This window comes from Bacillus sp. FSL M7-0558, from assembly GCF_038003245.1.
Taxonomy (GTDB): Bacteria; Bacillota; Bacilli; order Bacillales; family Bacillaceae; genus Bacillus; species Bacillus pumilus.
In genome coordinates this window covers 1,903,161-1,960,831 of the sequence record NZ_JBBOOU010000001.1, presented here as the reverse complement: position 1 = coordinate 1,960,831, position 57,671 = coordinate 1,903,161, and the positions used below count along the sequence as shown (strand labels likewise).

Annotated in this window: 48 protein-coding genes and 1 other RNA gene (1 of these 49 only partly in view); 33 read left to right on the top strand and 16 right to left on the bottom strand. The window is 42.0% G+C overall.

Annotation, left to right across the window (positions count from 1 at the left end; all coding sequences use genetic code 11):
• The first annotated feature begins 213 nt into the window (after nt 1–213).
• Nucleotides 214–3,048, top strand: a complete 2,835-nt coding sequence (gene sucA, locus MHB79_RS09630) for a 2-oxoglutarate dehydrogenase E1 component (protein ID WP_003215743.1) — start codon at nt 214–216, stop codon at nt 3,046–3,048.
• Nucleotides 3,049–3,062: 14 nt separating this feature from the next.
• Nucleotides 3,063–4,319, top strand: coding sequence for a 2-oxoglutarate dehydrogenase complex dihydrolipoyllysine-residue succinyltransferase (gene odhB / locus MHB79_RS09625; RefSeq protein WP_003215695.1), 1,257 nt, complete (start codon nt 3,063–3,065; stop codon nt 4,317–4,319).
• 35 nt (nt 4,320–4,354) lie between these two features.
• On the opposite strand, the gene MHB79_RS09620 is transcribed toward odhB, so the two are convergent.
• From MHB79_RS09620 to MHB79_RS09605, 4 genes are all read right to left on the bottom strand, one after another.
• Nucleotides 4,355–5,305 carry a bile acid:sodium symporter family protein gene (locus tag MHB79_RS09620; protein WP_106028805.1) on the bottom strand — a complete coding sequence of 317 codons (951 nt, stop codon included), beginning with the start codon at nt 5,303–5,305 and terminating at the stop codon, nt 4,355–4,357.
• A gap of 146 nt (nt 5,306–5,451) precedes the next feature.
• Complete coding sequence (locus MHB79_RS09615; RefSeq protein WP_251190415.1) at nt 5,452–6,273, bottom strand: superoxide dismutase; 822 nt, start codon at nt 6,271–6,273, stop codon at nt 5,452–5,454.
• Complete coding sequence (locus MHB79_RS09610; protein ID WP_340989635.1) at nt 6,266–8,140, bottom strand: terpene cyclase/mutase family protein; 1,875 nt, start codon at nt 8,138–8,140, stop codon at nt 6,266–6,268. The genes MHB79_RS09615 and MHB79_RS09610 overlap by 8 nt, the downstream gene beginning before the upstream one ends.
• 102 nt (nt 8,141–8,242) lie before the next feature.
• Nucleotides 8,243–9,727 (bottom strand): aldehyde dehydrogenase family protein, encoded by a 1,485-nt coding sequence (locus MHB79_RS09605; protein WP_003215950.1) that lies wholly within the window; start codon nt 9,725–9,727, stop codon nt 8,243–8,245.
• A 213-nt stretch (nt 9,728–9,940) separates the two neighbouring features.
• Between MHB79_RS09605 and MHB79_RS09600 the strand changes: the two genes are divergently transcribed.
• From MHB79_RS09600 to MHB79_RS09565, 8 genes are all read left to right on the top strand, one after another.
• The gene (locus tag MHB79_RS09600; protein ID WP_137055095.1) at nt 9,941–10,153 is read left to right on the top strand and encodes a DUF6501 family protein; all 213 of its coding nucleotides are present in this window, start codon (nt 9,941–9,943) and stop codon (nt 10,151–10,153) included.
• A 49-nt stretch (nt 10,154–10,202) separates the two neighbouring features.
• Nucleotides 10,203–10,340 (top strand): DUF4025 domain-containing protein, encoded by a 138-nt coding sequence (locus MHB79_RS09595; RefSeq protein ID WP_223250615.1) that lies wholly within the window; start codon nt 10,203–10,205, stop codon nt 10,338–10,340.
• 441 nt (nt 10,341–10,781) lie between these two features.
• Nucleotides 10,782–11,120, top strand: a complete 339-nt coding sequence (locus MHB79_RS09590) for a PH domain-containing protein (protein ID WP_003215537.1) — start codon at nt 10,782–10,784, stop codon at nt 11,118–11,120.
• Between the two features lie 177 nt (nt 11,121–11,297).
• Nucleotides 11,298–11,945: an SDR family oxidoreductase gene (locus tag MHB79_RS09585; RefSeq protein WP_340989634.1), complete on the top strand. Its 648-nt coding sequence runs from the start codon at nt 11,298–11,300 to the stop codon at nt 11,943–11,945.
• Between the two features lie 91 nt (nt 11,946–12,036).
• Nucleotides 12,037–12,537: a TraR/DksA family transcriptional regulator gene (locus MHB79_RS09580; RefSeq protein WP_003215876.1), complete on the top strand. Its 501-nt coding sequence runs from the start codon at nt 12,037–12,039 to the stop codon at nt 12,535–12,537.
• A gap of 132 nt (nt 12,538–12,669) precedes the next feature.
• Nucleotides 12,670–12,855, top strand: a non-coding RNA gene (gene ssrS, locus MHB79_RS09575) — 6S RNA.
• 133 nt (nt 12,856–12,988) lie between these two features.
• Nucleotides 12,989–14,770, top strand: coding sequence for a DNA helicase RecQ (recQ, locus tag MHB79_RS09570; RefSeq protein WP_340989632.1), 1,782 nt, complete (start codon nt 12,989–12,991; stop codon nt 14,768–14,770).
• A 256-nt stretch (nt 14,771–15,026) separates the two neighbouring features.
• Entirely contained in the window at nt 15,027–15,818 is a 792-nt protein-coding gene (locus tag MHB79_RS09565) for a LysM peptidoglycan-binding and 3D domain-containing protein (RefSeq protein ID WP_003216022.1), read from the top strand.
• Between the two features lie 152 nt (nt 15,819–15,970).
• Here the strand turns inward: MHB79_RS09565 and MHB79_RS09560 are convergent, their stop codons facing one another.
• Nucleotides 15,971–16,483, bottom strand: coding sequence for a hypothetical protein (locus MHB79_RS09560; protein WP_050782689.1), 513 nt, complete (start codon nt 16,481–16,483; stop codon nt 15,971–15,973).
• Between the two features lie 198 nt (nt 16,484–16,681).
• Between MHB79_RS09560 and MHB79_RS09555 the strand changes: the two genes are divergently transcribed.
• The 4 genes from MHB79_RS09555 to prpB all read left to right on the top strand — a co-directional run bounded on the left by MHB79_RS09555 (nt 16,682) and on the right by prpB (nt 20,903).
• Nucleotides 16,682–17,221, top strand: coding sequence for a DUF420 domain-containing protein (locus MHB79_RS09555; RefSeq protein WP_003215636.1), 540 nt, complete (start codon nt 16,682–16,684; stop codon nt 17,219–17,221).
• A gap of 168 nt (nt 17,222–17,389) precedes the next feature.
• On the top strand, nt 17,390–18,532 hold the full coding sequence (gene mmgD / locus MHB79_RS09550; protein ID WP_050943929.1) for a citrate synthase: 1,143 nt from the start codon (nt 17,390–17,392) through the stop codon (nt 18,530–18,532).
• Between the two features lie 2 nt (nt 18,533–18,534).
• A complete protein-coding gene (locus MHB79_RS09545; protein WP_050943930.1) occupies nt 18,535–19,971 on the top strand; it encodes a bifunctional 2-methylcitrate dehydratase/aconitate hydratase in 1,437 nt (478 codons plus the stop codon).
• A 14-nt stretch (nt 19,972–19,985) separates the two neighbouring features.
• Entirely contained in the window at nt 19,986–20,903 is a 918-nt protein-coding gene (gene prpB / locus MHB79_RS09540; protein ID WP_340989630.1) for a methylisocitrate lyase, read from the top strand.
• A gap of 34 nt (nt 20,904–20,937) precedes the next feature.
• Here the strand turns inward: prpB and MHB79_RS09535 are convergent, their stop codons facing one another.
• Entirely contained in the window at nt 20,938–21,600 is a 663-nt protein-coding gene (locus tag MHB79_RS09535) for a lysozyme family protein (protein ID WP_003215897.1), read from the bottom strand.
• A gap of 97 nt (nt 21,601–21,697) precedes the next feature.
• Nucleotides 21,698–23,023, bottom strand: a complete 1,326-nt coding sequence (locus MHB79_RS09530; protein WP_050943932.1) for an APC family permease — start codon at nt 23,021–23,023, stop codon at nt 21,698–21,700.
• Nucleotides 23,024–23,209: 186 nt separating this feature from the next.
• Here MHB79_RS09530 and czrA point away from each other — a divergent pair, with 186 nt between their 5' ends.
• Nucleotides 23,210–23,539 carry a Zn(II)-responsive metalloregulatory transcriptional repressor CzrA gene (czrA, locus tag MHB79_RS09525; RefSeq protein ID WP_007500691.1) on the top strand — a complete coding sequence of 110 codons (330 nt, stop codon included), beginning with the start codon at nt 23,210–23,212 and terminating at the stop codon, nt 23,537–23,539.
• 34 nt (nt 23,540–23,573) lie between these two features.
• Here czrA and MHB79_RS09520 read toward each other — a convergent pair whose 3' ends face one another.
• Complete coding sequence (locus MHB79_RS09520) at nt 23,574–24,098, bottom strand: mother cell-specific membrane sporulation protein (protein ID WP_340989628.1); 525 nt, start codon at nt 24,096–24,098, stop codon at nt 23,574–23,576.
• Between the two features lie 118 nt (nt 24,099–24,216).
• On the opposite strand from MHB79_RS09520, the gene MHB79_RS09515 reads away from it, so the two are divergent.
• The 7 genes from MHB79_RS09515 to MHB79_RS09485 all read left to right on the top strand — a co-directional run bounded on the left by MHB79_RS09515 (nt 24,217) and on the right by MHB79_RS09485 (nt 30,232).
• Complete coding sequence (locus tag MHB79_RS09515) at nt 24,217–25,149, top strand: helix-turn-helix transcriptional regulator (protein ID WP_309217856.1); 933 nt, start codon at nt 24,217–24,219, stop codon at nt 25,147–25,149.
• A gap of 54 nt (nt 25,150–25,203) precedes the next feature.
• On the top strand, nt 25,204–25,677 hold the full coding sequence (locus MHB79_RS09510) for a GyrI-like domain-containing protein (protein ID WP_106032551.1): 474 nt from the start codon (nt 25,204–25,206) through the stop codon (nt 25,675–25,677).
• 37 nt (nt 25,678–25,714) lie between these two features.
• On the top strand, nt 25,715–26,434 hold the full coding sequence (locus MHB79_RS09505) for an MBL fold metallo-hydrolase (protein ID WP_212046005.1): 720 nt from the start codon (nt 25,715–25,717) through the stop codon (nt 26,432–26,434).
• A 3-nt stretch (nt 26,435–26,437) separates the two neighbouring features.
• Nucleotides 26,438–27,010 carry a TetR/AcrR family transcriptional regulator gene (locus MHB79_RS09500; RefSeq protein ID WP_050943937.1) on the top strand — a complete coding sequence of 191 codons (573 nt, stop codon included), beginning with the start codon at nt 26,438–26,440 and terminating at the stop codon, nt 27,008–27,010.
• A 148-nt stretch (nt 27,011–27,158) separates the two neighbouring features.
• Nucleotides 27,159–28,040 carry a hypothetical protein gene (locus MHB79_RS09495; RefSeq protein ID WP_212046006.1) on the top strand — a complete coding sequence of 294 codons (882 nt, stop codon included), beginning with the start codon at nt 27,159–27,161 and terminating at the stop codon, nt 28,038–28,040.
• A complete protein-coding gene (locus MHB79_RS09490) occupies nt 28,003–28,608 on the top strand; it encodes a DUF4166 domain-containing protein (protein ID WP_251190421.1) in 606 nt (201 codons plus the stop codon). The genes MHB79_RS09495 and MHB79_RS09490 overlap by 38 nt, the downstream gene beginning before the upstream one ends.
• Nucleotides 28,601–30,232: a YndJ family protein gene (locus tag MHB79_RS09485; protein WP_340989625.1), complete on the top strand. Its 1,632-nt coding sequence runs from the start codon at nt 28,601–28,603 to the stop codon at nt 30,230–30,232. The genes MHB79_RS09490 and MHB79_RS09485 overlap by 8 nt, the downstream gene beginning before the upstream one ends.
• Here the strand turns inward: MHB79_RS09485 and MHB79_RS09480 are convergent.
• The gene (locus MHB79_RS09480; protein WP_340989623.1) at nt 30,222–30,701 is read right to left on the bottom strand and encodes a site-2 protease family protein; all 480 of its coding nucleotides are present in this window, start codon (nt 30,699–30,701) and stop codon (nt 30,222–30,224) included. The genes MHB79_RS09485 and MHB79_RS09480 overlap by 11 nt on opposite strands.
• A 231-nt stretch (nt 30,702–30,932) precedes the next feature.
• On the opposite strand from MHB79_RS09480, the gene csaA reads away from it, so the two are divergent.
• From csaA to MHB79_RS09465, 3 genes are all read left to right on the top strand, one after another.
• Nucleotides 30,933–31,265: a chaperone CsaA gene (gene csaA, locus MHB79_RS09475; protein WP_003215734.1), complete on the top strand. Its 333-nt coding sequence runs from the start codon at nt 30,933–30,935 to the stop codon at nt 31,263–31,265.
• Nucleotides 31,266–31,779: 514 nt separating this feature from the next.
• The gene (locus MHB79_RS09470; RefSeq protein ID WP_003215869.1) at nt 31,780–33,171 is read left to right on the top strand and encodes an MFS transporter; all 1,392 of its coding nucleotides are present in this window, start codon (nt 31,780–31,782) and stop codon (nt 33,169–33,171) included.
• Between the two features lie 23 nt (nt 33,172–33,194).
• Nucleotides 33,195–34,802: a glycoside hydrolase family 43 protein gene (locus MHB79_RS09465; protein ID WP_212046009.1), complete on the top strand. Its 1,608-nt coding sequence runs from the start codon at nt 33,195–33,197 to the stop codon at nt 34,800–34,802.
• 45 nt (nt 34,803–34,847) lie between these two features.
• On the opposite strand, the gene xylR is transcribed toward MHB79_RS09465, so the two are convergent.
• Nucleotides 34,848–36,008 (bottom strand): transcriptional repressor XylR, encoded by a 1,161-nt coding sequence (xylR, locus tag MHB79_RS09460; protein WP_050943942.1) that lies wholly within the window; start codon nt 36,006–36,008, stop codon nt 34,848–34,850.
• Between the two features lie 214 nt (nt 36,009–36,222).
• Here xylR and xylA point away from each other — a divergent pair, with 214 nt between their 5' ends.
• The 3 genes from xylA to MHB79_RS09445 all read left to right on the top strand — a co-directional run bounded on the left by xylA (nt 36,223) and on the right by MHB79_RS09445 (nt 39,868).
• Nucleotides 36,223–37,560 carry a xylose isomerase gene (gene xylA, locus MHB79_RS09455; protein ID WP_251190424.1) on the top strand — a complete coding sequence of 446 codons (1,338 nt, stop codon included), beginning with the start codon at nt 36,223–36,225 and terminating at the stop codon, nt 37,558–37,560.
• A gap of 35 nt (nt 37,561–37,595) precedes the next feature.
• Nucleotides 37,596–39,095: a xylulokinase gene (gene xylB, locus MHB79_RS09450; protein WP_340989620.1), complete on the top strand. Its 1,500-nt coding sequence runs from the start codon at nt 37,596–37,598 to the stop codon at nt 39,093–39,095.
• Nucleotides 39,096–39,184: 89 nt separating this feature from the next.
• On the top strand, nt 39,185–39,868 hold the full coding sequence (locus tag MHB79_RS09445) for a glycoside hydrolase family 11 protein (RefSeq protein ID WP_050943981.1): 684 nt from the start codon (nt 39,185–39,187) through the stop codon (nt 39,866–39,868).
• 51 nt (nt 39,869–39,919) lie between these two features.
• Here the strand turns inward: MHB79_RS09445 and MHB79_RS09440 are convergent, their stop codons facing one another.
• Together MHB79_RS09440 and MHB79_RS09435 are read right to left on the bottom strand one after the other, a co-directional pair.
• Nucleotides 39,920–41,956, bottom strand: a complete 2,037-nt coding sequence (locus MHB79_RS09440) for a molybdopterin oxidoreductase family protein (protein WP_340989618.1) — start codon at nt 41,954–41,956, stop codon at nt 39,920–39,922.
• Between the two features lie 130 nt (nt 41,957–42,086).
• The gene (locus MHB79_RS09435; protein ID WP_226805293.1) at nt 42,087–43,283 is read right to left on the bottom strand and encodes a cytochrome P450; all 1,197 of its coding nucleotides are present in this window, start codon (nt 43,281–43,283) and stop codon (nt 42,087–42,089) included.
• Nucleotides 43,284–43,754: 471 nt separating this feature from the next.
• On the opposite strand from MHB79_RS09435, the gene proC reads away from it, so the two are divergent.
• The 3 genes from proC to MHB79_RS09420 are packed head-to-tail and all read left to right on the top strand — an operon-like array spanning nt 43,755 to nt 46,988.
• Complete coding sequence (gene proC / locus MHB79_RS09430; RefSeq protein ID WP_229200375.1) at nt 43,755–44,552, top strand: pyrroline-5-carboxylate reductase; 798 nt, start codon at nt 43,755–43,757, stop codon at nt 44,550–44,552.
• A 30-nt stretch (nt 44,553–44,582) separates the two neighbouring features.
• Nucleotides 44,583–45,701, top strand: a complete 1,119-nt coding sequence (gene proB / locus MHB79_RS09425) for a glutamate 5-kinase (RefSeq protein WP_340989616.1) — start codon at nt 44,583–44,585, stop codon at nt 45,699–45,701.
• 18 nt (nt 45,702–45,719) lie between these two features.
• Nucleotides 45,720–46,988, top strand: coding sequence for a glutamate-5-semialdehyde dehydrogenase (locus tag MHB79_RS09420; protein ID WP_340989615.1), 1,269 nt, complete (start codon nt 45,720–45,722; stop codon nt 46,986–46,988).
• A 58-nt stretch (nt 46,989–47,046) separates the two neighbouring features.
• Here the strand turns inward: MHB79_RS09420 and MHB79_RS09415 are convergent, their stop codons facing one another.
• A complete protein-coding gene (locus tag MHB79_RS09415; RefSeq protein ID WP_340989613.1) occupies nt 47,047–47,616 on the bottom strand; it encodes a GNAT family N-acetyltransferase in 570 nt (189 codons plus the stop codon).
• Between the two features lie 86 nt (nt 47,617–47,702).
• On the opposite strand from MHB79_RS09415, the gene MHB79_RS09410 reads away from it, so the two are divergent.
• Nucleotides 47,703–48,524 carry a MerR family transcriptional regulator gene (locus MHB79_RS09410; RefSeq protein ID WP_340989611.1) on the top strand — a complete coding sequence of 274 codons (822 nt, stop codon included), beginning with the start codon at nt 47,703–47,705 and terminating at the stop codon, nt 48,522–48,524.
• A 46-nt stretch (nt 48,525–48,570) separates the two neighbouring features.
• Here the strand turns inward: MHB79_RS09410 and MHB79_RS09405 are convergent, their stop codons facing one another.
• The 3 genes from MHB79_RS09405 to MHB79_RS09395 all read right to left on the bottom strand — a co-directional run bounded on the left by MHB79_RS09405 (nt 48,571) and on the right by MHB79_RS09395 (nt 53,127).
• Nucleotides 48,571–50,400, bottom strand: coding sequence for an ABC transporter ATP-binding protein (locus MHB79_RS09405; RefSeq protein WP_340989609.1), 1,830 nt, complete (start codon nt 50,398–50,400; stop codon nt 48,571–48,573).
• Complete coding sequence (locus tag MHB79_RS09400; RefSeq protein WP_268493248.1) at nt 50,397–52,130, bottom strand: ABC transporter ATP-binding protein; 1,734 nt, start codon at nt 52,128–52,130, stop codon at nt 50,397–50,399. The genes MHB79_RS09405 and MHB79_RS09400 overlap by 4 nt, the downstream gene beginning before the upstream one ends.
• A 94-nt stretch (nt 52,131–52,224) precedes the next feature.
• Nucleotides 52,225–53,127, bottom strand: coding sequence for a LysR family transcriptional regulator (locus MHB79_RS09395; protein ID WP_050943953.1), 903 nt, complete (start codon nt 53,125–53,127; stop codon nt 52,225–52,227).
• A 153-nt stretch (nt 53,128–53,280) separates the two neighbouring features.
• On the opposite strand from MHB79_RS09395, the gene gltB reads away from it, so the two are divergent.
• Nucleotides 53,281–57,671, top strand: the 5' portion of a protein-coding gene (gene gltB / locus MHB79_RS09390; RefSeq protein WP_137055116.1) for a glutamate synthase large subunit. 181 nt of this gene lie beyond the right edge of the window; only the first 4,391 of its 4,572 coding nucleotides appear in the window; it begins with the start codon at nt 53,281–53,283; its stop codon lies off the right edge, out of view.

Genomic DNA, 57,671 nt, shown 5'->3' with positions numbered 1-57,671 from the left:
TTTCTTCAAAATATTTTTCGGAATGATTTAAATTTTTTGTTTTTCTGTGAATTTTTTATCTTTAATTGAACAAAGAATGTAGAAAGTAATCCGAAACAGTGGTAGAATATTATTGGAAGCGTTTTATTACATAAATTTGGTCATTGTGTTCTGGAAGTTATATCGAGATAGTGTTCAATCACTTGATGATCAAAGTTGGGGGTAGTGTTCAAAATGTTTCAAAATGATGTGAAACAACCGTTGAGTTGGGAAGAATTTCATGGTCCGAACCTCGGCTATGTGCTCGAGCTCTACGATCAGTATGTCCAGGATCCTACTAGTGTTGATGAAGATCTAAGAGGCATATTTGATGAACTTGGTGCACCACCGAGTGAAATGAAGGAGGAAATTGGGAAAAAAGAAAATAGCGTAGTTACTTCTGAACAAATCCAAAAGATAGCATCAGTCGTTAAACTGGCAGAAGACATCAGAACGTATGGCCATTTAAATGCTTCCGTCAATCCACTTCGCAAAGAAAAGGAATTACAAGAGCTGTTTCCTTTAAAGGAATACGGTTTAACAGAAGAAGACGTCAAGAATATTCCAATATCTATTATTAGTCCTGACGCACCAAAACACATTTCAAACGGCATAGAAGCCATTAACCATTTGAGAAATACGTATAAGCGTACCATTTCATTTGAGTTTGATCACGTACATGATTTCGAAGAACGGAACTGGCTCTCAAAATCAATCGAGTCTGGTGAACTATTTAAGAAAAAACCAGCCGATAAACTAGTTTCTGTATTCAAGAGATTAACAGAAGTTGAGCAGTTCGAACAGTTTCTTCATAAAACATTTGTTGGGCAAAAGCGCTTCTCAATAGAAGGATTAGACGCACTTGTCCCAGTACTTGATGAAATTATTTCAGAGTCTGTTACACAAGGGACTTCAAATATTAACATTGGAATGGCACACAGAGGCCGTTTAAATGTATTAGCACATGTGTTAGGAAAACCATATGAGATTATTTTCTCAGAATTCCAGCATGCGCCAAATAAAGAGCTTGTTCCATCAGAAGGCTCTATTGGTATCAGCTACGGGTGGACAGGTGATGTAAAGTACCATCTTGGAGCAGATCGTCAAATTAAAGACGAAGATACAAAGAGTGCGAGAGTCACGCTTGCTAATAACCCAAGTCACTTGGAATTCATTGATCCAATCATTGAAGGAAGCACACGTGCTGCTCAGGAATTACGTACTCAAAAGGGCTATCCAGTACAAGACGTTGAAAAGGCATTAGCCATCTTAATTCATGGTGATGCGGCATTTCCTGGGGAAGGAATTGTGGCAGAAACATTAAATTTAAGTCAACTTGTAGGCTATCAAGTGGGCGGAACAATCCATATCATTGCAAACAATATGATCGGATTTACGACGGAAAGCAATGAATCTCGTTCAACGAAATATGCAAGTGACCTTGCAAAAGGGTTTGAGATTCCAATTGTTCACGTCAATGCAGATGATCCAGAAGCATGTTTAGCGGCTGTTCAATTAGCTGTAGAATACCGCAAACGCTTTAAGAAGGATTTCTTAATTGACTTGATCGGTTACCGCAGATACGGTCATAACGAAATGGATGAGCCTTCTACGACTCAGCCGATGCTGTACGATGCAGTCAGAAAGCACAAAACGGTCAAGAATATCTTCGCAGATAAACTTGTCACAGAAGGTCTTCTAACGAAAGAGCAGCGTGAAGAAATCGAGCAGGCTGTAGCGACGAGAATAGAAGAGGCCTATCAAAAGGTGCCTTCAAAGAAAGAGCATACGATTCAAGAAATTGAACTGCCAGAACCAGTATCAAATGGCTTCCCAGCAGTGGATACATCCGTAGAGTTTGATGTATTACGAAAGCTGAATGAAGAATTGATCAGCTGGCCGGACGATTTCCAAGTATTTGGTAAGCTTAAACGGATCCTTGAAAAACGTGCAAAAGTGTTTACAGATGACCGTAAAGTAGAATGGTCACTTGGGGAAGCACTTGCATTTGCATCTATATTAAAAGACGGTACGCCAATTCGAATGACCGGACAGGATTCAGAGCGAGGTACTTTTGCTCAAAGAAACCTTGTTCTTCACGACAGTCAAACTGGAGATGAATTTATTGCTCTTCATGAGCTGAGTGATGCAAACGCATCATTTACTGTTCATAATAGTCCACTGTCAGAGGGCTCAGTCATCGGGTTTGAATATGGTTATAATGTCTATTCTCCTGAAACGTTAGTCATTTGGGAGGCTCAATTTGGAGACTTCGCAAATGCGGCTCAAGTGTATTTCGATCAATTTATTTCAGCTGGACGCGCAAAATGGGGACAAAAATCAGGTCTAGTGATGCTCTTGCCTCATGGATATGAAGGACAAGGTCCTGAGCATTCAAGTGGAAGAACAGAGCGATTCCTGCAATCAGCTGCTGAGAATAACTGGACAGTGGCGAACCTCACAAGTGCAGCGCAATACTTCCACATTCTTAGAAGACAGGCGAAAATGCTGCTTCGTGAAGAGATTCGTCCGCTTGTCATCATGACACCGAAGAGTCTGCTTCGTAACCCGAACACATTGTCTGAAGTCCAGGAATTAACGGATGGACAGTTCCAACCAGTTCTTGAACAACCAGGCCTTGTGCATGATCACGAAAAAGTATCGCGACTCGTGCTATCTAGCGGGAAGGTATCAATCGATATTAGTGATCGTTTTACTCAAATGGAAGAGCCGAAAGATTGGCTTCACATTGCGAGAGTCGAACAACTATATCCATTCCCAGCCAAAGATATTAAAGCGATTTTATCAAAACTAACAAACTTAGAAGAAATCGTATGGGCGCAAGAAGAGCCACAAAATATGGGGGCTTGGGGATACATTGAGCCATATTTACGTGAAATTGCGTCTGAAAAAGTAAAAGTACGTTACATCGGCCGAAGAAGACGTTCAAGTACGGCTGAGGGTGATCCAACTGTGCATAAAAAAGAACAAGAACGAATTGTATCTGATAGCTTGACTCGCAAAAACTAAGGGGGAAATGAAAAATGGCGGAAATTAAAGTACCTGAATTAGCGGAATCGATCTCGGAAGGAACGATAGCTCAATGGCTAAAGCAGCCGGGCGATTATGTGGAGCAGGGAGAATACCTTTTAGAACTTGAAACAGATAAAGTCAATGTCGAACTGACAGCAGAAGAATCTGGTGTACTGAAAGAAGTGCTGAAGGATTCTGGTGACACTGTACAAGTTGGAGAAGTCATCGGAACAATTGCAGCGGGTGAAGCTGGCGGAAGCGAGTCCGCAGCTCCAGCACCTGAGCAAGAGTCTGCACCAGCTTCGAAAGAAGAACCGGCAGCTGCTCAAAAAGAAGAAGCAGTGAAAGAAGAGCCGAAATCTGGTAATGGCAGAACCATCGCTTCTCCTGCAGCTAGAAAACTAGCGAGAGAGAAGGGACTAGACTTATCTGAAATTCCAACCGTAGATCCGCTGGGCAGGGTACGAAAGCAGGATGTCGCTTCTTATCAAAAAAATGAAGCACCTGCAAGTGCACCAAAAGCCGCGCCAAAAGCAAATGCTGCGGTGCAAAATGAACAACCAGGAAAGCCAATTGAACGTGAGAGAATGTCGCGCCGCAGACAAACGATTGCAAAACGTTTAGTTGAGGTTCAGCAAACGGCTGCAATGCTGACGACATTTAATGAAGTAGATATGACGGCTGTGATGGACTTAAGAAAACGCCGTAAAGATGCCTTCCTTGAACAAAATGATGTAAAGCTTGGCTTCATGTCTTTCTTCACAAAAGCAGTTGTAGCAGCACTGAAGAAATATCCGCTGCTTAACGCAGAAATTCAAGGTGATGAGCTCGTCTTGAAGAAATTTTATGACATCGGCATCGCTGTTGCTGCTAACGAAGGACTTGTCGTACCGGTTGTCCGTGATGCAGACAGATTGTCGTTTGCAGGGATTGAAAAGGAAATTGGTCATCTTGCGAAAAAAGCACGAGATAACAAATTGTCTCTAAATGAGCTGCAAGGTGGATCATTCACGATCACAAACGGCGGAACATTTGGTTCACTGCTTTCAACACCAATTTTAAACAGCCCTCAAGTTGGAATTTTAGGGATGCACAAAATTCAGCTTCGACCTGTGGCAATTGATGAAGAACGTTTTGAGAACCGTCCGATGATGTATTTAGCTCTTTCTTACGACCACCGGATTGTCGATGGTAAAGAAGCAGTTGGATTCCTTGTCACGATTAAAAACTTACTTGAAGATCCAGAGCAGCTCTTGCTTGAAGGATAATCTTCAATTTGAAAAGCTAGCACCCATTAAAGGTGCTAGCTTTTTTTCTTTTCATTTTCAGTATTTCCTCTCTTTGACCAATACGTCGCAAGCCAGGAACCAGATAAATTATGCCACACACTAAAAATGGCACTTGGTACGGCTGCAAGTGGCGAGAAGTGTGCTGTCGCTAGAGCTGCACCAAGTCCAGAGTTTTGCATGCCTACTTCAATCGAGATGGCTCTTCGAGAAGGGATATCCATTTTGCACCACTTTGCAATAAGGTAACCAAATAAAAGACCAAGTCCATTATGTAAGATCACAACAGCCAATATTAGCAGCCCAGATTGAAGAATCTGCTCTTTATTTGCACTGACAACCGCTGCAATGATCACTACAATTCCGGCGACAGATACAAGCGGCAATGCTTGAACCGCATAGGTCACTTGTTTTTTGAAAAACAATTTAACGATGACACCTAAGATAATTGGGATCAACACAACTTGTACAATTGACAAAAATAGCGCTTCTGGCGATACAGGTAACCATGATCTTGCAAAGAGTAAAATAAAGACAGGTGTTAAAAATGGAGCAAGAAGGGTCGATATGGTGGTGACGGCTACAGATAATGCCGTATTTCCTTTCGCCAAAAAGGTCATCACATTGGATGCTGTACCGCCTGGGCAGCAGCCCACAAGAATAACGCCTACTGCAATTTCAGAAGGAAGCTGTAATCCGTAAGCTAATAGAAAGGCGATAAGCGGCATGAGTGTGTACTGCGCCAGAACCCCAATCAGCACATAGAGAGGTTTTCGAAACAGCTCTTTAAAATCTTCAGCAGACAGGGTAAGCCCCATCCCAAACATAATAATACCGAGTAAAAAAGGAATATAAGGTCCAATCTTAGAAAATTCGGCAGGAAAGGCAAATCCAAGACACGCAAATAAAATGACCCAAATTGCAAAGGTTCTTCCTGCAAAGTGACTAATGGTTAATAAAATCTTCATTCATTGCTTCAGCTCTCTTTCTATACATATCTTTTCTATTTTAAATGAATTTTCTGAAAAAACAACCCATTCTTTTAGTGCTGATAATAATATTATGTAAACTATAAATACTCCATATAAGCAAATGCCTACATGGAGTAGCGTTTTTAAAAAGGGGTCCATTTCACTTGCTGAGCTTGCTTAAGGCGTGCTTCTGGCTCACGCCAGTCAACGACATTCCACCAGCGATCTACATATGTCGCTTTTTCATTCAGATATTGCAGATAGTAGGCGTGCTCCCATACGTCAAGAGCTAGAAGAGGGATCACATCCCATTGTGATAAAAATTGATGGCGTTCTGCTTGTAAAATCTCTAATCGCTGAGATCTTGGTGCCCATACGAGAATGGCCCATCCAACACCTTCAACTTGTTTGGCTGCAGCTGAAAATTGGGATTTGAATGCATCATAGCTTTCAAACGATTGTTCAATAAGACGAAGCATTTGACCAGTGGGCTTTCGTTTGCCTGAAGGACTCATAGAAAACCAAAAAATGCAATGTAAATAGTGTCCCGCACCATTGAAGGCTAGCTCCCGTTCCCAATGCTTGATCATTTTAAAATCATTGGTTCTTCTTGCTCTTTTTAAGGCAAGCTCAGCTTGGTTCAGACCATCAACATATGATTGATGATGCTTCTGGTGATGCAAATACATCACCTCTTTTGAAATAAACGGTTCTAGTGCATCATACCGGTAAGGGAGAGGGGGTAATTGATGGCCGCCAACTGCCACATCTCGCATTGCATCTTGTGGAATTATATCCTCTGCAATACTTTCAGCCAATTCGTACCACTCTTCTTCACTGGAATGTTCATCATTCATGATGAACGATAAATGTTCTGCTTTCTGACGGGTGTTGTCATCTTGAACTGCACCTTGAATGAAGCTAAGCCAATCTTTAAGCTGCATGCGATATTCTTCCTTATTCATTTTTACGCCTCATTTCTTCTAAAAATGTGGAACAAGCCATCATTGGAAAGACAAATGGATAGCTATGATAGGTGATGTAAAATTGCTTTGGAAGACCAATACCTACTGGATAGTGCAAGGCTTCACTCGAGTGCTGATGTTGAATCAAAAATGAGATGGCTTTTAAAATCACTTTGTCATCTGGCTGCACATATTGTAAAAGTGCCTCAGCAGCCCAAGCCGTTTGAACCACTGTCCCAAATGGAAGCGGGACATACCTTTTAACCTCTGCACTTTTACACGATTCTCCGAAGCTGCCATCTTCTAATTGAATTGTTTTTAAAAATCGACATGCTTTTTGAACAGCAGAATGCGATGAGGAGATGCCAGCAGCCTTTAGTCCTGTTAACGCAGCCCAAGTACCATAAATATAGCAAACGCCCCATCTGCCGAACCATGATCCGTTTTTCTCTTGATGATCAAGCAGCCATTTCACACAATGATCTTTTTGCCTTTGCATGAGTGGTGACATGCTATTCTCTTCAAGAGCAATAAGATGGAGCACACGACCTGTAATATCAGGCGTAGAAGGATCAATGGCCGCATCCTCAGCAGATTCGAGCGGGAGATGACGAAGCAAGAAGTGATTTTGATTTTTTTCAAAAGCTGAAAAGCCGCCATCCCGGTTTTGCATGGAAAGAAGCCAATCAAATCCTCGTTTCCACTGAACGGGAGCGTAAGTTTGAGGAATGGCTTTTAACACAATTTGCGTATCATCACAATCTGGGTTATTTGTGTTCAAATCTGAAAAACCAAAGCCTCCCGGAGCTGCATGCCGGTTATGGATCGCCCAATCTGCTTTCTTCATTTGCTGCCGGTTCAGTAAGTACGTAAAAGACTTTTTGATAGCTGGATCATTTTGTGTTCTGCCTGCTCGCTGAGAAGCATAACTGACAAGCGCTGTATCCCAAACAGTGGATGTAGAATTCTCAGCATATTTCCTGCCCCCACAGTCAGTGACTAGCTGTTTCATCCCTTTGACTGCTTTTAAAATGAGATGATGTCCCGGAGAGTATCCAAGACTCATGAGTGCATAGACCATAAAAATACTGGCACTTAAATAGCTATAAAGCGTGCCATCTTTTTCAAGGCGTTCAAACATATACCGCTTCGCTGCCTCATACCCGAAAAAGTCGAGCCGGCTGTCGAGTGCAGTATACGACCGCATGTATGCTAGAAAGTGGTGAGTGGAACGTTCTTCTCTTGCCATAAACCAGTCAAAAGGATTTTTAGACATGTTTGCATCGAGATGTGCTAAGCTTGGAAACTGTTCATGAGAGGCATATCGTTTGTTGAGTGCAATCATCATTGGGACAAAATGAATTCTTGCATATGCACTAAGATGATAGAAGTGAAGCGGGAAATATGTAGGGATGAGTAAAAATGAAAGTGGTGCATAGAAGTATGGCCAAGGGTGCATGCCATTGACAGCAAGCATCCACTTTGTCATAAAATGAACATTCTTCAAGCCGCCATTTGATCGAATAAAATGTGCTGCTTTTTCCATATGCGGCTCATCTTGTTGATACCTGCCTGACACGAGCATCCCGCAGTAGCCTTGCACAGTCGCGGTTACATGTCCCGCCTGATCATGATACAAAGAAAAAGAACCATCCTCATTTTGCTTTTCACGTATAGCTTCTGCCAATTGATGAACCAAAGCCTGATCCGAATCACCGACCGCCTTTAACAGCATAATCAAAAAAGCATTTGTCATCATTGGCCCTTCAAAGCAGAAGACAAAAGCGCCATCTTCTCGTTGTCTGCGCTGCATTTGCATGTGCAATTCATCAATATATTCGTTTACTTTTGTTTTAAAATCTTGCATATTCGGCCATGCTCCTTTCCTTTATTACTATATTCAGGAGCCTGCCTGTCACATGCAATCACAAAAAAGCCGATGACATGGTCACCGGCTTTATAGGCGTCATTAGTCTTGGAGATTAATCCACACACTTTTGACTTCTGTATAGTTGTTAAGGGCGTATGATCCCATTTCTCTGCCAAGACCTGATTGCTTGTATCCTCCAAACGGGGAGGCAGCATCAAAGACGTTATAGCAGTTGACCCAAATCGTGCCTGCTTCAAGACGTGCAGCAATGTCATGGGCATGCTTTAAGTTTTCTGTCCAAAGTCCTGCGGCTAAACCATAGTCAGACTGGTTGGCTCTTTCGACCACTTCATCAATGGAATCGTAAGGAATCGCAGATAGGACAGGTCCAAAGATTTCTTCTTTTGCGATGGTCATGTCATCTTCTACATCTTTAAAAACAGTAGGGGAGACAAAATAACCAGCCTCATAAGGGCAATCGCCACCGACAACGGCTGTTGCACCTTCTGATTTACCTTTTTCAATATAGCCTAACACGCGCTCGTGCTGTTCTTTACTTACGAGAGGTCCGATTTGCGTATCTTGATGAAGACCGGCTCCTTGTTTGAGGGATGTCGCATATTCAGCCATTTGATCGACAACCTCATCATATTGGCTCCGGTGAACAAAGACCCTAGAACCTGCACAGCATACCTGACCTTGGTTAAACATGACCCCATTTAAAGCACCTGGAATGGCTTTCTTTAAATCGGCATCTGGCAAAATAATATTTGGTGATTTTCCGCCAAGTTCTAATGTGACCCTCTTAATGGATTTGGCTGCTTTCTCCATGATGAGTTTCCCAACACTTGTTGACCCCGTGAAGGCAAGCTTATTCACATCAGGGTGATCGGTTAACGCATTCCCAGCTGTTTCACCGAATCCAGGAACGATGTTAATCACACCTTCTGGGAAGCCGGCTTTATCCACTAATTCAGCTAAATAAAGAGCAGAGAGTGGTGTTTGTTCTGCTGGTTTTAACACGATGGTGCAGCCAGTCGCAAGTGCAGCACCCATTTTCCACATGGCCATAAGCAGCGGGAAATTCCAAGGAATGATTTGTCCTACAACGCCAACAGGCTCATGACGGGTATAATTAAAATATCCTTGGCTGACAGGAATGGTTTGTCCGCTTATTTTGGTTGTCCAGCCCGCATAATAGCGCATATGCTCGATTGCGAGAGGGATATCTGCATTGGTTGTTTCATTAATTGGCTTTCCGTTATCTAAAGTTTCGAGCTGAGCGAGCTCTTCTTGGTTTTCTTCCATTAAATCGGCAAGCTTGAACATGAGCCGGGCGCGTTCGGCGGCAGACATGGAGCGCCAAGGACCATGAAAGGCTTTTTTGGCTGCTTTTACTGCCTCATCAATGTCTTTTGCACCTGCTTCATATACATCAATAAGGGTTTCACCTGTGGCTGGGTTAGGAGTTGAAAAGGTTTTGTTATCGTGACTTGTGACAAACTGACCATTAATGTAGAGTTTTTTCGTCCCTTGGAGAAAAGATTCGAGTTTTGAACTAATTTGAAGTGTTGTAGAGCTCATAAATAAACAAACCTCCTTAAAGATATGGATTGTTCTGCGAGTTCTAGGTGAAAAAGCGGACCTGAAGCAAATGATCTAGTATACGCACATGGATGTAAACGTATACATTCATCATATTACATGACATGTTTGAAAGCAATCCATAACACTCATTGCATTTCATGAAAAATTGGCTAAAATAAATGTATAGATGAAAAAAGGAGTTTTTAAATCATGATCCATCAAAACTGGCAAACGGCTCAAACGTTAAAACAAGTAAAATGTATACATACGAATGCGAAAAAATATATGGTCGACCGTGCACTAACGGCTGGAAGCACATATGAAGTGAAAAATGAAACAGAAGAATTCCTGTTTGTCGTTGATAATACAGGTAAAGTAGGTGGGTATTATAAAGAGTATTTCGAAGACTTTTCTGCTGAATGATTTTGATCATCATCACTCATACTAAGAAAAACAGTAAAGGGTGATGATGATGAAAAAGAAGCAAACAGATGAGCAGAATCAACAAAATGCTTGGCATGATAACGAAGATGCTGATATGGCAATTACGCTTGAGCAGATTTCCGATGTATATGCCGAGGGAACCATTGAAACACCAAAAGACGAATAGTCCAGATTGTTGACAGAGTGCTAAAATGATCTTTATTTTAGCACTTTGTCTTCTTTTTCAGTGTGACATGAAAACCTTTGCAGCCCTAGGAAGGACGAGTACCGGCGCGGAGCGAATTTGACATTCGTGATCACCGGACTGACAAAGAATGCGAGGGTTTGTCTACACGCTGACAGTGATTTGAAAAAATCACTGTTTTTTTATTGGTCACAATTCAACCATTTTTCTCAAAAAGAACTGAAACTTTTTTCCTGCTTTAACTGTCTAAATAAGTAGAGGAAAGAGCATCGAATCAAAAAGAAAAAGTTAAATGAAATTTAATCTATTCGTAATGGAATAACGATCATTTATAGCGTATTCTATAAGTGAGAACAAAACGTACCCACAGAGCGTGTGGCCGTTTTTTCATAAAGGAATTTGATGGAGGAAGAGGGGGTTTACGTGGGTATTTTTTCTGTCAGTAAACAAAATGATAAGAAATTCGAATCCTTACTAATTGAAGGGGAAAGAATTGAAGCTGTTTACAGACTGCGTCACGACCAAATTTGTTTCACCAATAAACGACTGATCTTTGGCGATAACCGCGTATTTTCTAAGAAGAAAGTTAGGGTCTCCTTGCCATATCGATCAATTGAAAGTTTTGCCATTCAAGAAGCTGGCGTGTTTGATCAGGACACAGGTATGCTGCTTGTCACAAGCTCAAAAGTATTTGAACTTGATTTTTCAAAAGAGACGGATTTGAGTGATGTTCAAGCCATTTTGACAAAACATATTTGCTGATCAACCTTGCGATTACATAGATCACATGCACTTTTCTCATTCTACGTATTTATTTTAATAGATCGCACATTGCCTGAGCCCTTCCATATATTTTCTTGGAAGGGCTTTTTTGTTTAGGTGTTTGAATGATAGCAAAAAAGGATAAAGATGAAACAGATACAGAAAGGGGAATGAACAATGAAAGTATTAGTTGCTGGAGCAAATGGACATACAGGTAGACTCGTCATTCGTTATTTAAAAGAAAAAGGACATGAGCCGCTTGCTCTCATTCGAGATGAAAAACAAGCGGATGCGCTAAAAGAACTTGGTGCAGCGCCTGTCATCGGTGATCTTGAAAAGGATGTGACAGATGCTGTGAAACAAGCAGATGCTGTCATCTTTACAGCTGGTTCAGGCTCGAAAACAGGTGCAGATAAGACCATTGCAGTGGATCAAGAAGGTGCAAAACGTCTTGTCGACACAGCGAAAAAAGAAAACATTCAGCATTTTGTGATGCTGAGTTCCTTTAATGCCGATGATCCAAACCAGGGAAAAGGGCAAGGAAGTATGGAAATTTATTATGAGGCGAAAAGAAAAGCAGATGAACATCTAAAACAGTCTGGACTTTCCTATACCATTGTCCGTCCAGGTGCCTTGCTGCATGAGGAAAAGACAGGAAAGATTGAAGCTGCGGAGCATATTTCAGATAATCAAAACATTGAGATTTCAAGAGAGGACGTAGCCACTGTACTAGTGGAAAGCTTAACAGAATCCAATGTGAAAAATAAATCCTTTGACTTAATTAAAGGGGATAAACCAGTAGAAGAAGCACTTCGCACCCTGTAAGAGAAGCAAGCTGCTGCCAATAAGGCGGCGGCTTTTTTGATGTTTTCATTTCGTTTGCAGCGGGAAGGGAATAAGAAAGGAGTGATTGACCGTGGGCTTAACGAAAGAACAAAAAGCTGATTTATACGAAAGATTGAATCAATTAAAGGAAGATGTAAAAGGGTCAAAAAAGAAAGAAGAATCTATGCTAAGTGAATCGAGCGAGATTTCAAATGGTGTTGGGAACCATATCGCTGATCATGGGAGCATCTATTTAGACCGCATGACCGAACAAACGCTGGACCAAGTTGATGGCCAGCTTGAAGCTGAAATTGATGCAGCCCTGAAACGAATGGAAGACGGAACATATGGGGTCTGTGAGAAAACAGGGAAAGACATTCCATATGAACGTTTAAAAGCAGTTCCCTATACACGTTATTCAATCGATGCGAAGAAAAATGAAGAAACCACTCAAGACCCAAACGAGTTTGACCGTAATTTCTCAGATCAAATGCGTGATTTAACAAATAGACAAACAATGGATCAGATGCATTCAGATACGTATGAACGATTAGAGGAAGAACAGGATGTTGACATAGACGAAGAAAAATAGGATAATAAATCGAAGTTACATTTTTTCAGAATAATTTTTTCTTATGTATGCAATGACAAATATCTTGTATACATGAGTATTTCATAGAAAAAAGATCTCTTGAAATTTAATAAACTTTCGTGTAATATAGTTTAAAGGCTGCGATGCGCGTAATGTTAATTAAGTTTTAACCTTTAAGCTGTAATAGGGAGTTTTATATTGAAGCCGGAATGTCATGCCTCCTTAGAGAGGAAGACAGGAACGTTTCTGCAAACACCCACTTTGAGGAGTGGTGGTTTAAAACTTTCTTACTTAGATTACGGCATCCGCAGCTTTTCCTAGGATGATTCAAGCCATTTTCCATTTCGGAAAATGGCTTTTTATTTTGTAAAAAGACGAAATTCGACTGATCGCCTGTAGAGGCAAGAATCTATGTTAAAATGGACAAAACAAATGACGGAGAGGGAATTGAATGTTAGAACAAGCAGAAGCACTCCTGAAACAATATTATGGCTTTGATGCCTTTAGAAAAGGACAGAAACAAGCCATTGAAGCGATTGTAAATAAACAAAAGGATACCGTCTGCATTATGCCGACAGGCGGAGGGAAGTCAGTTTGCTATCAGATCCCTGCGCTAATGATGGAAGGTACAACGATCGTAGTATCTCCGCTTATTTCTTTAATGAAGGATCAGGTTGATGCGTTAAATGAGATGGGCATACGTTCTTCCTTTTTAAACAGCACTCTGTCCGCAGCTGAAATGAATGAAAGGCTGAAAAAATGCGAAAATGGGGAATACGAACTGCTTTATATCACACCTGAACGCTTACAAAATGAACGTTTTTTTCAGCTGTTAGATCGGTTAACGATTCCTTTAATCGCGATTGATGAAGCGCACTGTATATCCGAGTGGGGACATGATTTTAGGCCAAGTTATCGCTTCATTCAAGAATGCTTGAACAAGCTGTCAAAAAGACCGGTGATTGTCGCATTAACAGCTACAGCGACGAAAAAGGTACACCAAGATATATGTGAACAGCTTGGCATAAACGGAGAAGAAACCGTCTTTACTGGGTTTGCTAGAGAAAATTTGTCCTTTCAAGTGATCAAAGGAGAAAACAGTGAACGTTTTATCACACAATATATGAAGAAAAACAGTCTTGAGTCTGGCATTATTTATACAGCCACTCGTAAAGAAGCGGATAATATTTATCATCGACTAAAAAAACAAAAGATCAAAGCTGGCGTTTATCATGGTGGATTGGATGATCATACGAGAGAAGAGCAGCAAAACCTCTTTTTAAATGATGATATCCAGGTGATGGTCGCCACATCAGCATTTGGCATGGGAATCAATAAGTCGAATGTCCGTTTTGTGATCCATCATCAAATTCCAAGGGATATTGAAAGCTACTATCAAGAAGCTGGGCGTGCCGGCAGAGATGGGCTTGAAAGTGAATGCATCTTACTGTTTTCACCTCAAGGTGTAAGAGTGCAGCGCTTTCTCATTGAACAGTCAATAGAAGATGAGACGCGCTACCAGCATGAGCTGCTTAAATTAAGGCAAATGGTGGATTACTGTCATACTGAGCAATGTCTGCAGCAATTTGTGATGGATTATTTTGATCAAACAGCTAGTTCGCCTTGTGGTAAATGCAGCAACTGCCTTGATGAAAGAGAGCGTGAAGAGGTCACAAGAGAAGCACAGATGGTGTTATCTTGTACAGTGAGAATGAATGAGCGCTTCGGTAAAATGATGATCGCCCAAGTATTGGCAGGCTCTAGAAACAAAAAAGTGCTAGAGCTAGGTTTCGATCGTCTCCCTACATATGCTTTAATGAAACAACATTCGGCTCAGCAAATCAGTGACTTCATTGAATTTTTAATTACAGAAGAGTATTTGCACATGTCTGAAGGAGCTTACCCAACACTGAAGGTGACCCATAGAGGGAAGAAAGTGTTAGTTGGACAAGAGGCTGTGTATAAAAAGCAGGCGATCAAAGCAGAAGCCATTCAAGAAAACGATGCATTATTTGAGCGATTGAGATCGCTAAGAATGAAGCTAGCTAGAGAGCAAGGTGTTCCGCCGTTTGTTGTCTTTTCTGATCAAACATTGAAGGAAATGTCAGCGGTAGAGCCTCAAACAGATGATGAATTACTCCAAATTAAGGGGATTGGCGCTCAAAAAAGAGAGAAATACGGAGATGTTTTTTTAGAAGAAATTCGTTTATTTATAGAAAAAGAGAAAAAATAAAGAGTTTGAAGAAGAAAAATAAATATTTTTCGCTGCACTTGGACACGTTTTCAGCAGGCCGTTTTTGATCCTTTTAAAACCTTGATATGGCGGGGAATCAAGCCGTTTTGTGGTCTGATTTACCAATGGAGAGAGATGTTTCATGTAAAGGAACTGTAATCTAAAACATATCGTTTTGTTATTGAATTGACATTTACATATGTTACGATAGCACTCGTTAGCCGCCATAAAAAGCTAACAAGGGAGGATTTACTTTATGAAGAAGACTATTATGTCCTTGGTTGCTGTTGCAGCAATCTCAACAACAGCATTTGGAGCGCAGCAAGCTTCTGCAAAGGAAATCACTGTACAGAAAGGTGATACACTTTGGGGAATCTCACAAAAAAATGATGTGTCTCTAAAGGACCTAAAGGGTTGGAACAATTTATCTACTGATATGATCTATGTAGGTGATAAATTGACAATCTCTTCAAAAGAGAAAACTCAGGAGCAGTATAAAGTCCAGAAGGGGGACAGCCTCTGGAAAATCGCTCAAAAATTCAATGTGTCAATTAGCGATATTAAGTCTTGGAATAACTTAAACTCAGATATAATTATGGTTGGTTCAACACTAAGTGTTGCTGGCCAAAGCTCGGCTCCGGTAAGCTCAGAACCTGTTCAAAAACAGGAACCTGTCCAAAAAGAGCAAACAACGAAAAAAGCTGCTCCTAAAAAGGAAACAGCTAAAGCAGAATCATCTTCTGCTAGTCAGAGTGTACAAAAAGAAATGACTGTTACAGCTACGGCTTATACAGCAAATGATGGTGGCATCTCAGGTATTACTGCAACAGGGGTAAACTTAAACAAAAACCCAAATGCAAAAGTCATTGCAGTAGATCCTAATGTCATTCCATTAGGAAGTAAGGTTTATGTTGAAGGCTACGGTGAAGCCATCGCAGCAGATACTGGCGGCGCAATTAAAGGTAACAAAATTGATGTACATGTACCAAGCAAATCCCAAGCGAAAAATTGGGGCGTAAAATCAGTCAAAGTAAAAGTACTTAACTAGTAAACAATTGTTTTTTGGAAGAAAGCATCAGGTGGCGGCCTGATGCTTTTATTGTACCCTTTTTTTGGTCAAAAATACACATATTTTTCAGAAAAATTTGCATTTTCGACAAAAAGCAGCGCATATCTTATGATACACGCTGGTTTTTGTCGTTAGCTGTCCACCCAATAAATTTCTCCGCTTTGTTCTTTCCAATTAATCTGGACATCAAATTGATGCTTTTCATAAAAATGAATTAAGCGATCTACGTGATCCCAGTCTCTTTTGACGAGGTCGCCAGTAATCACGGGTATGTTCTGCTCTCTTGCGATTTCTTTTAAATGCTTCATGCAGATGGAGCCGTATCCATTATCTGGCGGGCCTTTAATATCGGCAATATGAATCTTTCCTTCTTCAGGATATTCCGCAATTAAGGAAAAATCAGATTGTCCGCGAAAAGCTTTTTCACAATCACTGAGCATAATTTTACATGTATCTGCACTTTCAATGGCAGAGACGATCAGCCACTCATCTTCTTTCGCTTGATCGATGCCAATGATCTTTGCTTTTTTCGAAATATCTTTCATATTTTCTTGCATTCGATACATTTGGAACTGCAATTGCTGTAATTCTTGCTCTAACGTCTTCACATCGTTGGCTGTTTCCTGTAAGATTGACAAGTCCATTACTCCTTTCCTATCAGAAATGATCAAAATCACATAAATTCCAATTTTAAAGGAAGTGGATGGATCTTTCAAGCCGTTAGAACGCCTGCAACCTGCAAGTTTGTCTAAAATTCGACGAAGACAGCGAATTCATTGACTTTATAGAGAAATTTAAATAACATACTCTTAGTCGGAACTAATAAAGAGAGGTTTTCAAACATGAACGAACAGAATCAAAAACCGAAAAATTTTACTGGTATTGTGATCATTTTAACAATTGCCATCAACGGATTAATCGCTTTATTATTTTTAATGCCAAAATCAGATAAATTTAGCCATCTGGATATTACATTTTTGCCGTTACTTAATGCCGTGATGAACAGCTTTACGTTTATCTTTTTACTTTCAGCACTCATCATGATTAAACAAAAGAACATTAAAGCGCACAGACGATTTATCTTTGCTGCATTTTCAACGACACTTGTTTTTTTAATTTCGTATGTGACCTATCACTCAATGGCAGCTGATACCCATTTCGGAGGAGAAGGGATTATCCGTCCAATTTATTTCTTTATTTTAATCACACATATCGTCTTATCAGCAGTCATTGTACCGCTTGCCCTGATTACGCTGTTTAGAGGCGCACAGATGCAAGTCGAGCGTCACCGTAAAATTGCTCGCTGGACCATGCCGCTGTGGCTTTATGTCAGTCTCACTGGCGTCATTGTGTATATGATGATTTCTCCATACTACAGCTAACGTATGTCCAACTGGACATACGTTCTTTTATTTACAAGATGCAGTGCTTTGGATAAAATGGGAATTGGGTATCCGACTTGCACGGTATCTTCCCATCTATAGACTCACATCATTTCTGGCCGTTTGCTCGTTTGGAGAACAACAATTGAACGAAACGGGGGTTATATGATGACTGAACAACTGCAGTATAAACCGGGGCTTGAAGACATTGTGGCAAGCGAAACGTCTATCTCATACTTAGATGTGCAGCAAGAAGAGATTGTAATTCGCGGGTATGACCTCATCGAGTTGGCACAAAAAAAGACCTATTTAGAAACAGCCTATCTGCTTATTTATGGAAGATTACCAGATGCGATGGAATATCACCAGTTTCAGCAAGACATTTCCTCACAAACGAACTTACATCCAACCATTCAAACCATTTTAACAAAACTGCCAAAAACCACACATCCGATGGATGCCATGAGAACGTGCATATCTGCTCTTAGTGGGTACGATGATGCGTTACAAGATCGATCAGAAGCATGCCAGCAAAAGCGTGCTGTTCGATTACTCGGCCAGCTACCGGCCATTGTCGCTGGAAGCTATCATATTCTCACAAAAGACGCCGCTATTTCTCCAGATCAGACCAAATCCTACACTGAAACCTTTTTAACCATGCTAACCGGACGCACGCCAACCCAAGACGAAATCACCGCTTTTGACCAAACACTCACATTATATAGTGAACATGAGCTGCCTAATTCAACGTTTGCCGCTAGAGTCATCGCATCCACACATTCTGATATGTATGGTGCTTTTACTGGAGCAATTTCTTCATTAAAAGGTGACTTGCACGGAGGAGCGAATGAAGCTGTCATGCATATGCTTCTCGAAGGGAAAACAACGGAAGGCTTCCTTGCGCTGATTGAGCGAAAATTAGCAGCAAAGGAAAAAATGATGGGCTTTGGCCATAGGGTATACATGAGAAAAATGGACCCAAGAGCCGCTCTTTTAAAACGATCATTGAAAACGCTTACGGAATCAAAGGGAGATACAACGCTTTATGACATGTGTGTAGCAGGAGAGGCATACATGAAAGAGAAGAAAAACCTCTATCCGAACCTTGATTATTACGCCGCACCTATTTATTACGTGCTCGGGATTCCAATTTCACTTTATACACCGATTTTCTTTGCTGCAAGGGCAAGTGGATTAGCTGCTCATGTCATTGAACAGCATTTGCATAATCGCATTTTCAGACCGAGAGTCCGTTATTTAGGGCCAAGAGGATTAAAAGTTTCAGATGATGATGGAAAAATGGGGGAATGAACATGAATAAAACAGCAGTCGCCAATCAAACGGATCAGCTATTAGAAGAAATCGCAGCCTATGCAGTAGACGGGGAAATTACGAGTAAAGAAGCCATTGAAACGGCACGCTATGTGCTTATAGACACACTTGGCTGCGGAATGCTGGCGCTCAATTTTCCTGAATGTACGAAGCATCTTGGACCGATCGTCCCGGGAACCGTTGTACCTAATGGAGCAAGAGTTCCAGGTACTTCCTTTGTGCTAGATCCTGTTCAAGCGGCTTTTGATATAGGCTGTATGATTCGCTGGTTAGATTATAATGACACGTGGCTTGCAGAGGAGTGGGGACATCCGTCAGATAACTTAGGCGGGATATTAGCTGTGAGTGATTACATCAGCAGAACACGGCTTGCAAACGGGGAAGAGCCGCTTTCGATGAATGACGTACTACATGCGATTGTCAAAGCACATGAAATTCAAGGCGTACTGGCTTTAGAAAATTGTCTGAATCGCAATGGCTTGGATCATGTCCTATTTGTCAAAGTAGCAACAAGTGCTGTTGTATGTGCATTGCTTGGCGGAACAAAGGAAGACGTGCAGCATGTTTTATCGCAAGCGTTTGTTGATAATTCACCGCTTAGGACGTATCGCCACGCCCCAAACACAGGGTCGAGGAAATCATGGGCAGCTGGGGATGCAACAAGCCGCGGGGTGAGACTTGCAATGATGACACTCAAAGGGGAAATGGGCTATCAAACGCCGCTTAGTGCAGAGAAGTGGGGCTTTGAAGATGTTCTGATGAAAGGGAAATCTCTCACACTCGCTCAGCCGCTAGGATCATACGTCATCGAAAATGTGCTTTTCAAAATTGCTTATCCTGCTGAGTTCCATGCCCAAACGGCTGCAGAGGCTGCTATGATCCTGCATGACGCTGTAAAAGGTCGATTAGATGACATTGACCGAGTAGAGATTACAACACATGAATCAGCGATTCGGATTATCGATAAGAAGGGACCGCTGTATAATCCAGCAGACCGCGATCATTGCTTGCAATATATTACTGCGATTGGATTAATCTATGGTGAGCTCACAGCTGACCATTATGAAGAAGAAACGGCGCAAAATCCGGTCATTGATCGTCTCCGGGATCAAATGGTCGTCAAAGAAGATAAACAATATACAGCGGATTATTTAGATCCGAAAAAGAGATCCATTGCAAACAGTGTGCAGATCTTCTTTAAAGACGGGACGATGACAGACCGAATTGAAATTGAATATCCACTTGGTCATCGCAGAAGAAGGCAGGAAGGTATTCCTCTGCTTGAAAAGAAATGGCTTTATCATTTGAAGACGAGATTTCCACAAAAACAAGTGGACCAAATTGTGTCACTCTGTCAAAATCCAAATCAATTAAAAACAACAACCGTACCAGCATTTATGGACTTATTCGTCATATAAGGGAGGGAATTAGTGTGTGGATCGTGAATGATGAATCAAGTCAAGTAGATTTAGCCGCAGCCTTTCAAGAACAAATGCACAAATCAGCTTTATTTCAAATTCCAGGCGTTCACGATGGAATGTCTGCGCTTTATGCAAAAAAAATGGGCTTCCAAGGGCTCTATTTATCCGGAGCCGCCTTTTGTGCCAGCAAAGGATTGCCTGATCTCGGCATGATCCATTCAACGGAAATGGCTGAAAAAGCAAAGGAAATCATTCGAGCTTCTCAGCTGCCACTTTTGGTCGATATGGATACTGGCTATGGCGGTGTATTGAATGTTGCAAGGGCGGCAAAGGAAATGGTAGAAAGTAAGGTGGCAGCTGTTCAAATTGAAGATCAGCAAATGCCAAAAAAATGCGGACATTTAAACGGAAAATCGCTCGTTCCAGTAGAAGAGATGATCGCAAAAATCAAAGCCATCAAACAAGCGGCACCAACGCTTTTGGTGATTGCGAGAACCGATGCAAGGTCCGTAAATGGGATGGAGGATGTCATCCGCAGGGCCAATCTTTACGTAGAAGCAGGAGCTGACGCTATTTTTCCTGAGGCACTCATCACAGCAGAGGACTTCACGCATGCGTCAAACAATATTAAAGGACCGCTCCTTGCAAATATGACGGAGTTTGGCAAGACGCCTTATTATCATGCAGACGAATTTTCTGTATTTGGCTTTCAAATGGTCATTTACCCTGTGTCATCACTCAGAGTCGCTGCAAAAGCGTATGAGCGTTTATTTACAGAAATCATGGAGAAGGGGACGCAGCAAGGAATGCTAAAGGACATGCAAACGAGACAAGAGCTGTATGAAACGATTCATTATGATGAATATGAGGAAATGGATCAGCATTTAGCGAAAACGATCCTGCCGGAAATCGGGAAAGAACATCGATAAAATGAAAAGCACTTCCATTTAGGAAGTGCTTTTTTTACGATGATGGTGAGGATGACGAAGCCAATTTCATCTTTTCTTCAACTGTTTTCGTTTTTTCTTTTACTTTTTCAGCATAAGTGAAGTCACCGAAGCAATATGGGTAGCGGAAGTTATCTTTGTTGCCTCCGCACGTATAGACTTCTGGGTTTCGTTTCACTTGCTTTTTAGAGTATTGTTTTGCCAATTTCTCGGAATGTTTTCCCCCGTTTTTTGCAACAAAATCAATATAGCCAATTCCCATATTATAGCTTTGGATAATGGTTTCCAAATCAACGCCTTTTTTCTTCCCATGCTTGTACATAGTAGAAAAATGATGGACTCCTTGTCTAATGCTTTTCTGAGGGTCATTGATTTCATTTCGTTTCAAACCAAGAGATTCAGAGGACTGCATTGGATCTCCGCCTCTGCCTTTTGATTCTTGATACATCATACCGAGGATTAACGCGGTATATTGATCTAAATCTTGATCTCTTAACTCTGTTTCTACAAGCGGTTTGAAATCATCCAATCTCGACAAAACAATTGATTCCGTATCAATCGGCAGCTTTTTTAACTCCTTTTGATTAAAGGACATGACAATGGCTGCTAATACGAAAACAAACAGAAAAATCGTGAAGCAGCCTGAAATGGCAAAACATCCTGTTTTTTTCTTTTTCAAGGTCAGTTCACCCCTGTTTTGCCCCGCTTTTAAAAGGGAAGTACAGCCTTTTTATTATGCCATATCCTGCACAAGATACCAAGTGAAAACCTTATAATCAATCGTACCCAAATGTAAATTCGGGTCTTGTTTTCAGTCTGTAGCAGAAATAAACAAAACCGATAATTAGCCAAAGCAAACCAATGATTAATGCATTTGTACTGATGTTCGTTAACAGCCATATACAAAAGGCCGTCCCGCACAGAGGAATCACTGCGTATCTCAATGTATTGAGTACACCTCTTTGTTTTTGTCTAATGAAATAGTACGCAAAAACAGATAAGTTCACTAATGTGAATCCAATCAACGCGCCGAAGCTGATAAAGGAATAAATGACTTCAAGTTCGCCAACGACTGCGGTTAAGGAGAAAGCACCAATTAATAAAATATTAAAAACAGGCGTTTTTAATCTCGGATGTATATATCCGAAGAAACGCTTCGGTAACGACTCATCTCTACCCATTGCATATAATAGCCTTGCTGCACTTGCATGTGACGATAAGGAAGAAGAGATAACAGCGACCATTGTGCCAGCTAAAAAAAACGAGTGGAGAAAGGCGCCGCCCACAAAATCCGCAATTTCAAGTGAGGCAGCATCGGGATGCTTGAACTGCTGAAAATTTGGAAATACTTGCTGCAAAAAATAAGACGTCAAGGTAAACAGTACGCCTCCAATGGCGACGGTTAAGAAGATGGCAAGTGGGATCGTCTTTTTTGGCTTAATGGTTTCCTCAGACAGGGTCGAAATCGCATCAAATCCTAGAAACGAAAAACATAAAATGGTTGCTCCTGAAAAAATAAGCGCTGGATCTAAGCTCGCCGAATAAAAAGGCCGGGCGGACAATAATTCCCCGCTGCCTGCGTTTTGCGTGAGCCCATACATAATAAACCCAACAAAAGTGACGGCGACAATGACCTGAAAGGTCACAAATAGTGCCGTGATGTTGGCTGTAAGCCGTATACCGATTACATTGACAGTCGTTATGGCGATAGCAAGTATGGAGATCCAAATGTAATGAGGTACATCAGGAAAGGCTGCGGTTAAATAAGCACTTCCAATCGCAAAATTCACCATAGGCAAAAATAAATAATCCAGTAAAAGTGTCCAGCCTACAAGAAAGCCAACATGAGGATGAATACTTTTTTGCGCGTATGTATAAGCAGATCCTGCTTTTGGAAAAGCCTTCACCATATTCCCATAGCTAAGCGCTGTCAATAGTAATGCAAGTAACGTAAATATATAAGCTGTAGCGACGTGTCCTTTCGTCAGCTGAGCCACAATGCCATATGAATCAAATACGACAAGTGGATCCATATAAGCAAGCCCGATCACAACAAGTGGAAAGACAGTCAGGCTGCGTTTTAGTCTTGGCTCTTCAGTCAATTTGCCTATCAGCTCCTCTAAAAAAATGAATAAATAATGCTCATTTTAAAAAGAATGCTACCAAGTGTCAATGCTATTTGAGTAAATCTTTTTTCTAAAGTGTGCTCTCTTTGCATGCCGGACGTTTTGGTATATGATGATACATAGAATAAGTCGTGATTTGACGGACAAGAAAGGTGAAGCAAAATGAAGGAAGAACTGAATACAAATCAAGAACAGGAACGGATGGAGCTGGATGAAGAAAGTCTATTTCTTGTCTCCCAAACCTTTAAAGCTTTATCTGATCCGACACGTATTCGAATTCTGCACCTGCTGTCTCAAGGTGAACACTCGGTAAATGATATAGCAGAAACACTGAATCTCATGCAATCAACCGTTTCTCATCAGCTGCGCTTTTTAAAAAACCTTCGTCTCGTGAAATCTAGACGAGCAGGGACCTCGATTTTTTACAGCCCTGAAGATCAGCATGTGATGGAAGTGCTTGAACAGATGATTCACCATGCACAGCACGATTGATAAAAAACCTTCCTACTTTCATATAGGAAGGTTTTTATGCATGATGCACATGTGTCAATCGTTTATTTGCTTTCATCATGTGAAAAGAAAAAACAACATAGTAAGCAGCTAAAAGAAAAAAGCTGAGCATGGTCATCGCATCATCGCTCACGATGTGCTGATACAGTTCAACGATACTGATTTTGGTCATCGAATGGTTTGTGAGCTCAACCAGCTTAAAACTAAGCCTGGATAAAAACAAACACAAAATGAAGCTTTCAATCCATTTACTCGTTTTCATATACAGCCGGCCATTTTCTTCTTTCATACGAATCGTCTGATAGGCATGAACAGCTAGGCTGCTTCCAAAAAGCATACCAATAGCGGCATAGATGAGGATATTATGATTTTGCCATCCTTCTGATAGGAGAATAAGGGCTGAAAGACCAAAGAGATACATTCTCATCAAAAGCCTGATGGGGCGTACAAGCTGAAAGCGTCTCATTCGATTCATTCGAATCATGATGCAGATCAACATAATGCTCCCAATCATGAACAATTGCCACACGTTATGTGTCATGATGCAACCTCCTCCTGCACGTGCAGGGATGTAAACGAATGCTGGCTGTTACTTATCTTTACCATTCTTTCTTTTTTTATCAAAACAAAACCTACATTTATGAAAAAGAGGAAAAGTCATGAAAATCGACCGCATTTTATCTACTGTGATGCTGCTCATTAGCAAGAAGCAAGTACAGGCGAAAGATCTTGCTGAACTTCACGAAGTGAGCACGAGGACCATTTATCGTGACATTGATACCATCAATCAAGCGGGAATCCCTGTTGTCACAACCCAAGGAGCAGGTGGAGGCATTTCACTTGTTGAGGATTATCGTTTAGAGAAAAAATTATTTACCGATGATGACATCGAGGTCATTTTAACAGCCCTCGAAAGCATGACGAGTGCCTATTCCTTTAAAGAAAGCGAACATGTACTGAAAAAAATCAAATCGCTTATTCCCACGCATACGTGTGAAAACGAAAAACAGCATCATGTCTTCATTGATTTAAGCTCCTGGGGAAAAGACAGCCAGGCAGAAAAGAAGCTCCAGCTCATTCATACAGCTGCGTCAGCGCACCAATACATTCAGTTTACTTACCGCAATGCGAAAGGTGAAACACTTCCACGCAAAGTGGAGCCTTATACGCTCGTTTTAAAAGGGAGGCATTGGTATTTGTATGCGTTCTGTTGTGTAAAAAAAGCTTTTCGTCTGTTCAAGCTGACTAGAATGACGGGTCTTGTCACCATTTCAGGGTATTTTCAACCGAAAAGAATCAAAAACGAAGAAAAGCCTTGGAATGATTCTTGGCAAGAACAACCGTCGATCAGCTCTGTCACGCTCAGGTTAACGGAAGCATCAGTGGGGAAAGTGAAGGAATGGGTAGATGAGAACGAATTGAATGTTTGTTCAGACGGCACTTACCTTGCCACCATTACCGTACCTCTTGATGATTGGTTAAATAGTTTCCTATTCCATTTAGGTCCAGATGTTGACATTCTTTCCCCGAAGCATGTCAAAGAAGCGTTTGACATTCAGTTGAAACAATTTCTCAAACGAATAGAAACTTGACACAATGTTGTCAGGTTTCTTTTTATATGATAGAAAAAAAGGAGATGAGAATGTATGTACGATATCGTGACATTAGAGAAACAATGGATGAAAGGGTTGTCTGTTCGAACAACAAACGAAATGGAGCAAACAAAAGAGCGGAAGATTGCTCCACTCTGGCAACAATTTTTTGCGCAGCAGCTTTACGGAGGGCAAGCGCCCGTCATAGGATTATATTCAGATTATGAAAAAGATGAGCATGGCTCTTATTTATTTACTGCTGGGCAATTCGTGGATCAGCAGGTAGAACATGTCATAGAGATTCCTGCATCGACCTACGCAAAATTCCGAACGAGAAAGGGACCTATTGAAGAGGTTGTGTTGGAGACATGGCAGCAGATTTGGGCGTGGGATGAGCGCCATTACCGCACATATACAGGCGACTTTGAATGGTATGATGAAAGATCTATAGATCCAAAAGAAGCGCAAATTGATATTTATATTGCGGTTGATGAAGAAATGCTTGCTAAAACTAATATCATTAGTTAATATAAAACTAACGACATTAGTTTTAGGAGGACATATGATGAGATTGACAACTTTTGATCGCCTGCACCAGCTCACATTGATGCCGCGTCTATTTCCGGTAAATTGCTATGTATTTGAGGAAGAAAATGGACTGATATTAATTGATGCTGCTTTAAAAATGGCAGCAAGCTCGATCATTGAATTTGCGCACAAAAAAGACAAGCCAATCGACAAGATTATTCTCACTCATAGTCATATGGATCATATCGGTGCACTAGATGAAGTGAAAAAGGCTTTTCCAGAGGCAGTCGTTTATTTATCAAAACGCGATGCCCTCCTTTTTGAAGGTGATTTTTCCTTGCTTCCTGGTGAACCTCAGCAAAAAATTAAAGGCAGTTTTTCAAAAGACATTCACACAAAACCAGATGTGCTTGTCGAAGAAGGGGACGAGATTGGGTCACTTAAAGTCATCTCAACACCAGGACATACACCTGGAAGCATTTCTTTATACGATGAAAGGTCAGGGATTGTCATTGCAGGAGATGCACTTGTGACAAAAGGCGGTTTATTCGTAACGGGTGAGTTTCGCTTGACCTTCCCGTTCCCGGCTTTTGCCACTTGGGATGCAGAAACAGCACTCAAAAGTGCCGAAAAATTGCTGGCACTTCCCTTATCTTGTCTTGCAGTAGGACATGGTGATCTTATCATGGAACCTCATGCCAAGCTTCAAGCTGCCATAACAAAAAGGCAGCAACAGTTAAAGAAAGGGGAGCAGTAAACCGTGTCTCCAAGAATGGGTATCACGCAAGAAAAAATTATCGATACAGCGGCCGCATTTGTTGATGAAGAGGGCTTTTCTGCATTGACCATTGCTACATTGTCTAAAAAGCTGAACATCAGACCACCTTCTCTTTATAATCATGTATCTGGTCTTCTTGAAATTCAGGCGGCACTCGCAGAAAAAGGGCTGTCCATGCTACGTGAAGAAGGTATACACGTAACAGAGGGATTGGATAAAGAAGAAGCTGTGTTAGCCTTTGCCAAACAGTATGTTGAATTTGTCCGCGAACATCCAGGCCTTTATGAAGCGGCCTTTTCACATATGGAGGAGAAAAAAGTAAGAAGTGAGGCAGAGCGCCTTGTTGAATTTGTCCAATCCATCATGGCCCGTTTTGGTGTCAAAGAAGAAGAGATGACACATGTGGTCAGAGGACTAAGAAGCTTATTGCACGGCTTCGGTGATATTTCAAATAAAAATGGATTTCAACGAAAAGAACAGCTTGAAGACAGTGTGAGCTATGCGGTCAAGCTTTATATCTCAGGTGTGTTGCAAAAAGAAGATCTGTCTCATTGACAGGTCTTTTTTTGGTAGTGAACCGATATGTTAAAGAGGCGACCATCTTAAACCAATTTTTTGACAAAAAAAGAATAAACATTTGACAGTTTTGTGAAACATGGTATGCTTGTTATGTGAAATAATTCACATAGAGGAGTAGAGGCAGATGAAAAGAAAGCCTGTTTATGTGGAAACAACCATTCATGCACCGATAGAGAAAGTATGGGAATATACGCAAAATCCAAAGCTTCATGAACAATGGGATTTGCGCTTTTCAACCATTTCATTAAATGAACCTCAAAATGAACAGCCCCAATCCTTTTTGTATGAAAAGCATCTTGGGTTTGGTTTAAATGTCACAGGGACAGGAGCTTATCGAACAAGAATGATGGATGAACGGAATGAGCGGGCATCCTCACTTCATTTCAAATCGTCACACCCATTGTCTTTTATCAAAGAAGGCAGCGGCTACTGGAAGTATATGAAAACAAGCGACCACATTGTGTTTCAAACTCAATTTGATTACAAAACGAAAGAAGGAAAAGGATGGACATGGGCAGACCGGATTCTTTTTCGCCCAATGATCGGGTTTATGACAGCCTTTAGTTTTGGGGCATTAAAGACGTGGCTTGAAAAGGGAACACATCCCCGTTTGTTGCTAGAGAGAACACTTGCTCATTACGGGATTTGTTTGCTGTTTGCCATCGTCTGGCTATGCCAAGCGGTCATTCCTTTTTCACATTCGGCTTTTGATCATAGCACGAGTTTCCGATTGTTTTATGCGCTTTTAGGCGTATCATGGCTAATTCCCAAGCTAACAAAGAAATATCTATTCATTTTTCAAAGTATGTTTCTTCTCATCATGCTTTGTATAGGGGTCCTATCCCCGCAAACGACGCTTCATGAGCCGCTTGTGATGAGTGCATTTTTCATTTTGTCGATTGCAGGTATGATCAATCTAAAAGATTGTGTAGATGTATTTTCCATCAAACGAAAAAGGGGAGGTAGACATGGTCGTTCATCGTCATCAAGTAAAGGATTACGATAAACTGCATCCAAAGCTAAAAGAGAGATACAATCGCGCGTTTTCTGCTGAAGGCACCATGGAGGAAATAGGCGGCGGGTCAAGACTCATTCGATTTATTTTCAGAATTGGTTCTTTGTTTCGGTGCTTTTTCCCTGAAAGAGGAAAAGACATTCCTTTCCAAATTGTCAATGATCCCTTTGTGACACATAAGGGAGAGGAAGGGATGCACTGGTATCGAACGTTTTATTTCCCAAAGAAGGAGCGGCACTTTGATGCTGATATGATCATTGATCAGAAGAGTCATACAGTACTAGACTACTTTGGAAAACCTAGACTTCTTGTGTCAGAGCTTCATTTTACAGTAACAAAGCATGGTTTCTTACACATCCAATCCGGCCGGCAGAAGTTTTTGATGTTCGGCAGGGAATGGCCGCTGCCTTCATGGCTTTATGGTGTGTCAGATGTAACGGAAGGCTACGATGAACATGCAGGTGAATATACCATTGATGTCCACGTGAAAAATCGCCTGTTTGGTACTCTTTTTACATATAAAGGCCGTTTTACAGAAAGGGTGTCTCATGATGAATAAGTGGCATTTGACATCCAGTCTGATCTTCATGTCTTGTTTTATCGCCACCCGTTTCATGACAGGCCGGGTAGCAGAATTTTTTGTTCTCATGGCAATTCTATTTTTTGTTCCCTCTGCCTTACACTTTTTTGAGAAAGAAGGGAAGAAACACAAGCCAGAGAGGCTGATCGGCTTTTTAATGAAAGCCTTTCCACTAGCGGCTCTTTGTGCAACCGCTGCTTTCATCTATCATTCCGCTTGGTTTGCATCGGGATGGCTTTTATATACAATGTTATTGGCGTTATTTGGCTTTTGTCGTTTGCTAGAAAGAGGAATCTTTCCGCTTCATGAGCTGATGATTGATGGCGCATGGATGTATCTCGCTTTAGGCGGTCTGTGGTTTTGGCTGTACACAGCAGATATACAGGTGATGACATTTTCGCCGATCATTGTTCTTTTGACCGCTATTCATTTTCATTACTCGGCTTTTTTTATCCCGCTTTTTTATGGATTTTTAGGAAGGCAGCGAATAAAAGAGACAGCTTTATACAAAGCGGCGGGCTGGGTGATTTTGCTGTCGCCTGTGATGATTGCTGTGGGGATTAGCTTTTCCCGTCTATTTGATACGTTCAGCGTCATTCTTTATGTGATGGCCCTCTACATATATGGCATCCTTTGTATGAAAACAAGATTTCGGTCGACTTTGGCAAAAGGACTTGTTGTGTTTTCTAGCTTAGTTTTAATGGGGACGATCGTGTTATCACTTCTTTATTCCGCTGGTATGCTGATGCGTGTGACCTACATCAGCATGGATCAGATGATTTGGTTTCATGGCAGTATCAATGCTTTTTTTGTGATTTTGCCGGGGTTGATTGGCTGGCTGATTGAAGGGCCGAAGGATCAATTAAAGCAGAAGAACTTTCCGATTTCCAAAGTGTATGGCCGGTTTCAACTGATCTCTTTTCAAGAGGAAAGCGTGCATAACCATGAGAAGCTGGGTTTAGTCGATTCGCTTGATGAATTAAATGGAACGACATTTTCAACTGACAGGGTGTCACCTGTGATTCGCAGATTTTATGAAGACCCTATGGCTTTTACATTAAAAGCAGCCGTCAACTTTCATTGGTGGGTAAGGCCGTTCGTCTTTTTACTTCAGCCGCTGTTTAAGAAAATAGGTCAGCTATATTTGGGGTTATCTCGTCATCCATATGAGATGCAGGGACGTCTGACTAGATTTCAACATCCGAAGGAAGAAAGGGAAAATGTTCGGGCTTGGATACGTCACAATGTAAAAGGAGAGCAAGTCTTTTTTGCACTTTATGCTCTTCATTACGATGCAGCTACGGGTTATATGAATATTGCGCTGCCACTTCCGTATTCTCAGCTGACAGCTATTTTAAAGCCTTTTAATGAGAAAGAAGATTTTCTATTAAAAAGCGCATGTCCAAAAGGCAGTACCGGTGACGAAGGGTTGTATTTGCATACGCCTTTTATCACCATGAAACTGCCAATGGAAGAAAGCTTTCATATGAAGCCGGAGACAGATCAAAGTCTCACAGCGGTACATCAAATGAAGCTGTTCGGTATTCCTTTTTTAACGATTCATTATCATATTGACAGTGAAAGTCATCATGTTAGTCAATGATGTCGCATGGTTCACCGTGTCGAATGATGTTCACAATCGCTTGCCCATCACTCGGATGATGATCTGCATACTGGACTGGCAGCAGTGCAAAAAATACATAGTAGACTGAGAAGTAAGCAAATTGATAGAAAAATTGGTGCTCTGGCAGGAAATCATTGGCGATCATTGAGTTCAGTATGAGAACACTGAGCAGGTTGCATAATGAACCGCCTAAGTAGACAAGAATGTGCGACAATCGGTTGTTTTTCCTCATTTCTTCATAGTGGCAAAATGCATCTAGAAAATAGATTCGTCTAATTTCAACGACGCCTACTTTCAACACTTTTTTCCCTCTGCCAAGCGCAAAGGAAACCTTTGCTCCAAACATCCACGCGACCACAATATGGCCAAGCTGATGCAGGATGGCAACGATAGGAAGAATGACAAAAAACGACCAGCAAAACGTCCACATATCCGATAATGTAAACAAGTGTGAACCCTCCCCAATATATTCGGGAGGAAGCAGTAGGATTATTTGCCATTTTACTGAATTCATTTTCAGGATGCAAACATTTAATACACGACAATAAATTTATTATGTAAACTATAAAGGTGATTTTAACGCTGTATAGGCTTTTTGAACCTCCTCTATGACAAAATGAATGTGCTACAATGAATAATCAATAGATTACGTTACCTTTTATGAAGAGGAGAGAGTCAGATGGCAGATATTGAACAGTTTTTGGCGTTAGATATTCGCGTTGGGACGATCATAGAAGCAGAATTTTTTGCAGAGGCAAGAGTGCCTGCATTGAAGCTCAAGATTGATTTTGGTGAAGAAATTGGTGTAAAGCAATCTAGTGCTCAGCTGACAAAGCGTTATACAGCGGAAAATCTTACCGGCAAACAAATCGTAGCGGTCGTTAATTTCCCGCCAAGAAGAATTGCAGGGTTCAAATCAGAAGTGCTTGTCTTAGGAGGCATGCCGTCAAAAGAAGACGTGGTGTTGTTAGCGACAGATGAACCGGTTGAGAATGGAACAAAAATAGGGTAAGAAAAAAGACATCTTCCTAAGAAGATGTCTTTTGCGTATTGAGGCGGAATAACCACACGCCACATTCGTGTGTGTCTCAAAGAGACATGTTACCCGACTTACACAATTCAGCTCATCGCTTGATTAATATAGCATGGGATGAGCTTGAATGCAACCTTTAAATGAATTCTTTCAGATTTTCTTGTCATTTCACAAGATGAATGACAAGAAATCGATTATTTGGATTATTTTTTCAAAATATATTGAAAAGTCAGATCAGATTTTATAAAATGAATTCATCTTAGTTTGTTTGGTCAATAAACTAAGATGAATTTCAAGTATTGATCCCTTATATTGAAGGAGATGATTCTGTCATTCGACTGTTTTGCTGCGCATTTGGGCTAAGCTGAAAGGAAGAGGTGTTCAGCTACATTTTTATAACAAATTGAAAGCGCTTTATATTCCCTGTATTGATTGCTGCTGCCCTCCGTCATCTGTTCGTTAGAAGAGGCTAAGTGAAGAAGGGAGAAAGCTCATGGTTAGTGAGAATTTAAAGAAGATTCGTATGTCTGAAAAAGTGGGATATGCTTCAGGGGATTTCGCATGTAATTTGATTTACGCTACTGTTTCTACGTATCTATTATTTTTCTATACAGATGTGTACGGTTTATCAGCGGCAGCAGCAGGGACGATGTTTTTGGTTGTTCGCGCCATCGATGCGCTTGCAGATCCATTTATTGGTGCATTGGTAGACCGGACGAACAGCCGTTTTGGTAGATTCAGACCTTATTTGTTATTCGGTGCGTTTCCTTTTGTCGTACTTGCCATTCTTTGCTTTACAACACCTGATTTTTCCGAAATGGGTAAACTCATTTATGCCTACATCACGTATGTTGGTTTATCGCTTACATACACATTCATCAACGTTCCTTATGGTGCTTTAACTTCCGCAATGACAAGAAATAACCAAGAGGTTGTCAGTATTACGTCCGTTCGTATGGTGTTTGCCAATCTAGGTGGTCTAGTTGTTGCTTTTTTTGTTCCTTTTCTTGCGACCTTTTTAAGTGATACGACAGGAAATACAGCACTTGGCTGGCAGATGACGATGGCTTTTCTCGGCGTTCTTGGCGGCGCATTACTGATTTTCTGTTTTAAAAGCACGAATGAACGTGTCACGCTTCAAAAGCCAGAGGAAAAGATTAAATTCAGTGATATCTTTGTCCAATTACGAGTGAATCGCCCGCTTGTTGTATTAAGCATTTTCTTTATTATTATTTTTGGTGTGAACTCGATCAGCAACTCTGTTGGGATCTATTATGTGACGTATAACCTTGGCAGAGAAGATTTAGTGAAATGGTACGGACTCATTGGCAGTCTGCCAGCTTTAATGGTGCTGCCATTTATTCCGAAGCTGCACAAGCTGTTAGGAAAGAAAAAGCTGCTTAATTATTCTTTATCGCTGAATATCGTAGGTCTTCTTGCCCTACTTGTGATACCGCCGAGTCAAATCACTTTAATACTGATTTTCAGGCTTGTTGCTGCTGCGGGGAGTATTACAGCGGGTGCTTACATGTGGGCGCTCATTCCTGAGACTGTTGAATATGGCGAATATAAAACTGGAAAAAGGATGGGCGGACTGATCTACGCAGTCATTGGATTTTTCTTTAAATTTGGGATGGCATTAGGCGGGATTGTTCCGGGGCTTGTACTCGATCGATTTGGCTATGTTGCAAACCAAGTGCAGACGCCAGAAGCATTGCTTGGCATTTTAATCACGGTAACAGTGATTCCTGTATGCTTACTGATTTTAGCGATGATTGATATTAATTTTTATAACCTAGATGAAGAAGAGCACCAAAAAGTCGTGAGGGAGCTTGAGAATAGGGATCAAGTATATATCGATCATATGGATGATTTTAAAATGTAGGTCGTGAAAGAGGAGGAAGTTGAATGAAAATCACCAATCCAGTACTCAAAGGATTTAACCCGGACCCAAGTATTTGCCGTGTAGGAGAAGATTATTACATGGCGGTCTCTACATTTGAATGGTTTCCAGGGGTACAAATTTATCATTCGAAGGATCTTGTGCATTGGCGGCTTGCCGCGCGTCCTTTGCAAAAAACGTCGCAGCTGGACATGAAAGGAAATCCTGATTCTGGCGGAGTATGGGCACCGTGCCTAAGCTATGCAGATGGTCAGTTTTGGCTCATTTATTCAGATATCAAAGTAGTGGATGGTCCATTTAAAGATGGTCATAATTATTTGGTTACGGCAAGTGAGGTTGATGGTGATTGGAGTGAGCCGGTTAAGCTTAATAGCTCTGGCTTTGATCCCTCTTTATTTCATGACCAAAGCGGGAAGAAATACGTCTTAAATATGCTGTGGGATCATAGAGAAAAGCACCATTCCTTTGCGGGTATTGCCTTGCAGGAATATAGCGTGACGGAAAAGAAACTCATTGGTCAGCGGAAGGTCATTTTTAAAGGCACACCGATTAAATTGACAGAAGCACCGCATCTTTATCACATCGGTGATTACTATTATTTATTAACAGCAGAAGGAGGCACCAGGTACGAGCATGCGGCAACAATTGCCCGTTCCCGGCAGATTGAAGGGCCTTATGAGGTTCATCCTGATAACCCAATTTTAAGTGCTTTTCACTCACCTGAACATCCGCTTCAAAAATGCGGTCATGCTTCCATTGTTCAAACGCACACAAATGAGTGGTATCTCGCTCATCTGACTGGCCGCCCTATTCAATCAAGCAAGGAATCTATTTTTCAGCAAAGAGGGTGGTGTCCTTTAGGAAGAGAAACAGCGATTCAAAAGCTTGAATGGAAGAATGGCTGGCCGTATGTTGTGGGCGGAAAAGAAGGAGCGCTGGAGGTTGAAGCGCCAGCGATCAACGAAAAGGTTTTTGCTCCTACCTACCATACAGTCGATGAGTTTAAAGAATCAACGTTAAATAGACACTTTCAAACATTAAGAATTCCTTTTACTGAACAGATCGGTTCATTAACGGAAAAACCTCAGCATTTAAGGTTATATGGTCACGAATCTCTAACATCTAAGTTTACTCAAGCCTTTGTTGCAAGGCGCTGGCAAAGCTTTTATTTTGAAGCAGAGACAGCTGTGTTGTTCTATCCAGAGAATTTTCAGCAAGCCGCTGGTCTTGTGAATTATTACAATACGGAAAATTGGACAGCGCTTCAGGTGACATATGACGAGGAACTTGGCCGCATTCTTGAATTATCTGCCTGTCAAAACCTTTCCTTTTCTCAGCCATTGGCACAAAAAATCGTCATTCCAGAGGAGGTCACCTATGTGTATTTAAAAGTGACCGTTCAGAAAGAAACATATACCTATTCTTATTCATTTGATCAAAAAGACTGGAAGGAAATTGATGTGATATTTGAATCTAGCCACCTATCTGATGACTTCATTCGAGGAGGAGGATTTTTTACAGGGGCATTTGTCGGCATGCAGTGCCAGGATACAAGTGGCGAGCGTCTTCCTGCTGATTTCAACTATTTCCGTTATGAGGAAACAGATAAATAAAAAAAGACAACACGGTAAGAGCTGTCTTTTTTATCTATGAATCTGTCATGGTGAGAGGGTGGCATCTTGCAGGAAAGCTTCAATGACGAGAGATGTCATCCCTAATACTGGTGCGTTGTGTCCTAATGACGATGGAAGCAGCTCGACATGTGAACTGAATTGAGTATCCATCCTGGAGGAGACCTCCTCTTGAATCACACGTAGAACCGTTGGCTGCGCTTCAATCACCTTGTTTCGTAAAATAATCGCTTGCGGGTTAAAGGTATGGAGGACGTTTGTGAGACCAACCCCAAGGTAAAAGCCAAAGTTGCGCAGGGCATTGAGGGTTTTCATGTCATTTAACGTCGCCAGCTTTTCCAATTCTTGATGAGAGATGGGCTGATCATTTGTTTGAAGGGACTGAAACAAGGCTTTCTCAGATGCATACAGCTCCCAGCAACCACGGTTTCCGCAGCTGCATGTTGGTCCATTAAAGTCGATGGTCATATGTCCCATTTCACCAGAAAAGCCATATGCACCTCTGTATAAATGATGATTGATAATGATCCCGATTCCAATGCCGGTGCCGATGCTGGCATAGATCAAATGATCATAATGTTTAGCGGCACCAAAGATTTTTTCACCATATGCACCGGCATTTGCTTCATTTTCAATGAAGACGGGTACTTGGAATGCGTCTTGGAGCGTTGTTTTCATGTCAACATTTTTCCATTTAGAATGCGGCGTAAACACGATTTGTTGATCGGCATCCACTAGCCCAGGTATACATAGGCCAATACCTATGAGCCCATATGGGGAAGAAGGGATTTGGGCCTTCAACTGCTGTATTAATTCAGTTAATATGCGTATGGTCACATCAGGAGCGCTTGATGGGAGCTTGATCTGTTCTTCTTGAAGGATGGACCCTTCAAGGTCGGTTAAAATGCCATTGACATAATCAACGCCGACATCAATCCCGATGGAGCAGCCAGCACGTTTATTAAACATCAGTAAAACCGGTCTTCTCCCGCCGCTAGACTCACCTTGACCGATCTCATAGACGAGTTGCTCTTTCATTAATGTACTCACTTGAGAGGAAACAGTCGATTTATTTAACCCAGTGCGTTCAGATAATTTAGCTCTAGAAATTGGTGCATGCTGGAGAATTTCTTTTAATAATAGCTTTTGATTTATTTTTTTCACAAAGTTCTGATCAGCGATATCCATGTTATCCACTCCATTTGTTTCGTCTTTAGATTAAGTGAAGAAAAAAGCTGCTTTTCTACGCATGTAATCTGTAAGAAGGATGATTTTAACTTTATTATAACGAAAATATTTCTAAAAAACTAAAAAATATGGAAAATTCAAAGTGAATTGATCATCAATTGAACATTAGTTTGTTGAATCAACTTACAAAGTATATTCATAGGAGGAATAAAAGATGGCCAACTCAAATATGAAAACGTTACACAGCTTAGAAGGAATCGGAAAAATACAATATGAAGGAAAACAATCAAAAAATCCACTCGCTTTTAAACACTATGATCCAAGTGAAATGATTGGCGGAAAAACAATGAAAGATCACCTGCGCTTCTCAGTCGCTTATTGGCATACATTGACTGCTGATGGAACAGACATGTTTGGAACTGGTACGATGCAAAGAGCCTGGGACTCCTATAGCGGAATGGATTTAGCAAAAGCTAGATTGGAAGTAGCCTTTCAACTGTTTGATCTATTGGATGTTCCGTATTTTTCCTTCCATGACCGTGACATTGCACCGGAGGGAGATACGCTTCAAGAGACGAATCAGCAATTAGACATCATTTTAGAAAGAATGAAAGAATACATGCGGGATAGCGGAGTCAAGCTGCTGTGGAATACAGCCAATATGTTCAAGCATCCTAGATTTGTACACGGCGCAGCAACATCTTGTCATGCAGACGTCTTTGCCTATGCAGCCGCACAGGTGAAAAAAGGCATCGAAACAGCTAAAGAACTTGGCGCAGAAAATTACGTTTTCTGGGGAGGACGAGAAGGGTACGATACTCTGCTGAATACAGATATGAAAAGAGAGCTTGATCACATGGCGTCATTTTTGCATATGGCTGTTGATTATGCAAAGGAAATTGGGTACACTGGCCAATTTTTAATTGAGCCTAAGCCAAAGGAGCCAACCACTCATCAATACGATGCAGATGCAGCGACATCTATTGCCTTTTTAAAGCAATACGGACTAGATTCACATTTTAAATTGAACATCGAGGCCAATCATGCGACGCTTGCTGGTCATACGTTTGAGCATGAATTACGCGTCTCAAGAATACATGGATTGCTCGGTTCTGTGGATGCCAACCAAGGGAATACGCTGCTTGGCTGGGACACGGATGAATTTCCAACCGATTTATATGCCACAACTCTTGCCATGTATGAAATTCTGCAAAATGGCGGACTAGGAACTGGCGGTCTCAATTTTGATGCAAAAGTGAGAAGAGCTTCTTTTGAGCTTGAAGATATTTTGTATGCCCATATTGCGGGAATGGATGCATTCGCAAAAGGACTGCGGGTGGCTCATAGACTCATAGAAGATCGTGTGTTTGAAGATGTGATCAAGCACCGATATCGCAGTTTTTCTGAAGGGATTGGCCGTGACATTTCAGAAGGAAAGGCAAACTTTCATACATTAGAAGAGTATGCGCTCAAGCACCCTTTAATCAGTAACGAATCGGGAAGAGAGGAACAGTTGAAAGCCCGGTTAAATCAATACTTGTTAGAAGATTGATTGAAGAAGCGGACCTGTTTTGAAGGAGTGAAGACATGAAGTATGTGATGGGAATTGATCTTGGAACGAGCGGAGTCAAAGCCATATTAGTAGATGAGAATGGAAAGGTGTGCGGCGAGGCCACTAAGCCTTACCGCCTCATTCAAGATAAACCTGGATATTGTGAACAGAACCCAGAGGAATGGGTTGAGCAAACAGTGGCTGCGATGAAAGAACTGATGGCAAGGCAGCCTGTTCTTTCAAAGAAAGTAGAGGGCATCAGCTTCTCTGGACAGATGCATGGTCTGGTTCTTTTAAATGAATCCCGCGAGGTGCTCCGCCCTGCAATTTTATGGAATGATACACGAACGACAGCGCAATGTACACATATTACAAAAAAACTGGGGGAACGGCTCCAACAGATCACGAAAAATCAAGCGCTTGAAGGATTCACACTGCCAAAATTATTATGGGTAAAGGAGCATGAGCCAGAAATTGATCAACAAATCGACATGTTTTTACTCCCAAAAGATTATGTCAGATTTCGATTAACAGGTTCTGTTCATATCGATTATTCTGATGCGGCTGGCACCTTGTTATTAAATATTGGAGAGCAAGCGTGGAGTGAAGAAATTTGTCGGGCATTTGATATTCCTCCTCATATTTGTCCGCCGCTGATCTCATCAGAGGAAGAGGTTGGTACACTATTTCCGCACATTGCACGTGAGACGGGGATCGAAGAGGGTGCAAAAGTCTTTGCTGGCGGGGCAGACAATGCTTGCGGAGCAATTGGTGCTGGTATTTTATCCTCTGGCCGCACGTTATGCAGTATTGGCACATCTGGGGTCATTCTCTCTTACGAAGAGGATCATGAAAGAGAGCTTCAAGGAAACCTGCATTTGTTCCATCATGCAAAAAAAGACGCTTTCTACACAATGGGTGTGACCCTTTCAGCAGGATATAGCCTTAACTGGATAAAACATTTACTGGCTCCAGAGGAATCGTTCCAATCACTTTTAGAGGGTGCGGTTGATGTCGCGCCAGGAGCAAATGGATTGCTCTTCACGCCATATTTAGTCGGGGAAAGAACACCTCATGCGGATGCTATCATTCGTGGAAGCTTGATTGGATTAGACAGCCGGCATGAAAGGGCACATGTCGTTAGGGCTGTGCTAGAAGGGATTACTTTCTCGTTAAATGAATCGATCGCTTTATTCAGGCAAGCTGGGAAACACATAGATTCAATTGTTTCCATTGGAGGCGGTGCGAGAAGCCGGACATGGCTTCAAATGCAAGCAGACATTTTTCAGGCAGAGGTCATCCAGTTAGACAATGAACAAGGGCCTGCTTTAGGAGCAGCGATACTGGCCGCCGTTGGCTGCGGCTGGTATCCGTCGCTTGAAGCATGTGCGGAACAGTTTATCCATCAAGCAGCTGTCTATGAGCCAGAGCAGCAGCATGCAAGTATATATGATGATCTGTTTCATCTGTATCAAAAGATCTATACACAAACAAGAGATATCCATGCCGGGTTAGAACAATACCGTTCCGTCTAGCAAAAAGGGTGACATGAAAGGAGGTGATGAGTTCGCTTCATCTTAGAGAAGGCAGAACAATTTTAATGAAAAAAGGAGAGGGATTGAAAATGAACTTGAAAAGATTGAGGCTATTGTTTGTGATGTGTATTGGATTTGTGCTGACACTGACGGCTGTACCAGCTCATGCGGAAACGATTTATGACAATAGAATAGGCAATCACAGCGGGTACGATTTTGAATTATGGAAGGATTACGGAAATACCGCAATGACACTCAATAACGGCGGGGCATTTAGCGCACAATGGAACAATATCGGAAATGCTTTGTTTCGAAAAGGGAAGAAGTTTGATTCCACTAAAACTCATCATCAACTTGGCAACATCTCCATCAATTACAACGCAGCCTTTAACCCAGGCGGGAATTCCTACTTATGTGTCTATGGCTGGACACAATCTCCATTAGCTGAATACTACATTGTTGAGTCATGGGGCACCTATCGCCCAACAGGAACGTATAAAGGATCATTTTATGCCGATGGAGGCACATATGACATTTATGAAACGCTACGTGTCAATCAGCCTTCTATTATTGGAGACGCTACCTTTAAGCAATATTGGAGTGTACGTCAAACAAAACGTACGAGCGGTACTGTATCCGTCAGTGAGCATTTCAGAAAATGGGAAAGCCTAGGTATGCCAATGGGGAAAATGTATGAAACAGCATTAACTGTAGAAGGCTACCGAAGCAACGGAAGTGCGAATGTGATGACCAACCAGCTGATTATTCGATAAAACGAAATGAAAAAAGCCAGCAGTTTTTGCTGGCTTTTCTTCTGTCTATGATCATTTTTCAACTTCCACTCTGCCAGAAAAGAACGTCGCACCGCCGCCCATATCTGCCAGCCGATCAGGTGTTAGCCCGTTAACTAGCTGTTTTTTGCCTTTTTGATCTGCCCATAATCCTTGGCTGACCACAATACCAGGTAATACATTGTGACCGACTGACACGACAAGCTCGCATTCTCCTCGGTCATTGAGCACACGTACCATGTCACCATCTTCAATTTTTCTTGCCTTTGCATCTTGTTCATTCATATGAAGCTTCGGGAACTTCTCAAGCTTTTGATGCTTTTCATGAAGTGAGAAGGTCGAGTTAAGAAAATTATGATTCGGTCCCGGTATAAAGGTAAGCGGATATTCGCTTTCCTGATAAAGGGGCACGTAGGTAGGAAGCGCCGGATATCCGTCTTTTTTCATTTGTTCAGAATAAAGCTCAATTTTGCCGCTCGGGGTAGAGAGCTTTAAGTCTTGGAAAGGTCCTCGTTTTGCTTTGATCCATTTCTTTTCTTTTAATGCCTCGTATGAAATGTCCTCATAATGCGGATTTTCTGGATGATGAAGGGCTTGTTCCATGAGTTCCGCATCTGTCTCGCGGAAGGCTTCATCTTCAAAGCCCATCGCATGGGCTAACAAGCGAAACACTTCTGTATTGGATTTGCTTTCTCCATAGCGTTCAATCACTGGCTCTTGAATTTGAATATAATGGTGCCAGTATGATGTATAGAAATCCTCATTTTCAAAGGCGGATGTTGCCGGCAGGACAATGTCTGCATACTTAGCTGTCTCTGTTAGAAATAGGTCGTGAACGACTGTAAATAAGTCATCTCTCAGCAAACCTTCTCTTACTTTATTCGCTTCAGGCGTCACAACAGCTGGGTTGCACGAGTAGACAAAGAGTGAATCAATGGAAGGCGCTGCATTCGTCAGCACACTGCCTAGCTGATTCATATTAAATGATCTTGGCGTGCGTTCCTTTAATAAATCTGGCCGCTGAAGAGCTGTTTCATTATAGCTGAGAAAAGAAGAGTTTGATTTCATCGCACCGCCGCCCTTGTGGAGCCACTGACCAGTCAGGGCAGGGAGGCAGGAAATGGTTCGAATACTCATTCCGCCATTATCATGGTGCTGCAAACCATTGCCAATGCGAATGAGAGACGGCGATGTTTCTGCGTACATTCTTGCAAGTGTAAGGATGTCCTCTTTAGAAACCCCCGTGATGCCCTCAACAGTGTCTGGATCATACTGCTTCACATGCTCACGCAGCTCCTTATGACCGGTTGTATAAAATTCTAAAAAGGCTTCATCTGTTAGTCCTTCTTTAAAAAGAACATGCATGATGCCAAGGGCAAGGGCACTGTCAGTACCAGGTCGAAGCGGAATAAACCAATCTGCCATCCGTCCGGTTTGGTTCTTGTGTACATCAATCACGACAATCTTTGCTCCTTGCTTTCGCGCTTTTTGTGCGAGGGTGATTTGGTGCATATTGGTCGACACGGCATTGATGCCCCAAAAGATGAATAGTTTCGTATGAATGGTCTCTTCTGGATCTGTCCCAATGCTTGCACCCATTGTATATTTATAGCCAGTCGTTCCTGCAGACTGACAGATGGTCCGGTCTAATTGACTTGAACCAAGACGATAGAAAAAGCGGCGGTCCATGCCTTCTGCATTCAGATTGCCCATATTCCCATAAAAGCTGTAAGGCAGAATACTTTCTGGACCTTTTTCTTCAATCAGTTTTGTCCATTTTTGCCGAATGGTTTCAATGGCTTCTTCCCACGTAATCGGAGCAAATTGTCCATCGCCTTTGCGGCCAACACGCTTCAAAGGAGTGGTCAGTCGCTTTTCATCATATAAACGGGCTGTGACATTCCGCACCTTGTTGCATATGTTGCCTTGGGTGACGGGGTGGTCTGGATCTCCCTGCACTTTTACGATCTTTCCATTTTCTTTATGTATCAAAAGACCGCACTGATCTGGGCAATCTAACGAACAAACTGATTTGAATATTCCGTCTTTCATTGCTGTATAATCGGTCATGAATTTTTGGCTCCTTTTCTGAAATCCGTTATCACTTTATATGGACTTTATTTTAGCATGTTCGGAGGTGGAAGGTAAGAAAGAGATGATGAATTGAAGAAAATGAAAAAAAGCCCCTCAAAAGGGACTTTTAAAAACGGGTGACCTGTACAGGAAATTCTTTTACCCCAAAAACAAATGTGCTTTGAATGGGTTTTAGCTGATCTGCCGCACAGGTGATGTCTTGAAACGTCTGGAGTAAAATCTCAAGTGCAATGTTGCTCTCAAGGCGGGCAAGCGGTGCACCGAGACAAAAATGAATGCCAAAGCCAAAGCTCATATGCGGGTTTGATTTCCGGTCAAGACGGAACGTATCCGGATCGTCAAATTTCTGTTCATCACGATTTGCTGAAGCAACCCAGCTAATGAGATAGTCTCCTTTTTTAATTTTCGAGCCTGCAATCTCAACATCCTCGGCCGCGATTCGCCCAATGGCTTGAACAGGCGGGTAATAGCGTAGTGTTTCCTCGGTCAATTGAGGAATAAGAGAGGGGTCTTGCCGTACTGCTTCGGCGATATGCGGCTGCTCTGTTAGCAGTCTTACTGCATTTGTAATCAAATTGGTCGTTGTCTCATTACCAGCAACAAGTAATAGAATACAAAAACCAAGTAGTTCATTCTCGGTTAAACGCTCACCATCGATTTCTGCTTGAATAAGAAGTGAGATCAGGTCATCAGCAGGGGATTCTTTTCGTTTTTGGATCAAGTGAGCAAAATAAGCGGACAGCTCTTCCTCTGCGCGTTTCTGCATATCGACTACTGCTTGAATGGCTTCTTTTGATTCATCCTTTGCACCTGCTACTAGGGCATCAGAATGTTTCTTAATGAACGCTCTATCCTTTACCTCTGCGCCGAGAAGCTCAGCAATAATCATGACAGGCAGGGGAGCTGCTAGATCTTCTACGATATCAAACGTACGCTGACCCTTGACTTGTTGCAGCAGGTCATGTGTCAGGTCTTTAATGTTATCTTCTAATTGTTTAATCGCTTTTGGCGTGAATGCTTTATTGACGAGTGCTCTCATTTTTGTATGCTTTGGCGGATCCATCGTTAAAATACTCGTTTTCGTTGTGCTTCTTCCTCGCTGAGATGAGAACACTTTTGGCTGCTTCAGAACAGACTGGATATCTGCATATCGAAAGAGATCCCAGCACTTTCTTGTTTCATCATATCTAATATCACTCTGGGCACGTAGCTCATTGTAAATAGGGAACGGGAAAAGAAGGTCATCGGTCGAACGGATTTCTTTCATTGGAATGACATTGATATAGTTTTCTTTCACTTTCATTATGAACGCTCCTTTTTCACTTAGTTTCCCTTTCACGGTATCACCCGTAAAATATCATTTCAACGGACATGTTTTCTAAAATATGTCAATAGTCTAATCGGAAGATTCAAGCACATTCGTCGTATAGGAAAATAGAAATCCATTAAAAATGATAGCGCTTTCTATAAAATAGAATTGAAGTCACCGAAACCAAAAATAAAATGGGGAATTCAGTCGAACGAAAGGGTACTATGATGCAAATATGAATAGTTCTTTAGATCTAAATTGTTGTTTTGCAAAAGCGCAGTCAGTATACATACAGCAAGCGGTTGAATGCGTATTCGGGACTTTTGAAAAGCGCTGGCTCTTTCTTGACACGATTTCTCATCATGTTACGATAACTAACGTGCGAAAAACACGAACAAAAAGCGAACAAGGGAGAGGATCAATATCATTGATCAAAAGAAAGTTGCTTTCATTGGAGCAGGTTCTATGGCGGAAGGAATGATTGCCGGGATTGTGCGATCAGGACAAATGCCGCTAGGCCAAATTTACGCAACAAACAGACAAAATCAAATTCGATTGAATGAACTAACGACACGTTACGGAATACAAACAGCCACAATGGATTCTTTTCCTTTTGAAGAAATGGATATGTTGATCCTGGCCATGAAGCCAAAGGATGCTGAAACAGCACTTGAATCGTTAAAACCTCATATTCGGAGAGACCAGCTGATCATGTCTGTCCTTGCAGGCGTGAAGCAATCGTATATTGAAGATATGCTGCATGAAGGACAGCCCGTGATGAGGGTCATGCCGAATACGTCAAGTACGATCGGGGCTTCAGCGACCGCTTTATGTGCTGGACGTTATGTGAAAGACGACCATATCAGCATGAGTCAGGCTCTTTTATCTGAAATGGGCGAAGTGTATACCATTCAGGAAGAGCAAATGGATATTTTCACTGGAATTGCCGGAAGCGGACCAGCCTATTTTTATTTCTTAATGGAAAGAATCGAAGAAGCAGGAGAAGAAGCAGGTTTATCTAAGGAATTGTCTCGCCAAATTGGCGCGCAGACACTTCTCGGTGCTGCGAAAATGTTGCAAGAAACAGAGGAAGACCCTTCTACTCTGAGAGAGAAAATTACGTCACCAAATGGAACAACAGCTGCAGGACTGAATGCATTAGATGATTTTGGCGGAGGAGAAGCAATCAAGCAGGCCGTCAAACATGCTGCCAATCGATCAAAAGAGATCAGCAAACAGCAAAAACAAAAAGTATCTATATAATAAATAGAGCTCAGGTACAGGAGTGATAAGGTGTACGCAGATAAAGAGAGAAAACGAATTGTTGTAAAAATCGGAAGCAGCTCTCTTACTAGCTTTCAAGGGGAGATTAGTTTGAAAAAACTAGAAAACCTCGTCAATCAAATTGTGAAACTCAAAGATGAAGGACACGAAGTCATTTTGGTTTCATCTGGTGCGGTTGCAGCTGGTTACCGAAAACTAGGATTTATCGATAGACCGAAAACACTGCCGGAAAAACAGGCATCTGCCTCAATTGGGCAAGGCCTTTTAATGGAATCATATTCTACTTTATTTTTATCACACGGTTATATTGCCTCACAGCTTTTAATCACAAGAAGTGATTTTTCAGATGAAACGCGCTATCAAAATGTGCGCAACACGATGAATGTGTTATTAGATCGAGGCATCATTCCGATTATCAATGAAAATGATACAGTGACGATTAACCGCTTGAAGTTTGGAGATAACGATACATTGTCTGCAAAAGTAGCTGGCCTCATTGACGCGGATTTCCTTGCCATTTTATCTGATATTGATGGCTTGTATGAAGAGAACCCGCATACAAATCCGAATGCGAAAAGAATTCTTGAAGTCACAGACATCACAGAAGACATCGAAGCAGCAGCTGGAGATGCAGGGAGCAGTGTGGGCACAGGCGGAATGAAATCAAAGCTCGATGCGTTTAAAATTTCAATGGCAGCTGGCATTAACGGCTTTTTAGGCAAAGCGGATACGCCTCACATTTTAGACAAAGCCATTAATGGAACAGAGGACGGCACTTATTTTACCGCGGATGAAAATTTAGCACCGCTGAATTACAAGAAGCAGTGGATTGCCTTTCATTCTGGACCAAAAGGCGAGATCGTCATTCGTGAGAAAACACAGGAACTCCTCATGCACCGTGAGAGGAGCCTCGATTCCGATGGCATTGTCAATGTGAAGGGTTCGTTTAAAAAAAGGGATGTCGTCCGTATATTAGATCAAGATGAAAGAGAAATCGGACTGGGCATTGTGAATTATTCGTCAGATGAACTCATCCAAAAGCGTGACTTCTTGCAGGATGAAGTAGTGCATGTCGTCGATCTTGAAGCATTTGTTTGTCATTTAGATTTATCGATACCAGTTTGCTAACCAAAAGGGAGGAATTCCATGACACTGACAGCTGAAGTTGTCACATCGGTCAAAGAAAAAGCGAAAAAAGCAAAGCACGTTTCAAAAAAACTAGGTTTACTTCATACAGAGGATAAAAACGAGGCACTGCTGAAACTAGCAGAAGCGTTAGAACAAAATAGCACGTTCATCTTGCAAGAGAATCAAAAGGATATAGATGCCGGGAAGGAAAAGGGCTTTTCAGAGGCACTCTTGGATCGTTTAATGTTAAATGAAGAAAGAATTCATGAGTTTGCCGAAAGCTTGCGGCTTGTGACGAGATTAACAGATCCTGTTGGAGAAATATTGGATGAATGGACTCTTGAAAATGGCTTGCATGTGAAAAGCCGAAGAGTACCGCTCGGCGTGATCGGTATGATCTATGAAGCGAGACCGAATGTCACTGTCGATGCAGCAGGGCTTGCCCTTAAGGCAGGCAACGCAGTGATTTTAAAAGGCGGTTCCTCCGCTATTTCTTCCAACAAAGCCATTGTGAGTGTTATTCATGAAGCATTGGATCAAACAAAGATCCCGGGTGATGCGGTGCAATTGATAGAACAAACAGACCGTTCATCGGTTCAAGCGATGTTTCATCTAAAAGAATGGATTGATGTCTTAATTCCGCGAGGCGGAGCTTCTTTAATCAAAACAGTGGTTGAACAATCTACCATTCCCGTTCTTGAAACAGGAACAGGAAACTGTCATGTCTTTATTGATCAAACAGCCAATGTGAAAAAAGCCATTGAGATTGTCATCAATGCAAAAACGAATCGTCCAGCTGTATGTAATGCACTTGAGACGCTAATCATCCATCGCGATTGGCTGAAAGAAAATGCGGCATCGCTGAATGAAGCCCTGCTAGAGCACCATGTCACCGTACATGGCGACGAGGCTGCACTGCCTCATTTTTCAAACGCCATTCCTGCTGAGGAAGTGGACTGGACAGATGAGTATTTAAGTCTTGATCTTGCCGTAAAGGTAGTCGATTCCATCGAGGAAGCGATCCACCATATTGAAAAGTACGGTACAAAACATTCAGAAGCCATCGTGACAGAGGATGAAGAGCAGGCACTCACGTTTTTAAACGAAGTCGATGCGGCGGCGGTTTATCATAACGCATCTACACGCTTTACAGACGGCGGTGCACTTGGATACGGGGCTGAAATTGGTATCTCCACTCAAAAACTGCACGCCAGAGGTCCAATGGGGCTTCCAGCACTCACAACAACGAAGTTACTTCTGTCTGGTGACGGTCAGATTAGAAGCTAGATGAGATTCAAAAAACACTACCTTTTTTCATGGGGTAGTGTTTTTTTGATGCAGATTTTTATTGGCTAGAGCAGGTTTTCTTCATCATTTTCTCAAACTTAAAAAATTCAAATTCCTCAGGTGCAGTATGCTTATTTTCTTGATCAGTTTCATGAGGTGCGTTCGGATCTGGATGTTTCATATGATAAAACTCCACAATTTGAAAGCCGCACTTATTGACATAGAAATGAATGTTGCGTTTTTCAAAATACGGAGTCACAACTTCCCAAACAATCGTTTCTGGATATTGCGCCTCGATGGCTTTCCATGCTGCCTGACCAATGCCTTTTCCGTGTGAGGATGAAGAGATGTATAATAGGTCAACTGAGTTGTGCTGGGTCTCTTGGTTGATTTTAATGACAACGCCGCCTGCTTTTTCGCCATTTAGCATAATATGATAAACAATGTGTTCATTCGAATGAAAAGATTCATCAATCACTTCACCTGGAGGAATCGATCCATCATGCGCATCGCCAAATGCATCGATCACGCCAGCTGTAAAAGCTTTCTGTAGCTCATTTTTCATAAAAGGGAAGTCCTCTTTTTTTGCCAGTTCTAATGCCACTTCATGTTGAGTGATGTTGTTCATGTTTTTATCCTTTCCAAGCGTAGTGGTGTTCTGCATGTTATCATAAAGGGTGGGGTAACTCCATAGTCAAGAGAGGAGCCTTAATGATGATGAATGATGTGCAAAAAACATTTTTCACTGGAGAATTTGCCAAGTTATTTGATGTAAAGAAAGATACCTTGTTTTATTACGATAAAATTGATTTATTTAAGCCAGCTGGTGTTCATGAAAATGGGTACCGTTACTATACACTTGAGCAATTTGATCATTTTATAGCGATTCAATCCCTTCGAGCTGTGCAATTTCCGATAAAAGAGTTAAAACAATATTTCACTGAGCCTTCCCGAGAAAGGCTCCAAAGCCTAGCAGCTGAACAAATAGAAAAGGTCAAACAAGAGATTGAAAAACTTCAAGATATCCAGTCTTTTCTTATGCGGGTCATGGAGACGACGCAGGAACTATCATCTGTCAAAATGGGGGAGGTCTTGTTTCAAGAGCTGCCAGAAGAACCAGTTGTATTAAGTGCACCGAACCCGATTGACATGAATACATCCGTAGAAGAAATATCTCGTATTGTTGGACATTTTCTAAAGGAAATTGGCATAAAAGGGGCTGCGGCAAATGGGGCTGTCTTAAAAAAGGAGCAGTTCCTTCAGCGTCACTATCATCAGTCAGATCAGCTGTTTTGCCGAATGGAAGCGCCGGAAGCAGTTAAAAAACCTGCCGGCCTTTATGCGGTGATGTATGATCAAGGATCATACGAGGAGATTGATTCTGCTTATTCGCGCTTGTTAGATGAAATTGAAAAAGAGGACATGATGCTAGATGGAGATGTATTTGAGGAGTATTTGCTTCATTCACTCATGTCTAAAGATGAAGCAGAGTATATAACGAAACTCAGTGTAAAAGTGAAAAAACGAGCTGATTAACAAAAAAGGATAGACCGCATGGATGCGTGTCTATCCTTTTTTATATTTAACCCACTTGATTCTCCGTAAATTGGCTCATATATAAGTCTGCATAGAAGCCATTTTGTTTTAAGAGTTCGCTGTGCGTTCCTCTTTCAATGATGGTGCCATCTTTCATGACTAGAATAACGTCGGCATCTTTAATCGTCGACAGTCTGTGTGCAATGACGAAGCTCGTTCTGCCTTTCATCAATTCATTCATCGCTTTTTGAATGTGCATCTCTGTCCGTGTATCCACACTGCTCGTCGCTTCATCTAATATTAAGATTTTTGGATCAGATAAAATCGCACGGGCGATGGTTAACAGCTGGCGCTGACCTTGGGATAGATTGCCGGCATCTTCTGTTAAGAGTGTGTCATATCCGTCTGGAAGCGTGCGGATGAAGTCGTCAGCATAAGCATGTTTGGCGGCTTTAATGACATCCTCTTTTGAGACGTTCTGCCTGCCATAGGCAATGTTGTCGTGAATCGTCCCTTCAAAAAGCCACGTATCCTGAAGAACCATCGCAAATAGGTCGCGTACTTGCTGACGGCTGAGGTCAGTTGTTTTGACACCGCCGATGCGGATAGAGCCTTGATCTAATTCATAGAAACGCATTAAAAGATTGATGATGGTTGTTTTTCCTGCGCCTGTTGGCCCAACAATCGCAACCGTTTGACCTTCTTTTACATCTAAAGTCAAATCTTTAATAATTGGATGGTCTTTTTCATATCCGAATTGAACTTGTTCAAAGCTCACATCGCCTGAAAGTGATTCAAGATCAATTGCTGCATCTTCCTCGGTACTTTCTTCTTCCTCATCCAGGATTTCAAACACCCTTTCAGCAGAAGCAATCGCTGATTGAACCAAGTTGGCAACACTTGATGCTTGCACTAGCGGCTGAGACATTTGCTGCGTGTATTGGATAAACGCCTGCACATCTCCGACACGAATATTCCCGTTAATCACAAGAATACCGCCGGCTACACTGACTGCCACATAGCCGAGGTTCCCGATAAACGTCATCACTGGCATCATTAAGCCAGAAATGAACTGTGCTTTCCTTGATGATTCATACAACTGCTCGTTTAATTGATCAAATGTATCGATCGCTTTCTTTTCGTAGCCATACGCACGAACTGTCTGATGCCCTGTGAACATTTCATTAATATGGCCATTGATCATCCCCAGCTCTTTTTGCTGCGCTTTAAAATGCTTTTGAGAAAATGACGTAATGCCGCGAATCGCAAACAGGCTGAGCGGCAGCGTCAAACAAACAAGCAAGGTCAGCAGCGGACTGATCAATAGCATCATGACGACAATCCCAATGACCGTGATGACAGATGTAATCACTTGGGTGAGCGCCTGCTGAAGCGAAGTATTAATATTATCGATATCATTCATTACACGGCTCAGCGTGTCCCCGTGGGTTGTTTTATCAAAATACCGAAGGGGGAGACGTGTGAGCTTGTCATTTGCTTCTTGCCGTAATTCAGCAATGGTCTGTTGGGAGACACCCGCCATGACATATTGCTGAACGAATGAAAAGAGAGCAGCAACGACGTATAGCACGACAAGCAGCAATAAGATTCGTGAAATGACATCGAATTTTACAGCTGTTCCTTGTGTAAAGCTGTCAAACAGGGAAGAGGTGGCATCCCCTAGCAGCTTTGGACTAATGACGTTAAAGACGGTTGAACCGACTGCTGCAATGAAGACAATGATCAATTGAATCTTTCTTGGTTTTAAATAGCCAATCAAACGAAGCAGTGTTTTCTTAAATTCCTTTGGTTTTGCGACAGGTCCTCTAGGGTGGCCGCCTTTATGGCCCATGCCGGAAGACATTTTTTTACTCATCCTCGCTCCACCTCCTGACCTTCCTGTGATGCAACAATCTCTTGATAGACAAGGTTCTCCTTCAGTAATTGTTCATGTGTTCCGATACCTGCGATTTTCCCATCATCTAGTACGATGATTTTATCACTATGCTTCACTGTGCTGATTCTTTGCGCCACAATGATGAGGGCTGCATGCGCTTTTTCAGCTTCTAATGATGCCCGAAGCTTCGCATCTGTTTTGTAATCAAGTGCTGAAAAACTATCGTCAAACAGATAGAATGACGGCTTTCTCACTAGCGCTCTTGCAATAGAAAGACGCTGCTTTTGACCGCCAGATAGATTCGATCCACCCTGGTCAATTTCCGCATCGATGCCGCCATCTTTTTGCAAAACAAATTCTTCTGCCTGCGCCGTTCGCAGCGCCTGCCAGACGTCTTCATCGCTTGCATTCTGCCTGCCGAAGCGCACATTATCGGCAATGGTTCCGCTAAATAAAACCGCTTTTTGAGAAACATAGCCCATCTGGCCTCTTAGTTTCTCCTGAGGCAGCTCTCTAATGTCTACACCATCTAGTGTAATCCGGCCTTCAGTTGCTTCGTAAAAGCGCGTCATTAGCTGGAGAAGAGTGGTTTTCCCTGAACCTGTACTTCCAATAATAGCTGTCGTTTCGCCAGTTTTGGCTTCGAACGAAATGTTTTGAACTGCCGGCTTTTCAGCATTTGAGTAATAAAATGACACATCCTCAAAGCGAATGGATTGTGCTGGCGCGTGCAGGTCAGGAACCGTTCCTTCATTGTCTTGAATTTTCGGTTCCATGTTTAACACTTCATTCATCCGTTTAGCTGATGCTTGTGCTCTTGGGACCATAATAAAACTCATCGACAGCATAATCAGTGCCATCAAAATCATCATCGCATATTGGATAAAGGCAATGAGATTCCCTACTTCCATCTCTCCGGCATCAATTCGGTTTGCACCTAGCCAGACAATGCCGATATTCGTGAAGTTCATGATGATGAGCATAAATGGAAACAAGTAAGCCATTAAACGGTTGACTCTAAGGCCGGTATCCTTGTAGGATGTGTTGGCTTCTTGAAAACGCTCCTTTTCATCATCTACTCGGTTAAAAGCACGAATGACCCGGATGCCTGAAAGAGATTCTCGCATAATTAAATTCAGCCGATCTGTTTTTTTCTGAAGCTGACCGAATAAAGGAATGGCTTTTCTCGACACCAAGTAGATAAATCCGCCAAGAAGGGGAAGAGCAGCTAGAAAGATGAGAGACAGGACAGCATCGCGTGATACAGCTAAAATAATTCCGCCGACAAGCATAAGCGGGGCTCTCGTCATCATTTGTAAAATCATGATCGTGACATCTTGGACTTGTTTTACATCATTTGTTGATCTTGTAATAAAGGAAGACGTTCCGATCCTTTGAAATTCTTCTAATGAAAATTGTTCGACATGCACAAATAGCTGTCTTCTCATATCACGCCCGAAGCCAAGTGCAGTCTTTGATGACAAGTAAGACTTCCAGATCGTGAGTAAGATGGCAAGTAAAGAACAGGCCACCATCCAGCCGCCAACCTTCCATATGTAAGCAATATCTCCTTGGACGATCCCGACATCGACGATATCTGCCGTAAGCGTCGGTAAATACAGCTGGAGCATACTGCTTAAAAAGGTGAGGATCACAATGGACACAACGGATAGCCGATACGGCTTTAAAAACGATAAAATTGATTTCATACGAATACCTTTCTTCCATATAGTGTGTTGTTCTGTAACCCATCATATACAAAGAGGGATTATTTCCACAAATGAAATGTCTTGTTTTAATGAATTATTTATATTGTTCAATTTTAGAAAAGAAATCCTTCACAAACACATAAAAATCATGAGCAGAAGGAGACATTTCTCGTGATTTAGAAGCAATAATTCCAACCGTTCTTCTCACTTGCGGAAAATCGATCGGAATTTTCACTGTAAAGCGCGGTGTGGTTTCATAAAAGGCGCTTTCGGGTAATAAGGTAACGCCCATACCCGCCGATACGAGACCTTTAATGGCGTCTAAATCTTCACCTTCTGATGAAATGGTTGGCTCATAACCTGCCTGCTTACAAGCATCAACCGCAATTTGTCTCAGGACATATCCTTCCGGAAATAACACGAAATGATCTTTTCTTAAATCACTTAAATGAATACTCCTTTGTCCGCTAAAGGGGTGGCTGACAGGCAGCAAGGCATAAATGCTTTCTGAAAACAAAATATGTCCTTCTATTTGAGGATCGTTTGTCGGTACGGGTCCTAAAAAGGCGAGATCAATATCTCGATTTTTTACAGCTTCAATGAGAAATTTATAGGATCCTTGACGAAGTAAAAAATCGACCTCTGGGTATTCCTGTTTAAAGGCGGAAATGACAGAAGGTAGCACTTGGCTTGCTAGGCTAGTAGGAAAACCGATATTGACGGTTCCTTTGTGTGGATCTAAATATTCATCAATTTGCTCTTTCGCATAATCAATGGCTTTTAGAGCCGTTCTGACATGATCTAAAAATTGTCTGCCGATCTTCGTTAATTTGATATTTCGTCCTTCTCGTTCGAATAAGGCCACTCCAAGCTCTTCTTCTAAATTCGCAATCTGCCGGCTGATCGCAGATTGGGCAACATGTAAGTTTTCAGCCGCTTCTGACACGTGTTCACGGTCTGCGACTTCTACAAAATAACGTAACTGACGAAGCTCCATTTTTACACTTCACACCCATCTATCTCAAAAAGAGATTGTTTTCATCTAAATTATATATTGTTTATATTAATTTGAAAACTTAAAATAAGTTACAGAGTTTGTGAGATTTTATTACTGTGAAAAAACGGATCTTTTAAACGGGGGAGAGAAACGATGACTTATAATCAACTACCACAACCACAAGGTCTCTACCGTCCTGAATTTGAACATGATGCATGTGGGATCGGACTGTACGCTCATTTAAAAGGGGAAGCGACACACAGCATCGTCAAAAAGGGATTACAAATGCTGTGCCAGCTTGATCACCGCGGCGGGCAAGGCAGTGATCCGTATACAGGTGATGGTGCCGGCTTAATGGTACAACTACCAGACGCTTTCTTTAGAAAAAGCTGCAAAGACTTTGCACTTCCTGAAAAGGGCCGTTACGGGGTAGGAATGGTCTTCTTTTCAAAAGAGGATGACGAGAAAACGCGCCAAGCCATCGAGCAAAAAATCAACGGGTTCATTAAACAAGAAGGTCAAACATTAATTGGCTGGAGAACAGTTCCTATTGATGCCGGGAAAATTGGTACTGTCGCAGCGAAGAGCTGTCCGGTTGTGAGGCAAGTCTTTATCGGGGCAAATGACAAGATCATAGATCGTTTGTCATTTGAAAGAAAATTATATGTCATTCGTAAGCAGGCTGAGAACTGGGGGACAGCAGAGGAAAAGCAATTTTACTTTGTCAGCCTGTCGAGTCAAACCATTGTATACAAGGGGCTTTTAACATCAGATCAAGTCGATGCTTTTTATCTTGATCTTCAGGATGAAACATTTGTTTCTGCATTTTCACTTGTTCATTCACGATTTAGTACAAATACATTTCCTACATGGGAAAGAGCCCATCCAAACCGCTATTTGATTCACAACGGTGAAATCAACACATTAAGAGGAAACATCAATTGGATGAGAGCAAGAGAACAACAATTCGTATCTGAAGCTTTCGGAGACGATTTAGACAAGATTTTGCCAGTGCTGAATGCAGACGGAAGTGATTCATCCATTCTAGACAATGCCTTTGAATTCTTTGTGCTTGCAGGCCGAACACCTGCTCATACAGCGATGATGCTGATTCCAGAGCCATGGACTGAAAACACGCACATGTCGAAAGAAAAACGGGCATTTTATGAATACCATAGTTCTCTTATGGAGCCGTGGGATGGGCCAACAGCTATTTCCTTTACTGATGGTAAACAAATCGGAGCCATCTTAGACCGAAACGGATTAAGACCGGCAAGATACTATGTCACAAATGATGATCATATCATTTTCTCTTCTGAGGTCGGTGTGATCGACACAAATGAAGAGGATGTGAAGTATAAAGATCGTCTTGAGCCAGGTAAAATGCTTTTAATTGATTTAGAAGAAGGGCGAATTATTTCTGACGAAGAAGTGAAATCGACGATTGCGAATGAACTCCCTTATCAAAAATGGCTTGATGAAGAAATGGTGCACGTCAATCGCTCGGAAGAAAATTCAGAAAATTCTAGTATAATGGATGATTTATTGACGCGCCAGCGTGCCTTCCATTATACGTACGAGGACATTCAAAAGTATTTAATTCCTTTACTAGAAGAAGGCAAGGACCCAATCGGTTCAATGGGAAGCGACACTCCGCTTGCTGTGTTATCAGATCGTGCGCAGTCTCTGTTTTCTTACTTCAAGCAGCTGTTTGCACAAGTGACGAACCCGCCGATTGACGCCATTCGTGAGCAGCTTGTGACATCTACGATGACGTGGTTAGGTGCTGAAGGAGATATTTTACATCCGAATGAATATTCATGCCGACGAATTAAACTGTATACACCCGTCTTAACAAGCGGGCAGTTTAACGGTTTGAGAACAATTGTTCATAATGCCTTTAAAAGCAAAACGATTCATACTCTTTTCACCGATGATTTAAAGCGCGGGCTGGATGCGATGTTTGAAGAGGCGGAAAAAGCGATCCGCGAAGGTGTATCTTTATTAATTCTTTCCGATCGTGAAATGACGGAAGAAAAAGTGCCGATTCCACCACTTCTAGCGCTAAGTGCACTGCATCAGCATCTTGTTCGTCAAGGCTTACGGACAAAGGTGAGTCTGATCGTTGAATCTGGAGAAGTCAGAGAGGTTCATCATTTTGCCGCACTGATTGGCTACGGAGCAGATGCAATCCATCCTTATCTTGTGTATGAAACGTACAAACAGCTGATTGCAGAAGAAGCGATCTCTTTCAGCTTTGATGAAGCAGTCACTAAGTTTGGTAAAAGCGTAACCGAAGGTGTCGTCAAAGTCATGTCTAAAGTGGGAATCTCCACTGTGCAAAGCTATAGAGGAGCCCAAATCTTTGAAGCCGTTGGTATTAGTGAAGACGTCATTCAGGCGTATTTCACGGGAACAGCTTCTCAGCTTGGCGGGATTGACCTTGAGACCATTGCACATGAAGCAAAACTTCGTCATGAAGCAGGGTATCAGGCAGCGACTGACCAAACACTCGAATCAGGAAGTGACTTCCAGTGGAGAAAAAATGGTGAGCACCATGCCTTTAATCCAAAAACGATCCATACGCTTCAGTGGGCATGTCGCAATGAAGATTACGATCTATTTAAGCAATATACAAAGGCAGCGGACGAAGAAAGAATCGGCTTCCTTCGAAATTTATTTGCTTTCCAGCCAAAACAAAAACCAGTTCGTTTGGAAGACGTTGAATCTGCTGAATCCATCGTGCGCCGATTCAAGACAGGCGCCATGTCATTTGGGTCTTTAAGTAAAGAAGCGCACGAAGCACTTGCGATTGCCATGAACCGAATTGGCGGTAAAAGTAACAGCGGAGAAGGCGGAGAAGATCCTGCACGCTTTACAGTTGATGAACGCGGCGATGATCGCAGAAGTGCGATTAAACAAATTGCTTCTGGCCGCTTTGGCGTAAAGAGTCATTATTTGGTCAATGCAGATGAACTGCAAATTAAAATGGCACAAGGAGCAAAGCCTGGAGAAGGCGGACAGCTGCCAGGAAATAAAGTATACCCTTGGGTCGCCGATGTACGCGGATCTACACCAGGCGTCGGATTGATTTCACCACCGCCGCATCATGATATTTATTCCATCGAGGATTTAGCGCAGCTGATCCATGATTTGAAAAACGCGAACCGTGATGCCCGCATCAGCGTCAAGCTTGTGTCTAAAGCAGGCGTTGGTACGATTGCAGCAGGTGTTGCAAAAGGAACGGCGGATGTCATTGTGATCAGTGGATACGATGGCGGCACAGGAGCTTCGCCGAAAACGAGTATTAAACACACAGGACTTCCTTGGGAGCTCGGTTTGGCAGAGGCGCATCAAACCCTTGTGTTAAACGGCCTTCGCGAGAGAGTCGTTCTTGAAACGGACGGAAAGTTAATGACTGGTCGCGACGTTGTCATGGCTGCGATATTAGGAGCAGAAGAATATGGCTTTGCGACAGCTCCACTTGTCGTATTGGGCTGCGTGATGATGAGAGCATGTCATTTAGATACTTGCCCAGTCGGCGTCGCTACACAGAATCCAGAGCTTCGTAAAAAATTCATGGGGAACCCTGACCATATTGTGAATTTCATGATGTTTATTGCAGAGGAAGTAAGAGAAATCTTAGCGGAGCTCGGCTTTACATCAATGGATGAATTAATTGGACGCACGGATGTTCTAGGAGTTAGCGAACGAGCAAAAGCTCACTGGAAAGCAGGCCAGCTAGACCTTGAAACACTGCTTTATCAGCCAGAAGGAGCTCGTACATTCAGAACACCTCAAAATCATAAAATTGATGAATCACTGGATATGAATGAAATCCTCCCTTATGTACAGGAAGCGTTGAATCATCAAACACCGGTTGATCTATCATTGAATATTCGCAATATCAATCGTGTGGCTGGAACCATTACTGGAAGTGAAGTGTCTAAACGCTACGGGGAAGAAGGCTTGCCAGAGGATACGATCACACTAAGGTTCACTGGTTCCGCAGGACAAAGCTTCGGCGCATTTGTGCCAAAGGGCATGTCTCTCTATTTAACAGGTGATTCAAATGACTATATCGGCAAAGGACTCTCTGGAGGCAAAATTGCGGTCAAAACATCTGATCACTTTGTACAAAATGGACATGAAAATGTCATTGTTGGAAACGTCGCATTCTACGGAGCGACAAGTGGAAAAGCCTATATTAACGGGCGTGCAGGTGAGCGCTTTGCCGTTCGTAATTCAGGCGTGCAGGTGGTTGTTGAAGGAATCGGTGATCACGGCTGTGAATACATGACTGGCGGACGTGTCGTCATTTTAGGAGACGTCGGAAAGAACTTCGGCGCAGGAATGTCTGGCGGCGTAGCTTATGTCCATACATCCGATGCGAAACAGTTCAAAAGAATGTGCAACATGGAAATGATCATGTTTGAAAAACTCACAGATCACGATGAAGAGCAAGAAGTGAAACAGCTGATTCAAGAGCACCTTCACTATACAAACAGCGCAAAAGCTTCGGCACTTTTAGAAAACTGGGCGCA

Excerpts from the sequence above, each read along its gene's own strand:
- odhB (WP_003215695.1), top strand. The coding sequence starts at position 3,063 with ATGGCGGAAATTAAAGTACCTGAATTAGCGGAATCGATCTCGGAAGGA.
- MHB79_RS09400 (WP_268493248.1), bottom strand. The coding sequence starts at position 52,130 with ATGAAATCAATTTTATCGTTTTTAAAGCCGTATCGGCTATCCGTTGTG.
- MHB79_RS09490 (WP_251190421.1), top strand. The coding sequence starts at position 28,003 with ATGGTCGTTCATCGTCATCAAGTAAAGGATTACGATAAACTGCATCCA.
- MHB79_RS09395 (WP_050943953.1), bottom strand. The coding sequence starts at position 53,127 with ATGGAGCTTCGTCAGTTACGTTATTTTGTAGAAGTCGCAGACCGTGAA.
- MHB79_RS09555 (WP_003215636.1), top strand. The coding sequence starts at position 16,682 with ATGAACGAACAGAATCAAAAACCGAAAAATTTTACTGGTATTGTGATC.
- sucA (WP_003215743.1), top strand. The coding sequence starts at position 214 with ATGTTTCAAAATGATGTGAAACAACCGTTGAGTTGGGAAGAATTTCAT.
- MHB79_RS09610 (WP_340989635.1), bottom strand. The coding sequence starts at position 8,140 with ATGCAAGATTTTAAAACAAAAGTAAACGAATATATTGATGAATTGCAC.
- MHB79_RS09495 (WP_212046006.1), top strand. The coding sequence starts at position 27,159 with ATGAAAAGAAAGCCTGTTTATGTGGAAACAACCATTCATGCACCGATA.
- recQ (WP_340989632.1), top strand. The coding sequence starts at position 12,989 with ATGTTAGAACAAGCAGAAGCACTCCTGAAACAATATTATGGCTTTGAT.
- MHB79_RS09415 (WP_340989613.1), bottom strand. The coding sequence starts at position 47,616 with ATGAACAACATCACTCAACATGAAGTGGCATTAGAACTGGCAAAAAAA.
- MHB79_RS09605 (WP_003215950.1), bottom strand. The coding sequence starts at position 9,727 with ATGAGCTCTACAACACTTCAAATTAGTTCAAAACTCGAATCTTTTCTC.
- xylR (WP_050943942.1), bottom strand. The coding sequence starts at position 36,008 with ATGGATATCGCTGATCAGAACTTTGTGAAAAAAATAAATCAAAAGCTA.
- MHB79_RS09520 (WP_340989628.1), bottom strand. The coding sequence starts at position 24,098 with ATGACACATAACGTGTGGCAATTGTTCATGATTGGGAGCATTATGTTG.
- MHB79_RS09515 (WP_309217856.1), top strand. The coding sequence starts at position 24,217 with ATGAAAATCGACCGCATTTTATCTACTGTGATGCTGCTCATTAGCAAG.
- MHB79_RS09595 (WP_223250615.1), top strand. The coding sequence starts at position 10,203 with ATGAAAAAGAAGCAAACAGATGAGCAGAATCAACAAAATGCTTGGCAT.
- MHB79_RS09470 (WP_003215869.1), top strand. The coding sequence starts at position 31,780 with ATGGTTAGTGAGAATTTAAAGAAGATTCGTATGTCTGAAAAAGTGGGA.
- MHB79_RS09445 (WP_050943981.1), top strand. The coding sequence starts at position 39,185 with ATGAACTTGAAAAGATTGAGGCTATTGTTTGTGATGTGTATTGGATTT.
- MHB79_RS09560 (WP_050782689.1), bottom strand. The coding sequence starts at position 16,483 with ATGGACTTGTCAATCTTACAGGAAACAGCCAACGATGTGAAGACGTTA.
- MHB79_RS09615 (WP_251190415.1), bottom strand. The coding sequence starts at position 6,273 with ATGAATAAGGAAGAATATCGCATGCAGCTTAAAGATTGGCTTAGCTTC.
- MHB79_RS09505 (WP_212046005.1), top strand. The coding sequence starts at position 25,715 with ATGAGATTGACAACTTTTGATCGCCTGCACCAGCTCACATTGATGCCG.
- csaA (WP_003215734.1), top strand. The coding sequence starts at position 30,933 with ATGGCAGATATTGAACAGTTTTTGGCGTTAGATATTCGCGTTGGGACG.
- MHB79_RS09545 (WP_050943930.1), top strand. The coding sequence starts at position 18,535 with ATGAATAAAACAGCAGTCGCCAATCAAACGGATCAGCTATTAGAAGAA.
- MHB79_RS09410 (WP_340989611.1), top strand. The coding sequence starts at position 47,703 with ATGATGAATGATGTGCAAAAAACATTTTTCACTGGAGAATTTGCCAAG.
- MHB79_RS09435 (WP_226805293.1), bottom strand. The coding sequence starts at position 43,283 with ATGAAAGTGAAAGAAAACTATATCAATGTCATTCCAATGAAAGAAATC.
- MHB79_RS09565 (WP_003216022.1), top strand. The coding sequence starts at position 15,027 with ATGAAGAAGACTATTATGTCCTTGGTTGCTGTTGCAGCAATCTCAACA.
- MHB79_RS09440 (WP_340989618.1), bottom strand. The coding sequence starts at position 41,956 with ATGACCGATTATACAGCAATGAAAGACGGAATATTCAAATCAGTTTGT.
- MHB79_RS09585 (WP_340989634.1), top strand. The coding sequence starts at position 11,298 with ATGAAAGTATTAGTTGCTGGAGCAAATGGACATACAGGTAGACTCGTC.
- mmgD (WP_050943929.1), top strand. The coding sequence starts at position 17,390 with ATGACTGAACAACTGCAGTATAAACCGGGGCTTGAAGACATTGTGGCA.
- czrA (WP_007500691.1), top strand. The coding sequence starts at position 23,210 with ATGAAGGAAGAACTGAATACAAATCAAGAACAGGAACGGATGGAGCTG.
- proC (WP_229200375.1), top strand. The coding sequence starts at position 43,755 with ATGGCGGAAGGAATGATTGCCGGGATTGTGCGATCAGGACAAATGCCG.
- MHB79_RS09510 (WP_106032551.1), top strand. The coding sequence starts at position 25,204 with ATGTACGATATCGTGACATTAGAGAAACAATGGATGAAAGGGTTGTCT.
- MHB79_RS09405 (WP_340989609.1), bottom strand. The coding sequence starts at position 50,400 with ATGAGTAAAAAAATGTCTTCCGGCATGGGCCATAAAGGCGGCCACCCT.
- MHB79_RS09420 (WP_340989615.1), top strand. The coding sequence starts at position 45,720 with ATGACACTGACAGCTGAAGTTGTCACATCGGTCAAAGAAAAAGCGAAA.
- MHB79_RS09465 (WP_212046009.1), top strand. The coding sequence starts at position 33,195 with ATGAAAATCACCAATCCAGTACTCAAAGGATTTAACCCGGACCCAAGT.
- MHB79_RS09620 (WP_106028805.1), bottom strand. The coding sequence starts at position 5,305 with ATGAAGATTTTATTAACCATTAGTCACTTTGCAGGAAGAACCTTTGCA.
- xylA (WP_251190424.1), top strand. The coding sequence starts at position 36,223 with ATGGCCAACTCAAATATGAAAACGTTACACAGCTTAGAAGGAATCGGA.
- MHB79_RS09485 (WP_340989625.1), top strand. The coding sequence starts at position 28,601 with ATGAATAAGTGGCATTTGACATCCAGTCTGATCTTCATGTCTTGTTTT.
- xylB (WP_340989620.1), top strand. The coding sequence starts at position 37,596 with ATGAAGTATGTGATGGGAATTGATCTTGGAACGAGCGGAGTCAAAGCC.
- MHB79_RS09600 (WP_137055095.1), top strand. The coding sequence starts at position 9,941 with ATGATCCATCAAAACTGGCAAACGGCTCAAACGTTAAAACAAGTAAAA.